Source organism: Veillonellaceae bacterium, assembly GCA_012523975.1.
Taxonomy (GTDB): Bacteria; Bacillota; Negativicutes; order JAAYSF01; family JAAYSF01; genus JAAYSF01.
The window spans coordinates 1-40,900 of record JAAYSF010000012.1 but is presented as its reverse complement, the minus strand read 5'-3'; the positions used below and the strand labels follow the sequence as shown (position 1 = coordinate 40,900).

The following is a 40,900-nucleotide window of genomic DNA, read 5'->3' as shown; positions in this document are numbered from 1 at the left end:
GAGCTGCTTGAACGGGATATCGACGAGCGTAAATTGGCCGAGGAGGCCGTGAAATTAGAACGCCAGCGCTTTAATAATGTCGTAGATATGCTGCCGACTTATTTGATACTGATGACACCTGATTATCATATTCCCTTTGCTAATCGGTTTTTTCGCGAGCAATTCGGTGAAGTAAACGGCCGGCGCTGTTTTGAAGCGCTATTCGGGCGCAGCGAGCCCTGCGAAAACTGCCAAAGTTTTACCGTCCTTGCAACTATGAAGCCCCATGAGTGGGAATGGAGCGGCCCGGACGGACGCGAGTATCGGGTTCTGGACTTTCCATTTATTGATGTGGATGGATCGACGCTTATTATGGAAATGGGGATTGATATTACCGACCATAAAAATGCCTAGCAAGAGATCCAGACGCTCAATAGGGAACTCGAAAAGCGGGTTGCGGAGCGTACTGCCCAGCTTGCTACCGCTAACGAGGAACTGCAAGACAGCAAGGCAAACTTGCAACTTGCCCTAAATGAAAAGGAGACCCTTCTTAAGGAAATACATCACCGTGTCAAAAACAATCTCCAAATAATCCACAGTATGCTGAATCTGCAATTGTCCCATATCAAGGATGCAAAGGCTATTGAGATGTTTAAGGAGAGCAAAGACCGCGTTTACTCAATGGCTCTTATTCATGAAAAGCTCTACCAGTCGGAATCATTGGCAAATATCGATCTCGGTGAATATATTCCCAGCCTCTTAGTTAATCTGTTCCATTCGTACGGGGCAGCTGCGCGAGGCATAAGCCAGCAGATAAATATTGAACCATTTACGCTCAGTATTGACCGAGTAGTCCCCTGCGCTTTAATTCTTAACGAACTTGTTTCAAATTCGCTTAAACACGCCTTTCCCAGCAAACTTGATCTGAAAGGTGAAGTACGTATTCACCTTTATCATGCCGATAATTTAGCTAAATTGACCGTCAGTGATAATGGGATTGGTTTACCAGCAGACTTTAAGATAGAGAATTGCGAGTCACTGGGAATGAAGTTAGTAATCGTTCTGATAAAACAATTAAGGGGCACTATTCAGATAAATACGAACAGCAATGGAACTGAATTTGCAGTTGCCTTTAATGTCGGGGAATAGGAGAGTTGCACAATGACAGCTATAAAGATACTGATTGTCGAAGATGAAGGGATCGCGGCACTTGACTTACAGCAGTCGCTGAGAAATATGGGATATATCGTTACGGAGGTTGCGGCTACCGGAGAAGAGGCTGTTAAAGCGGCCAAAGAGTTGCAGCCTGATTTGGTTTTAATGGACATTAGACTGCAAGGAGAAGTTGATGGGACTAAAGCTGCCGAAATAATTCATGGATTATTTGGTATTCTTATTATTTATCTTACCGCTTATACCGATGAAGATACCTTGCTGCGCGCAATGTCAGCACAGCCATACGGCTATATTGTAAAACCATTCAAAGAGCGAGAATTGCATACAGCAATTAAAATGGCGCTATCCAAACATAATGCCGAAAAAAAATACATTGCCGAGCGCAAGCAGGCTGAGGAGACTTTATGGAAATTAAATGATGAGCTAGAGTGGCGAGTCCGTGAACGAACGGCGGAATTGCGTCAGGCTGAGCAAAAGTACCGTTCTATCTTCGAGAATGCAATCGAGGGAATCTTTCAGGCGGCTCCGGATGGACGCTATCTTATAGCCAATCAATCGATGGCCCGTATTTTAGGTTACGATAACCCTGAGGAGGTGGTATCGCAGTCTTCAGGCGTGACTTACGAGAGTTCGTTGGTAGCGGGAGAAGCCATTCATTGCAGAGAGCGTCAGCTATGCCGGCGGGATGGTGATGTAATTTGGGTTTCTGAAAGTGTCCGAGCTGTACACGATGATACAGGCCGAGTTCTCTACTTTGAAGGTACTATGGAAGACATTACGAAACGCAAAGAGGCCGAACAAGCCCTGCGGGAGAGTGAGGAGCGATATCGCCAGATAGTAGAAACAGCCTCCGAAGGCATCCTGCTTTTAGACGGAGCAGGAAGAATAACTTTTGCCAATAAAAAAATGGCAGAGATGCTGGACTGCACTGTTATGGAATTAGTCGGAGGGTCTTTTTATGATTTTGTCGATAAGGAATGGATCGACCAAGCCGAAGAATTTATAAAGCGCCGGCAAGTTCGGGAACTGCCTGAAATCATGTTTCATCGCAGCGACGGAAAAGAGTTATGGGCGAGTTTATCTACTAATCCGCTTTTAGCGGAAAACGGGCAGTATTCAGGGGCGCTAGTTATGGTTACCGACATTACCGGACGTAAACAGTTCGAAAAAGAACTAGCACGCTTAGACCGTCTGCATTTGGTTGGCGAAATGGCTGCAGGAATTGGCCATGAAATTCGCAACCCTATGACTACTGTGCGGGGGTTGCTTCAGTACCTTGGCGCCAAGAATGAATGCAGCAAGTATAATAAACATTTTGAACTAATGATTGAGGAACTTGACCGGGCGAATTCGATTATTAGCGAGTTTCTTTCTTTAGCCAGAAATAAAGTTGTGGAATTGACGACGCAGAATCTTAATACCATTATTGAAACAATGCTGCCGCTGCTCGAGTCAACCGCCTTACTGGCCGGAAAAGGTATAAGAATAGAGACCGGGAATATTCCTTATTTAAATTTAAATGAGAAAGAGATTCGTCAGCTTATTTTGAATCTTGTACGTAATGGGCTTGAGGCAATGGCGGTCGGTGGCAATCTTACCATTAAAACATTTGAGGAAGATCAAGCGGTAGTTCTAGCAGTGCAAGATGAGGGTAAAGGAATTGAGCCCGCAATGCTTGAAAAAATCGGGACACCGTTTTTTACCACTAAAGAACATGGAACGGGCCTAGGCCTGGCGGTCTGTTACAGTATTGCTGCCAGGCATAATGCTATTATTGATATAGCTACCGGATGCGATGGCACAACCTTTTTCATAAGGTTTAAACGCGGCCAAAGCAAAGACAGCCGCAGCTAGCGCGTGCCAATAATTTTACAGAAAATAACCTCCGGCATATTAGCTGGAGGTTTATTTAATAACATTGGATTTGCAGAGCGTATTAGATAACCGGGCCTAGCATGTAGATATCCATTGAGTTAGTATAGCCTGATATCTCGGCTTTGGTCATACCGCCCGAGGCAATAACAACTAATTCTTCGAGAATGCGGCGGCCGGCATCGGGAATTGTGTCGCCGCCATCGATTACGGCGCTTAAGTTCATATCAATATGATCGCTCATTTTTTCAGCGGCTGTGCGGCTGCCGGTAATTTTCAGAACAGGTACGAATGGGAAGCCTTGGGGCGCTCCCCGACCAGTAGCAAAGGCAATAACGTTACAGCCGGCGGCTGCCAGCCCGGTAAGTATCTCGGGCTCGCGGCCAGGGGAGTCCATAACGACTAAGCCTTTTACCTTAGGACGTTCGCCGTATTCATATACCGCCTGAATGGGGGATGAACCGGCTTTGGCGATTGCACCGAGCGATTTTTCTTCGATAGTAGTGAGGCCGCCTTTGATATTGCCGCCGGTCGGCTGACCGCCGCGGATATCTTCACCTACGGCAATAGCTCTTTGTTCCATGCGGGTAACGAGGTCAAGGATGCCTTGAGCTACTTCTTCGTTAGCAGCGTGGCTGGCTAGAATATGCTCAGCACCGATAAATTCGGTTACCTCGCCTAAAATGGAAGTGCCGCCGGCCGCTACCAGTAAATCCGAAGCTACGCCGATTGCGGGGTTTGGCACTAAGCCTGAAGTGGTATCTGAACTGCCACACTTCATACCTAGAACCAATTCACTGATAGGGAAGGGTTCACGCTGCTGAAGTGATGCTTCACGTACCAACTCCTGCGCCATTAAAATGCCTTGAGCTGTGGTGCGGGCAGCACCACCGACCTCTTGAACTACAAGGTGTTTGACAGTTTTTCCGCTAGCTTGGATACCTTCAATAACTTCGTTGAGATTGGTGCTCTCGCAGCCTAAGCTGACAAGGATTACCGAATGGAGGTTAGGGTTGCGGCCTAACCCGATTAGGGCCTGGTTAACCCGGCCAATATCCAGCGGTGTCTGGCAACAGCCTTGATGGTGGGTAAAGCGAACTGCTCCCTCGACTTTACTGGCAATAGCCTCGACTACCTCATTTACACAAACAACGGCCGACAAAATGCCAACATAGTTACGAGTGCCTACTGTGCCGTCAGCACGGCGATATCCCATAAATTCCATTTTTACGCCTCCTTTTCCAGATCGCCGCGGCCGCGCAGGCTTTCAATGTTTTGTACATGCGCATGGCAGCCGGCATCAATGTTTTTGGTAGCGCGGCCAATGACTTCGCCGTACTTGAGAATATCTTGGCCTTGGTTGATGCTTCGAAACGCAAACTTGTGACCATAAGGGATATCTTCCACCAAGGTAACATAATGTAAGTCGCGTTCCAGCCTCACGGCAGCCTGCTGACCGGCTTTTAAATCTTGGACTGCAGTTGCCACATTATCCGATGGGTTTAGCACAATTGCATCAATAGCCATAATATACCTCCTCAAAAATAGTTGTAATTCGTTGGGCATCTACCCTGTTAATTCCATATATTTGATGGAACTCCTTTTGTGTTATTAATTAGCCAACGATGACGGCTACGCCGTCAGGGACTACCGTAAATTTGGCCTTGCTGCTGGCAATTGTTTCGGCAGTCGTTAGTGCTTCACCGATAGTTGTCGCTGCCATAAAGCCCATATCCCTGATAATCTGATGATCGCATTGATCGCTAACTATGATTATTTGATGCTTAAGCTGAATGCGGGCGAGGATTTGCGCACACCATTGGTCGGGAATGGTCGACTCACGGTCAATTTTCATAATCTTGTCCATTACTTCGCGCGCGCCGCCGGGAGCATCCTTAAACCACTTGAAGAAAGCCTCGCCGCCATGGCCGTCATTGCAGGCCGCGCAGATGATAATGACGCCGTTCGGTTTGCAGGTAGCCTCGGCCGAAGTAAGTCCTTTTACAAGCTGGTAAATGTTTTGATCAAGCGGATATCCGCCGTTAGAAGTGATTACAATATCGGCTGGTTTGGCTCGGACTGAAGCCAGATCGCCGACAAAGTTACATCCTGCCGAATGTGCCTGTTCTAAGTCGCCGGCAAAAGCATTGATAATTCTTTTGTCGGCATCAATGACAACATTCATTATAAATGCCAATTTGGCCTGTTTAGCGGCAAAAAGCATATCGGTATGAAGCGGGTTGCCGTCAAGAATTCCGGCGCGCGCTTTATCGTGGGCAATGAATTCGGCGCAGTGGTTAGCCAAAACAGTTACTGAACTGACGATGCCGGGCAGAACACTTTTTCGGCCGCCCGAAAATCCTGCAAATAAGTGCGGCTCAATAAAGCCTTCGGCAATGAGCAGATCAGCTTCCATTGCCAGTTTGTTTATAATTAAGTCGCCGCCTGACGGTAATTTGCCGACATTAATCAGGGAGTCTTTGTCCCAGCCGTTATGAATAACAATTCTTTCGTCGCGCAGCAGTTCTTTCCCAAACTTATTTAACAGCTCTTGCTGAGTGCTGGCCCGGTGAAAGCCGGTTGCTACCAAAAAGGTAATTTCGGCGTCCGGATTGGCGCTGCGGATTTCAGCGAGCAGCAACGGGGCGATAATCTTAGTGGGAACAGGTCTGGTATGATCACTGGTTATAATAACAATTTTTTTACGCCCTGCCGCCAAATCACGTAATCTTGGCGAGCCAATCGGATTTTCCAAAGCTCGCTGAACAAGCTTAGCTTCTGAGGCTTCGGGTTGGTAATGATGGGCGCGCGACTCCAAAATGCCTTCCAAACGCTCATCAGGTATTGAAAGGGGAATATAGCCTTTACCATATGGGATGTTAATAACGGTCATGTTCTCCCTCCTAAGCTTAGGTGTGCCTTCTGCAATATTACTTCAATTAATTCGCGGTTTGCGCCTTCGTGCTCAACTACCAAAAATAGCTATTTCCAGCCGCGGTTTTTTGTGCAGTTTTCACAATGCGCATTTACGCAATGTTTGGGTGATGTTAGAATATGTAGTAGAAGCTCTTGGAAGGGTGGTTTAATATGATAATTGCCAAGGATTTAGCTCAGAAAATAGTTGACCACCTTATGGAAATTGTCGAACGAAATGTAAATATCATGGACTGCAATGGAATTATCATTGCTTCAGGTCAGCCGCAGCGAATTAGTAATTTCCATCAAGGCGGAAAGCTGGCTGTTGAAGATCAGAATGTTGTTGAAATCAAACCTGAAGAAGTGCAGCAATATATTGGGGCTTTGCCTGGAGTAATGTGGCCAATCAATATAAAAAATAAAATTGTCGGTGTCGTTGGCGTAACTGGTGAACCCCATGAAGTTCGTAACACCGCAAAACTTGTAAAAACGGTCACTGAACTAATTCTGGAGCGCGAGATGCTGCTGGCTGATTCGGGTTCCGAGAACAGGCTTAAGGCCCAATTGGTAGACTTGCTGTTTGCCGATAATACCAATAATGCTCTGGATAAAATTAATACTTTGGCTGATATGTTGAATTACAAAGTCAATTTGCCGCGCGTTGTTATTTTAGTTAAGCTTGAGCCGATGAATAACGATGATTTTGAGGCACAGGGCCTGCAAAATTTACTATCAGCCCGGATAAGGGAAAATGTCTTAAATCTCATAAAAGATGCCGCTTTTTTCACTGCTGATGATATTAGCCTATTTTACAAGCGAAATCTGTGCATAATTAAGTCGGTGCCGGATCAAGATAATCTGATCCAGGTAGATAAGTTTATAAAAAGCATTGTCGATATGCTAAATACCATTCAGCCCAAGCTAAAAATCCAAATCGGGCTCGGCAGTCGGGCAAAGTATCAGTCTGAATTGCGGCAGTCTTATGACGAGGCAAAGTTTGCGCTGGAACATCCGGCTGGAAATATGATTCAGGCTATCAATCACGACGCCATACTGGTAAGTTATTTGTTCAAAGACCATAATGAACACTGCAGTTATCCTTTGGCGCTGCACGAGCTGAAGGCTAAATTTGATACAATTAAGGGCAAATATGATATGCGCAATACGCTGGAAGGACTACTTGCCAATAATATGAATGTTTCAGCAGCCGCTAACCGCTTATTTATCCACCGCAACACCCTGCAGTTCAGGCTTGAAAAGCTCAAAAAAATTGTAGGCTTAGATCCCTGTCATTCTTTTGAGCACGCCTTGCTGTGCAAATTTCTCTTGTCGATGGATCAAGCAAAATAATAAGACTACCAGCCCTGATGGGAAGGTAGTCTTATTTTACAATCAATCTGCTTAATTCATCAGTATCCATTGATTTAGATAAACACCTCGGTTTTTAAATGTTAAGCCGGGTCTTCCTTTTCCAGCTCGGGAGGCTCCAGGCAAACTGTTTGGCGGCGCCGCAGTTCGCGCTCGTAGTCAAAAATATCGCTCATCTCGTAAAAACCTGTTTTTCCGGCGATGAACTGGGCTGCTTTATAAGCACCCTCGGCAAAGGCCACTCGTGAAAACGATTCGTGTGTAATTTCCAGCTTATCAAACTCGCCGCAGATAAGGACTTTATGCTTGCCGATAATGCCGCCTGCCCTGACGACATGCTCAGGAATTTCTGTATCTGTTAGCAATCGGTCCTTGATTTTATTGACAATTTTTTTAGCAGTGCCGGAGGGACGGTCTTTTTTATGCTTATGGTGTTCCTCAAACACCTCGAAGTCATAATCGCTTAACAGCTCAGCCGCTATTTCAGCCATCAGCATTAGGACATTCACGCCGTAGGTGATGTTAGGAGCCATTACGATCCCGATATTGCCTTTTTCGGCAAAGATTTTTAGCTTTTCTATTTCAGCCCGGTCGTAATCTGTCACTGCCGTCACGACATTAATACCGCACTTGGCTAAGGTATGAATATGCTCCTTCAAAAAACTATGTCCTGAAAAATCAATGAGTACATCAGGCTGCTTCTGAAAGAACTTACGCTCTAAATGATCAGTGGTCTCAATGGTTATGCCTGTTGGTTTAGTACCTAAAATTTCACCTAGATCTTTACCCGCATTCGGGCTGCCATGTCTGCATAGTACCATATTAAGTGTTTCTTGCTGCAAAAGATATTCAGCCGCGATTTTCCCGGTTCGCCCCAAGCCGACAAGTGCTATTTTCATCTATCTACCTCCTAAAAATTTACTGGCAACTCTATTTTATATTAGGGGTTGTTAGTGTGTCAATCAGGTTAAGTTGTCCTTTTTCAGAAAATTTTTCAATAGCGTTGTGCTGCTTACTTGATAGACCTCGATAACTGAAGCGATAGAAACGCGGAGCTTGGTAACTGGCTGCTTGTACTTGTACAACGGCAGTATTTTCTGTCATAATGGAGTAAATCAATTAAAGGAACGGCATGAATGGATAAGAAGATTCCTGATACTGTAAAAGTAATATTAAGCGTGCTTGAAAAGGCCGGCCATCAGGCGTACATTGTCGGCGGTGCTGTTCGCGATCTCTTGCGAGGCGTAGAGCCTTATGATTACGATATCACGACGAGCGCCAGACCTGAGCAGGTATTAGACTGCGCCAAATCTCAGCGCTGGCAGGTTGTAGATAATCTGGGCCAAAATTTCGGTGTTGTTATGCTTATTATCAATGGGCAGACGTTTGAAGTGACTACCTTTCGCGGCGAGCGGTATGGCGAGGACAGTCACCGGCCAGAGCAGGTCTGGTTTGCAGATAGTCTGGAAACTGATTTAGCGCGTCGTGATTTTACAATTAACGCGATGGCGATGGACGCTGGCGGGGATATTGTTGATCTGTTTGGTGGTCGACGCGATCTCACTAATAAAATTATTCGGGCGGTAGGCGACGCTAAACTGCGCTTTAAGGAAGACAGCCTGCGGATGTTTCGCGCCTGCCGTTTTGCCGGACAGCTTGGGTTCAGGATCGAAAATGGTACTTTAAGCGCTATGCAGGACAATTTGCAGCGTGTGGCCGGGTTGTCGCTTGAGCGGGTCCGCAGTGAACTTGAAAAGATGCTATTGGCCGAGTACTGTCAGATAAGCCTTGCCTACTTTGTTGAAACAGGGCTTAATCAATGCTACTGTCGGATAAAAGAAAAGGGCCAATGCTCCAGTGTTCCCATTCTTCCTGAATTAACGCACTTGGTCAATCTGCCGCAAAATTCGGCTTATCACAAATATGACGGCTGGAATCATACATTGGCCGCGTGCAGCAATGTGCCTGCCGATTTACTGCTGCGCTGGGCAGCCTTGCTACACGATATCGGCAAAGGTTTGCCGGGCGTACGTGGCATGAAAGACGGTCAGCCGACCGATTACCGGCATGATGCTGCGGGCGCGCAGCTAGCCCAGGTTATTTTAACCCGCTTGCAAATGAAGCCGAAGTTTGTAAAGTTGGCAGTATGGCTGGTTGCTCGGCATATGAAGTTTTACTTTTATCTGAATAACAATCAGTCGGCGGTTAAGCGCTGGCTGCGGGAAGAAGCGCGGTTGGGCGCTTTCCGCAGCCGTCGGGAACTGCAGAAGGCATTTGACCTTCTGACAATCGTTTGCGTTGCCGACAATGCCGCTACAGGATTTGGCAGTACCGGGGCTGATGAGATTTTGACATTTGGCAGGTATATAGAGGCTATGCTTCATCAAATGCCGGTTCACACCAGCGATCTATGTTATTCGGCAAGTCGGCTGACACAAGCTTTAGGAACGCCCCGGCTTATAGGCCCATTTTTAAAGATAGCCTTACAGCGAGTTCAGGACGGAAATTTGGCAAACGATGAAGAGGCGATAACTGCTGCCGCCAATAAATGGGCCAAACGGCGGCAGACTAAGGACATTTGAGGATAAATCAGGGGCTGTTAGCCCTTTTTAATTTATTGGGAAAATATTGTAAATCAGTGAAGGTATTAAGAGATTTATCGCGAATACCCACACTATTCTATCGAATTCCATTTTTTTCTATAGATACCTAGAATTGTCGAGGAGGAAAACATGACCGGGTGTGTTGATATGCCGGTAGAACAGCTGCACAAGCGCGTGGCTGAATTAGAAGAAAAGCTTAAACGCTATGAAGATATCGATAAAACGCTGTTCAATGGCAATAAGGATTTGCTTGTATCATTACAGGATTCATCGCTTCAGGAATTGTGTTCGCGGCTATTGATAGTTCCCAATGGGATATCGATAGCCACTGACGCCAGCTGCAATGTTGTAAAACATAATACGTTTGTTGCTGAATTTCTGGGGGTTGACCCTATGTGTAATCTTTCTTTCAATGGCCATAACGTTTTTGACTTTAAAATTCTGCGCGACGGTGAACTTGTAAGACCGGTAGAATTGCCACTGCAACGAGCGGCTTGGTTTGGCGAATATGTCGATAATGCTGAACTGGATTTTGTCTGGGATAATGGAGTGCATAAGACGGCGCTGATTAGCTCGCGTCCGTTAAAAAACAGCTCTGGTGAAATAATCGGTGCTTTTGCGACTTGGTCTGATATTACAGAACGGAAAAAATCAGAAATGTATTATGCTAAGTTATTTCATTCTATTTCATATCCCAAAGCAATTGTGTCGATTAACGAGCTGACTTATCTAGATGTAAACCAGAGCTTTCTTGACTTCTATGGTTATAGCAAGACGGAACTTATCGGGAGGTCTACGGCGGAAATAGGCCTTCTTACTCCGTCCGCCCACCAATTTGCAATAAAAAATCTTGACGAGCTCGGCTATTTACGGGATTTTGAGACGGTCGTTACTGTTAAAGACGGCAGTCGTAAGACGGTACTAGTTAATGCCGATATTATTGAACACTATAATCAGAAAAGTGTAGTAATCACGCTACAGGACATTACAAGCCGCCGCCAGGCTGAAGTTCGGTTTGCTAAAGCATTTAGATCAAATCCCAATCCCATGATGATTACGTCACTAAATGAGGGGCGAATTGTAGATGTCAACCGAAGCTTACTAAGCATGGCGGGTAAGCGAGCAGAAGAAGTAATCGGAAAAACGGCTGTAGAATTTGGGATTTGGCAGTCAGCCATCGAGCGAGCCGGTTTTGTTAACCAGCTGCTGGCAGGCACTATCCGTAATTATGAGCAGGATTTTATCTCGCATAGCGGCCAAGTGCATCACCTATTGATTAGTGGTGTCATAATCGAAATTGATAGTGAAAAGTTCATTCTACTGGGTATTAATGATATTACCGAAAAAAGAAATTTTGAGAATGAAATAAAGCGGTTGGACAGGCTTAATATTGTCGGTCAGATGGCGGCAAGTATTGGTCATGAGATCCGAAATCCCATGACGACGGTACGGGGCTATTTGCAGATGCTGGGCAAGAAACAGATATTTAACCAATATAAAGATCAGCTTGAACTAATGATTGACGAGCTCGATCGGGCCAATAGCATTATTACCGGCTTTCTGTCATTGGCCCAAAATCGGGCGCGGGTTGAAACGCGCGTGAACCTCAATAGCGTTATTGAACCGTTATACCTCCTTATGGAGGCCGATGCTGTAAAAGCCAACAAAAACATTTTTATGAATTTAGGCGAAATACCTGACACGCTGATGTGCAGTGAAGAAGTACGCCAGGTTATCTTAAACTTGGTTCGTAATGGGCTTGAAGTTTCTCCTGAGAATAGCGGTGTGATAGTAAGCACCTATGTTGAGGAGACCAACATCGTCTTAGCGGTAAGCGACTCAGGCAGTGGCATTCCCGATGAAATTGCCGATAAGCTCGGCACACCCTTTTTTACGACCAAGGACAACGGGGTCGGTCTCGGTCTGGCGGTCTGTTATAGTATCGCTGATCGGCATGGCGGGTCGCTAAAGTTTAAGACTGGTGAGAGCGGCACAACTTTTTGTTTGCAGCTGCCTATTAGAGATAGCTGACAAAGCGCCTGGCGCAAGCCAGGCGTTTAGTTTTTATTATAAATTTCTAACTGCAAACTACGCGATGGGCTTGGAACCTTATGGTAAAATAGAATTAAAGAAAGGGGGCGGGACAATGCAGGAGAGGTTTAGTTTGTTGTCAAGAGATTTCATAGTGCTTTGTTTTGCCAACTTTTTCTACTTCGGCAGCTTTTATTTTTTGCTGCCAACTATGCCGCAATATGTCGATATGTTAGGCGGGTCAGCCGGTCAGGTCGGCATGGTTATGGGGTGGTTTACGCTGGCCGCTGTGGCGGCCCGGCCATATTTCGGCAAAATGGTTGACAGATATGGACATAAGCGGTTTATGCTGTTGGGCAGTATCTTTTTTATCCTGTTTTTTATTCTTTACATCTATATTCAGTCTGTTGCCCTGCTCTACATCGCGCGCGGTGCGCATGGCTTGGCTCATGCTTGCTTTATGGCAGCTTCGGCGGCCTATATTGCTGATATTGCTCCGCCGCATCGCCGCGGCGAAGTTATCGGTATTTACGGTACGTCCAACATCGTAGCCATGGCTCTGTTTCCGGCTTGGGGTTCAACGCTTATCAGTACAACCGGTAATTTTAGTTATTTATTTGGCTTGGCAGCCGTGGCAGCCACTATTTGCCTGTTTGCGGTGGTTTTTCTCAGGGAAATCAATAAAGGCTCCGGAAAAGATTATAAGCCCGCCAGCGTTATTGAACTCAGCAAACGACGCGGTGTTATTGTCCCGTCAATAGCTTTATTTGGCGGCGCAACAGCATATGGAGCTGTTTTCACCTTTTTACCACTTTTCGCGCCGCAGCGTGGGCTGACCGATTTTGGGATGTTTTTTACGGTATATGCATTAAGCACTATTGTCAGTCGGGTGTTGGTTGGCAAGCTATCTGACCGAATCGGCCGACGTCAGCTTGTTATGCCGTTCATTGCTTTGGTTGCGCTAGCCGTTGTGCTGCTGCCCGGTCTTGACAGTTTAGCAATGCTGGCCGCAATTGGAGGATTGTTCGGTTTAGGGTTTGGGGCCTTCATGCCAACGCTGAATGCGCTGGTTGTTGATTACACGCCGCCGCAAGACAGGGGCAGCGCATTGGGATTCTTTACTTCGTTTATGGACCTCGGCATAACAGCCGGTGCAGTAATTCTTGGTGCTGCCGGTAACTACTTTGGATTTGAGATCATGTTCTATATGGGCAGTGCTGCTGCGCTTGCCGGTCTAATTATTTTTGCCCTATTTCTTGGCCCAAATCCAACTCAGGCGGATAGATAAAGGTCATATAGGTCAATTGGTACCGGCAGGTAAACCGCTTGTTTACGCGAATATTTTAATTGCAAAATTTCCGGAATATTGAGAAGCTTAGCAGCTAAAGAAGAGGCAAGTCAGGCTGAACACTATAGCAGCCTGCAAATTTTAGTGAAAGGTTGCGTATAGGCATGGCAGGAATACCGGGCAAAGGCCTGCAAAGAAGAATTACAATATTTGTTATCGTTATAATAGCAGCTTTATTTATGCTAGCGGGGCGATTAGCCTGGATTCAATTCGTTCAGGGAGATAAATTGTCAGAAAAGGCAAGGGGGCAGGTGCTGGAAAATCGAGGGCTGCTTTCGCCACGGGGTACTATATTTGACCGAAACGGCCGGGAGTTGGCTGTCAGTTTTCTGGCAAAATCGTTATATGTCGATCCCGAAGAATTCATAAAAAGCAACCAGAACCCGGATGCTATAGCTAACCTGCTGGCGCCGGTGTTAGACATGAAGGCTGTTGATATCAAGGAAAGGTTTGCGGCAGGCGGACGCTTTGTCTGGATTAAACGGACGCTTGATCCGGCGGTCTCAGACAAGGTAATTAGCATAATCAAGGAACATAACATTAAAGGACTGGCCTTTATTGAGGAAAGCAAGCGCTATTATCCCAACGACAACTTAGCCGCCCAAGTGCTGGGTTTTGTTGGTACTGATGATATTGGCCTTGATGGTCTTGAAATGGCCTTGGATGGAACGATTAAGGGCAGCCTCTCCAAGCATACTATTGATACTGACAATCGTGGTATTCCGATATTTGAATCGATTTTCACCGTTGCTCCACCGAAAAAGGGCAAAAATGTCTATCTGACGCTTGATTCTACTATTCAGTTTATTGTTGAAGAAAGCTTGGACAAGGCTATGGCTAGCACTAAGGCGGCGAGGGCCACCATAATTGTTATGAACCCTCGGACAGGTGATATTCTGGCTATGGCTAACCGGCCGACCTTCAATCCAAATCAGTTCTATAAATACGGACCGGAAAACTGGCGAAATCGGGCTGTTTCCGATCTTTATGAGCCGGGCTCAACCTTTAAGAGCATTGTTGCCGCTGCAGCGGTTCAGGAGGGTCTGGTTCACCCTGATGAAAGGTTTATTGATAAAGGTTATGTGGAGGTGTCAGGGCGGCGGATTAAAAACTGGAGCGGCGATAGTTACGGTGAGGTTAGCTTTACGGATATTATGAAGAATTCAATAAATACCGGCATTGTCGAAGTTGGGATGCGACTTGGGGCTGCCCGGCTGACCAATTATATCCGCGCGTTCGGTTTCGGGCAGGCAACCAATATCGAGCTGCCGGGCGAGGCTGAGGGTATCTTGTTTAAGCCTGAGAATATGCGTGATTCAGATATAGCAACAATGTCAATCGGGCATAGTATTGCCGTGACGCCGCTCCAACTTATTACAGCCGTTTCGGCCATAGCCAACGACGGCGTTCTGCTTCGGCCCCATATTATCAAGGAGATCCAGAATGACGACGGTTCGGTATACAGTGCAGCCTCTACCCAGGTTATGCGGCAGGTTATCAGCCTCGAAACCTCCAGGACGATGGTAAGAATGCTAGAAGAAGTAGTTACAGAGGGCGGTGCTAAAAAAGCACAGGCAAAAGGCTACCGAATTGCCGGTAAAACCGGAACGGCCGAGAAATTGCGGGAAGATGGGAGCGGTTACCTGGCAGGCCGCTATATTGCATCTTTCGCCGGCTTCGGTCCGGTTGAAGATCCGAAGCTTGCGGTTCTGGTTGTACTTGATGATCCGCGCGGCGTTTATTACGGTGGCGAGACTGCAGCGCCGGTAGCCGGTGAAATTTTTGCCAAGGTACTGCGTTATTTAAATATACATCCTGATTCAGGGCAGCCAGCCCTCCCTAAAACAGTAAGCAAGACAGTAGCAGTTTCTGCCGCGTCTCCATCCGGGCCTATTCCTGCCGGTAAAGCAGTTGTTCCGGATTTAAAGGGTAAAACTATGCGGGAGGCCGGAGATTTGCTTTTTAAAGCAGGACTGGCAATGATACCGGAGGGAACGGGACTGGCAGCCAGCCAAAGTATAGCTCCCAACACTCTCATTGATGCGGGCAGTGAAGTGCGGGTATATTTCAAACCCAGATAGCAAATAATGGGCAATAATGCTGTTTAAGGGTTAGATGCACATGGATGAATTGAAGGAGTATCTTCTCAGCGACATTTGGCCGCTGGCCGAAAAAATAGCTGAATACTTGCGTGCCCAAAAGGCTATTGACGACGCGGCTGTAGCCGGTAGCATCAGGCGCCGCTCCCAGACTGTTAGGGATATTGATATTGTTGTGGCAGGCAATGATCCGGCTGCTGCTATTCAGGCGGCAGCAGAGATGCCGGGAGTTGACAGTATTATCGAAAAAAGCCCGGCCCGCGTAAAGGCCCGGCTGACTACCGGTATGCCGCTTGAAATATTAGTTGTGCCGCCGGAAAATTTTATTGTCGCTCTACTTTTAGCGACCGGCAGTAAAATGCATTGTGAGCAGCTGCAAAATCATGCTTCAATCAACAACCTGACCTTTTCCAACTTTTCCGGTTCAGAGCATGACATTTACCGGCAGCTCAAACTGCAGTATATTGAGCCTGAATTACGCGAGGGCTTAGGTGAAATTGAACAAGCGGTTAAATGCAAGCTGCCTGATCTGGTAGCTGAACAGGATATAAAAGGCATATTCCATGTCCACACCTCCTATTCGGACGGTGGCGATAGTTTAAGTAATATGGCTGCCGCTGCTTATAACCGAGGTTGGAGCTATATGGGCATCGCCGATCATAGCAAAACAGCCTATTATGCCCGTGGTTTGAAATTGCCGGCTATTATGGCTCAGCGCAGGGAAATCGACAGCCTTAATGCTAAAAATTCAAAGTTTGTGATTCTTTCCGGCATTGAAAGTGATATATTACCGGATGGATCGCTAGATTATGATGACGATACTCTGGCTCAATTTGATTTTGTTATTGCCTCGGTTCACTCGGCCTTTCGGCAGGGGGAAGCCGTTATGACCAAGCGAATTATTAAAGCTATTAGTAATAAATATGTAACAATGCTAGGGCATCCGACAGGTCGGCTTTTACTAAGACGCCGGTCATATGCCATCAATTTGGAAGAAATAATAAACGCGGCAGCAGTTACCGGCACCATTATTGAAATTAATTCAAGTCCGCACCGGCTTGACCTTGACTGGAGCTGGTGCCGTAAGGCACAAGAACAGGGGGTTTTATTATCGGTCAACCCGGATGCGCATTCTGTTGAAGAATTTGATTATGTCAGATATGGTATTAATACCGCGCGCAAAGGGTGGCTCAGTCCGGAGGATATTTTGAATACAAGGCCATTAACTGAAGTGAAAAAACTTCTAAACCGAAAGCGCGGAAAATAATTAAGGGCGGCAATGCCGCCCGAAACATTAAGGCCTATTGTTAGCATCAAACTGAGCTGTCATAGTGCTGCCAGCAGCAGTTGTTCCGCTTGTAGCGGTGCTGCTAGTAGCTGTAGTACCGCTCATGCTTGCTTCATACTGTTCAATCATGCGGCGAACCATTTGACCGCCGACACGACCACAGTCAGCTGAAGTCATTGTTGACCAACCGTTTTGGCGAACTGTTTCAGCTATGCCTAATTCGGAGGCAACTTCAAACTTCATACGATCAAGAGCGTTTTCTGCTTGTGGATTGACAGGTTTTCTGCTTCTAGCCATTTACAAAATCACCTCCAATGTGTTTGTGGTTATATTATCGACTGAAATTTGCGGGCTTATGCGTATTCGTTATGTCAAATAGTACCAAAGACGAGTAGTTATAAAATGGTAATTGGAATAGCTATGTAGCTTATCTCTAATTTCCAAGTACCCGCTAACTTAAACAGGAAAAAACGGAAAAAGGCCGAATATAAAAAGAACAGTAAGAATATGGAAAAATATTTCTGGATGTGAACCCTATGCATGAAATGGCTCTTGCTCAAGGGATTTTAGATGTTGCGCTTAGCACGGCTAGCCAGCACGACACCCTAAAAATCGGACGTATTAAACTGCTGGTCGGCGAAATGACTAATGTTGAACCTGAGTCGCTTAGATTTTGTTTTAAAGCCTTGTCAGCCGGCTCAATTGCTGAGAATGCAGCGGTAGAGATCGAGGTAACGCCGCTGATAGGGCGCTGCCGACAGTGTGCCAGTGAATTTTCAGTGGCAGGATTCTATTTTGTCTGTTCGGAGTGTCAGTCATCGTCAGTTGAGATCCTCTCGGGTCGTGAGCTCACGATAGAATATTTGGAGGTGGAATAATGGAGATTAAGGTTATGACCAATATTCTTGACGCCAACGACCAATTATCCCGAACTGTAAATGAACGGTTAACGGCAGAGGGAATTTTTGTTCTCAATTTGCTAGGGTCGCCGGGCTGCGGCAAGACAACGCTTCTGGAAAAAACCATAGCCGCTCTCAAAGGCGAACTATCGCTGGCAGTTATTGAGGGCGATTTATTTACAAGTAAAGATGCTGAGCGGATTGAACAGCAAGGTGTACCGGTAATTCAAATAAATACTGCCGGCGGGTGTCATCTGGACGCTGGGATGATAAACAGTGCTATTGATAATCTGGATTTAAAAACGCTTGATATGATAATAATTGAAAATGTGGGCAATCTCGTTTGTCCAGCTGAATTCGAAATCGGTGAAGATGCCAAGGTAACTGTTTTAAGTATTACTGAGGGTGAGGACAAGCCCTTAAAGTATCCGTTGGTTTTCCGTAAATCGCAGGCTGTTTTATTAAACAAAATGGATTTACTACCATATACCGGCTTTGATTTAGCTGCTGCTATTGATGATATCAAGGGCATTAATCCGGATGCCAGGCTGATTACTGCTTCATGCCGAAGCGGGGAGGGCCTTGAGGAATGGTACCATTGGTTAAAATTGCAGGTTGGTAAAAAAAAAAAAATAGGAGCAGTGAATTATGCCCAACGCAGACGCCTTAAAATGGCAAATCGAAGAACTACGTGAAAAACTCCATCAGCTTGTCCTTGATAAACAAGGCAATTTTATTGATGAAGAAGTTGCACGCATGAGTGCGGAACTTGATGAAATTATTGTAGCTTATGAAAAGGTAAAGCAGACCAAGCGGTAGAGGGGATTTAAAATGTTTGCATTAGTTGGTGGAACAGTTATTACGATATCCAATCAGCCATTAGTCGGCGGAACTGTTCTTATAGATAAGGGGAAAATAGTCGCGGTCGGGAAAGGCCAAGCCCTCCCTGACAGCTGTAAAATTATTGATATAACGGGTAAGGTGGTAACGCCGGGTTTAATCGATGCTCATACCCATCTCGGCGTTTATGCTGAGTCGCTTGACTGGTCGGGTGAAGATGTCAATGAAATTAGCCAGCCGGTTACGCCAGCTCTTGATGTTATTGACGCCCTTAATCCGGCAGATGTTGGTCTGGCGGAGGCGGTCGGTGGCGGTATAACGACAGTAATGGTAGCGCCTGGCAGCGCAAATCCGATTGGCGGGCAATGTACGGTAATTAAAACCAGACCACGTGCAAGTGTTGAGCAAATGATTATCAGACGGCATGCCGGACTTAAAATGGCTTTCGGCGAGAACCCGCGCCGGACCTACGGCGACAAGAAAAAAATGCCGGTTACCCGCATGGCTACGGCCTTGCTTATCCGCGAGATGCTGCAAAAGGGCAGAGAATATCTTAGTAAGCTCGACAGTAAGGATCATAAATTTGATTATGAAATGGAGGCAATTGCGCGGGTGCTGCGACGGGAAATGCCGATTCGCGCCCATGCTCACCGGGCTGACGACATAGTGACTGCCCTTAGAATTGCCGAAGAATTTGACCTTGATATTATTATCGAGCATGCTACTGAGGGGCATCTTATAAAAGGACTGCTTGCCGAGCGGCAGGCACGGGTTGTACTGGGGCCGCTTATGATAACAAAGGGGAAACTGGAGCTTAAAGAGGCCTCGTGGCGCGCGCCGGCAATATTAGCCGAGCACGGTGTTCTGTTTGCGTTTATGAGTGACCACCCGGTTGTGCCCAGTAAATTCTTGCCGGTCTACGCCGGGATTGCAGCCCGCTTTGGCCTGAATCAGGATGAGGCGTTAAAGGCTATTACGATAAATGCGGCCAAGCTTTTAGGACTTGAAGCCAGAATCGGCACTATCGAACCGGGTAAAGACGCCGATTTAGTCGTTTGGAACGATCATCCGCTGCTGCTGGCAGCTAAGCCGGATTATGTTATAGTAGATGGACACATTGGCAAGGTCGATATGGAACAAAAGATTGCTAAATGGAGCAGTTTATAAAGCACTAGCCATGGTAGTAGGAGGAATGTATCATGTTTGAACGTCCGGTATGGGCGGAAGTAAATCTTGCCGCGATTGCTCATAACATCTGGCAAATTAAGCAGTGCATAAAGCCGACTACAAAAATTTGCGCTGTTATAAAGGCTGACGCATATGGTCACGGCACTTCTGCGGTAATCAGAGCCGCGCTTGTTGCAGGTGTGGATTATTTAGGTGTTGCTATTTTGAATGAGGCTATTGATTTAAGGCGGGACGGGGTTACGGGACCCATTCTAGTGCTGGGTTACACTCCTCCGCAGCAGGCTATTCGAATAGTCGATAATGATGTGACTCAGACAATTTTTGATTATCAACTAGCTGAGGCTATTTCGCAGGCAGCCCAGGCTGTCGGCCGTAAGGCCAAAGTGCATATAAAAATTGATACCGGCATGACCCGGATTGGTATCGAGCCGGAAGATGCCGGGGACTTTGCGGCTGCCGTGGCTAAATTGCCAGGGATCGAGATAGAAGGGGTTTTCTCGCATTTTGCCAATGCCGACAGCCAGGATAAATCATACGCGTGGGAGCAGTTTGCGAGATTTAAGAAGGCTTTGGCTCTTATTGAGGATAAGGGGCTGAAGATTCCTATCCGTCATATTGCCAATAGCGCTGCGACGCTCGATATGCCCGAAACTCAGCTTGATATGGTTCGGCCGGGTATAATAATGTATGGTTTATGGCCATCCGATGAGGTTGAGAAAAAGCTTGATCTTAAGCCAGCTATGAAATTTAAGGCTAAGGTTAGTTGTGTTAAAGAGGTGCCGCCGGATGTGTCTATAAGCTATGGGCGGGATTACTATACCGATAAGCCAAGCAAAATTGCCACCCTGCCGGTTGGATACGCTGATGGTTGGACTCGGCAGCTGTCGGGAAAAGCCAGTGTACTTATCCGTGGTCAGCGGGCACCGATTGTAGGGCGAGTATGCATGGATCAGTGTATGGTCGATGTTACCCATATCCCGGGTGTAGCCCAGGGGGATATCGCGTTATTATTTGGCGGCGCAAAGCTGCCGGCTGAAGAAATTGCCGAAAAACTGGGTACGATTAACTATGAGGTAATTTGTTTGGTGGGCAAGCGGGTTCCGCGCCACTATGTAATGGAATAAATATTACCAATTGAGAACAAAGCTGGTTTGGAAAAATTAAGCCTAAAAAACTAGACAGTTGGGAAATAGCCTCTGTCTAGTTTTTTAGGCTAATTTTAATGTCTTTTCGCTGTATCAGCGCAATATTTCACCTATCAATAGGAAAAGCAGTGTTATTGTCGAAATATACACGTAAAATCAATTGGTAAATCCAAATATCCCCTGAAACACGGTTAAATCCGGTAAAAGTGCCTACAGGGTGCCTATGCCGGGTAAAAAAAAAGCTGGAGGGTATGTAGTGAGTACACAAGACTGGGAAATATTTAAACAGAAATTTAATGTCAAATCCAACATTAATTTAAATGATTATAAGCCGACACAAATGCAAAGGCGGATCGGTAACTTTATGACCCGCCATGGTGCCAATAATTATCATGATTTCTTAAACAAGCTTAACGCTGATGTTAAGCTCTACAAAGAGTTTGTTGATTTTTTGACAATCAATGTGACGGAATTCTTTCGGACGCCGGAAAAATTTGCCGAACTTGAAACTAAGGTTCTGCCGGACTTGTTAGCTCAAAATCCCAGGCTATCAATTTGGAGTGCCGGTTGCTCGATTGGCGCTGAACCGTATTCCCTCGCCATGATTTTAAAGGATATGACGCCTAATACCAGGCATCGTATTCTAGCTACCGATCTTGATGTTGAAATATTGGAAAAGGCCCGTAACGGTATTTATTCTGCCACTGAGTACAAAAATATCTCGGGTGCCCGCCAGGCTAAATATTTTAAACGGGAAGGCAGTACCTATGCCATTAGCAATGAAATTAAGGCAATGGTAGAGTTTAAAAAGCACAATTTGCTATTAGATAAATTTGAAACCGGTTTCGATCTAATTTTGTGCCGTAATGTTGTTATATACTTTACCGAAGAGGCTAAAGATGCCTTGTATCGCCGCTTCCTGGAAGCCTTACGTCCGGGCGGGGTGCTTTTCGTCGGGGGCACCGAGGCGATACTAAACTTCCGCGATATTGGTTATGAACATTATCTGCCGTTCTTTTACAGGAAGCCGAAATAATGCGATTGCTTTAACATATCTACAGCACTCCCCAGTTTGACAGCAAGCGGAAGGTAGCCAGTAGGCGATTGAAAAAACTGCGGATGAATGTTTTCTCAGCCACTTCCTGGCCGGCTATAAGGTCTACCGTTTTAACAGCCTTATCGCGTACATAAAAAACTATTTCTCCAACTTTTTGCCCCTTATAAACAGGGGCTTTTATTTTTTCCGGCAAATCGACCTCTACGGTGATGTACTGGCGATCGCCGTTATTAATGACAATGGCCGCCGGGGCAGAAACGATGGCATCAATTGCTTCTAAGACGCCCTGCTCGACCGCTAAGGCAGATAATACGTCATTTTGCTCAGCATAATCATAAAGCTCAAAATTGTCAAAGCCATATTTCAATAGTTTCATCGAATCATACCAGCGGGAGTGATCGTGGAGAACTACAGCAATAAGTTTCTGATTGCCGCGGGTTGCACTGGAAACCAGACATGGACCAGCCTCGCCGGTAGTTCCTGTTTTAACGCCGTCAGCATCTTCCAGCATCCAGAGCAACTTATTGGTATTACGCAAGTTTTTATCGTGAACATGCCCCTTGGTGTCTAGCCATTCGATACTCGTTTCTTTGGTTCTGACTATTTCGGCAAAGGTCGGGTTTGCTAAGGCATAGCGCGACATCCAGGCTAAGTCGAAAGCCGTCGAATAGTGGCCAGGCGCTGAGAGGCCGTTTGGATTACAGAAGTGACTATTGTAGGCGCCTAATTGATAGGCTTTCCGGTTCATGAGGTTAACAAATTCTTCGGTGGATCCGGCTAGGTGCTCGGCGATGGCGACCGCTGCATCATTGCCTGAACGCAGCATGAGCCCGGCAAGCAGTTCACGTAGGGTTATCGTTTGACCGGCATATAAGTACATTGAAGATCCGCCGGTACCGGCGGCGCGGGCGCTGACTTTAACCTCATCGTCGAGCCGGCCGCTCTCAAGGGCAATAATCGCGGTCAAGATCTTGGTTGTACTGGCCGGGGCGCAGCGCAAGTTGCCTTTTTTATCGTAGAGGATTTGCCCGGTTTTCGCATCCAGTAAAATAGCTGCTTTGGCACTTATTTGCGGTGGCTCGGCTGCCTTGGCTTGCGATAAAATCAGGCTTAAACAGACAAAAAAAATGACACCGGCAAATTTTAATTTTCTAGTCATTGACGATCCTCCCCTGACGACAAGCTTACTTAAGGCCAACTAGTAAATTTATATTGCTATATCTGTCGAATGATGCTTTATCTTTCTGAATATATAGAGAGATCCGATAGGTTGGCGTAGCAGTGCGAAGCCTAAGAGGAGGGATAATATGAGGATACGCCGACTTAGATGATGAAGCCAAAATGACGTTTAAGGAATAGGTGTCAGAAAAATATGGATAAAATATGCAGGAATTTTTCCAATTTCTATATAATACTACAAAGAGGATTATACTGAATGTGAAGGAGTGGTTTTTTTGATTAAGCAAGCGCCGTTAGTTATGATTCCGGGTCCGACACCTGTAGCTGAGCCCATCAGACAGGCGATGTCCGTCCAAACCTACGGGCATACTTACGGAGAGTTTGTCAAGGTATATAAGGAGTGTCTGGCCGGACTGAAGAAGATATTTCAAGCTGACCATATGATTGTCATTGGTGGAGCCGGTACGCTGTCGATGGAAATGGGGCTTATTAACACCGTTCGCGCCGGTGAAGATTTGCTGGTTGTTACCCATGGCGTATTTGGAGACAGGTTTATTCCGATGGCTAAAGCGCTCGGTATCAATGTTGATGTGCTCAGCTGCCCGGCCGGCGAAAGAGTGCCGCTTGCCCAAATCGAAGATAAACTGGCAACGAAAAAATATGCGGCAATGACACTGACTCATGTCGATACTTCGTCAGGGGTTATGTCGCAGCCTAAGGAAGTTGGCGAACTGGCTAAGAAGTACGGCGTGCTGTTTATTCTAGACGGCGTTTGCGCCAGTGCCGGTATTGCCGAACCAATGAAAGACTATGGCATTGACGTCATTGTTACTACCTGTCAAAAAGCCTTTGGCACCCCGCCCGGCCTTACAATGCTGGCATTAAGCGACAGAGCTGTTGCCCGCCGCGAAGAGATGGGAACTGTTGCCGGTTATTATACAGATATTAAAAATTGGCTGCCGATTATGGATAATCCGTCGAATTATTTCTCAACTCCGCCGGTTAACCATGTTGTAGCCCTTAATGAATCAGTTAAACTTATCCTGCAAGAAGGTATCGAAGAACGCTATGCTCGTCACGACCTGATTGGCCGCAGTGTTCGTGCCGGTTTGGCCGCAATCGGTCTTGAACCAGTTACCAAGCCGGAAGCCCTCGCACCGACGCTTTCGGTTGTTAAGTATCCGGAGGGAATTGAGGATGCTCAATTCAGAGCTAAAATGGAAGAGTTCGGTCTTGTTGTTGCCGGTGGTGTAGGTGAGCTTAAAGGCAAGATATTCCGGATCGGTCATATGGGAAATATCAGTTTTGCCGAAATCGCTGTAACGCTTAATGGTGTTGAACGCTCGCTGCTAAGTCTGGGCTATGATGTTAAACCAGGTGCAGCAGTAGGCGCAGCCTCAGCTGAATGGTATAAATAAATGGAGACTTAATTCCGATGGCGTTATGGCGCCATCGGAATTCTAGTCGAAATTATCCAGAGACCTAGCCGCGCTCGCCTGTACACGTAGTGGTATACTCCCGCTTGTATAAGTGAGCCTTGGGTCTGGAGAGTCTTAGAGCGGGTTAGTCATCGGATAAACTTGAAAAAAGGCAGCTGCCCTAATGGGCTTGCTGCCTTTTGTTAAGTGGTCGGATTATAGGGCTTTAATTTTTGCCAATGTGCTTGAATCAACTGGTCGTAGCGCATTATAGTTGCTGTACGCTCGTTGCGCAGCGCTTGGATGGCGCTTAAAGTGTCCTGGTTAAAAGAGTATACCTTGCTTTTGGGAACTGTGACCGGATTTGTATATTCTTTTAACTTGGTGGCGACTTTGCAATTGACCTTACCCTCTTTGATAAATGCCGCCGGCTCTAAAAGGTCAGACCCAGCATACCGGTGAATAAGACAGTTAGGCTGAAGACGATCAATAATGTTTTTGGCTTCACCGTCAACGACTATCCCACTGCCGCAGCCGGGGCAGGACTCGATCTCGGTAGTCAGCCAAGTATGACAGTTTGCGCAAATTACTCCTTCCATATATGACACCTCCGGGGCTAGTTTTTACAATTCTGTAAAAATAATGCGTTATTTGCGCGATAACTAAGCAATAATACTCCAGGACGCTAGGTCATGGCCTTGCGTCTTTTTTGTTAACCACGAAGTGCGTGATGCACGCAAAGGGTTGGACGCGATACTATCGCTTTTGCGGTCGGTAAAGTCTATGGACGGGTTTGTTAAAGATGGAGGATACCTAAGTTTAAGGGCGAAAGTAACATTAATAATCATAAAATGAGCTAATAATATAGATTAACCTTGGACAGGAAGGAGACTATTGATGCTATTCGATACTCATATGCATACTACTTTCTCGACAGATTCAAAAATGAAAATCCAAGAGGCGATTGCTAAGGGACAAGAACTAAACCTTGGGATTACGATAACCGAGCATATGGACCTTGGGTATCCCCAATCTAATGCTTTTATATTTGATGTGGCGGAGTATTTGGCAACCTATGATAAATTTCGCAGTGATAATGTGCTGTTGGGTATTGAGATTGGCATGCGGAATGATTGCCTGCAAGATAATCGCTATCTGGTTGATGAGGCTAATCTTGACTTTGTAATCGGCTCAATTCATGTCATTGATAATATTGACATCTACCACGAATCATTTTACCGTACCCATACAAAGCAGCAAGTGTACTATCGCTATTTTGAGGCCATGCAGGAATGTATGAGGTGTTATGATTTCATTGATAGTTTAGGGCATATTGACTATATTGCCCGGTATGCCCGTTTTAACGACCCTGAGATTTACTATACTGAATTTGCTGAACAGATTGATGAAGTGCTAAAAGTTGCGGCAGAAAAAGGCAAGGCGCTGGAGATTAATACCCGGCGGATCACTGATAGCCGTTCGGTTGATTTGTTGATGCCCATCTATAAGCGATTTGCTGAGTTGGGCGGTAAACTAGCAACAGTAGGCTCTGACGCCCACAAACCGCAGGATATTGGCCGCCGAATTAATACAGCGATGGATATTGCGGCAGACTGCGGATTAAAAGTTGTTTATTTTAAAAACAGGCAGCCTAATTATGTTAAAATTTAAGTAAGATAGCCGCTTACTGGTAAAACCTCCCCCGTTTAAAAACGGCGGAGGTTTTTAATTTATTAGATAGCGTTCGTGGCGAGTCAGCGTTATGGTGAATAAGATGAATTGTCAGGTATTACTGAAATATTTGCGGAGGGGTGATGAATAAATGGGTCAACTAGTAAGAGGCCGGTTTATTACTCTCGGGGGGTTAAGAGATATGGCTTTAGCTGCCCGGGATGAATTATGGCAGACTGCCAAGGCAGTCGGGCGGGACGCTAAACTATATCTGCATTGGACGGCCGGACACTATGGGCAGTTTTATGATGATTATCATATTAACATTGACGCTGACGGCAGTGTGTATGCCACGTCTGAAGATTTGGCTGAGATAAAAGCCCATACTTGGCGGCGCAATAGCGGTGCAATCGGGATTTCACTGGCCTGCTGCGCCCGAGCAACGCCTAATGACTTAGGTGATGAGCCGCCGACTGATATGCAGATAGAGTGTCTGGCACAGGTGGTGGCAGTGTTGTGTACCTGCATGGATATACCACTTGACGGGGCTCATGTTATGACCCATGCCGAGGCCGCCAATCTTGATGATTATGGCCCGGATACCACGTACGAACGCTGGGATTTATGGATTTTAAAGACCGGCGATCAGCCCGGTAGCGGCGGCGACATCATCAGAGGCAAAGCAGTCTATTATTGCGCCGGCGAATTAAACGACTCCCGCATCAACGAGTTATAGAAATACAGAACTGTTTCCACCCTTAGACCGTAGAAATAAGGTGGAAAGCCGAGATTGTCACATCCCTTATCCTCGCAATGACAGTAAACTCAGGGGTGTCATTGCGAGTATAGCGTAGCAATCTCGGCTTTTGTTATAACAATGTATGGAGACTTAACCGCTCGCCTGTACCCGTAGTGGTATACTCCCGCTTGTATAAGTGAGCCTTGGGTCCGGAGACCCTTAGAGCGAACTTATTTCGAATTTTACAACCTGTTCCCTAGCCGTCAAGGAGAGGGATTACAGGTTGTTAATGAGATGAAGCGGGAGTCTTAGAGCGGGTTAGTCATCGGATAAATTATCGGTCGTAGTATTTAAACAGCGCTTGAGTACCGCTGTTTTCTTCGCCTTGAGCGGCCAATTCTTGATAAAGCTTAAGGGCTAGGTCGAGAGCTGGGGTTTTAAGGTTCATTTCCTGAGCTGATTCGATGGCAATTTTCATATCTTTAATAAAATGCTTTACGTAAAATCCCGGGGCGAAATTACCAGCTAGCATCCGGGGGGCTAGGTTAGACAGTGACCAGCTGCCGGCGGCTCCTGTTTCAATACTCTTAAGAACAATATCAGGGTTAAGCCCTGATTTTTTTGCATAGGCTATGGCCTCACAAACTCCCATCATACCGGCAGCAATAGCAATTTGATTGCACATTTTAGTATGTTGACCGGCGCCGGCTGGACCCTGCAGGATAATATTCTGACCCATCAGCTTAAAGATAGGCAGTACGGCTTCGAATACCTCGCTGTCACCGCCGACCATAATAGCTAAACGAGCTTCTTTGGCGCCAACATCACCGCCTGAGACTGGGGCGTCAAGTGAATACATCTTATTATCTTTAGCGGCTAGATAGATCTTTTCAGCCAACTTAGGCGAGGAAGTTGTCATATCAATAAAACAAGTACCAGGCTTGGCGTTGGCAATCAGCCCGCTGTCGGCAAGATAGACTTCCTCAACATCTTTTGGATAGCCAACCATTGTTATAACAACATTGCAGCCGGCGGCCAGCTCTGCAACTTGATCTGCCCATGAAGCGCCTTGTTCAAGCAGGTCTTGAGCTTTAGCCTTGGTCCGGTTATAAACCATTACTTTGTAACCGGCTTTGAGTAAATGGCCGGCCATGCTTTTGCCCATAACACCAGTACCTACAAACCCTATTACGGTATTTTCCTTGCTGAAATTCATTGTCATCCCTCCGCTGTTTAATATAAGCCTACACCAATATTTGGAATGTAATTCTCGATATCGGCTCTAAAATCCTTTTTAGTATGGTTAGTTGGACTGAGTTTAAAAAAGGAATAATTGCAGATAATATCCAGTAATGAGTGGGAGGTGGAAACGGTGGGCGAGAATGCCATAACTAAAATTTGTAGCTCAGTTAAAAACCTGCTTGTTTATCAGCCGCCGCGTTTGCCTAAACCATTTGTTCTAAATGAAACGGCCGAAGATCAGGGACAAGACTTTACCCCGGACGCTCGGCGAGGGTTAGAAACCTCAGCCCAGGAAATGGCCACGCTATTAAAATACGCCCATCGATTGCGGGAATTCATGGAAGAGGTCCGGACGGCGATACAACGCCAGGATGCGGAAAAGATTAAAGAACTTGCCTATGAGTTTAAAGTATTGGAGGAACAGCGGAAGGAAGTAGACCCCATCGTCTTAAGTTATGACTATGAGTTAACTCCAATCGACCGCTCAATCAGCTCTCGCATTGATGAGAACGAAGACACTTTAAAAGCGCTCTATCATATACCGCTTAACAAGGATATTGTTATGCGCGATTTCGTTATTCCGGGGAAAAACCCGACTAAGGCCATGATTGTCTTTACCGATGGTCTCATTGATAAGCAGGTCATAAATCTATCAATTCTTCAGCCGTTAATGAAATTTGACGGTACGGACAAAGATGCTATCAGCCTTGAGTATTTAGCATATATCGTTGATAAATGCCTGCCCAGCAATCAGGCCAAAGAGACTACCCTTTTCAGAGATGTAGCCATCGGCTTAAATGGCGGAGATACCATATTGTTCATTGATGGCGTGCCGGGTGCAGCTATTATTGAGACCAAAGGCTATGAACATCGCGGGCCGGAACGACCGCAGATCGAGCAGTCGGTGCGGGGGGCGCAGGCAGCTTTTGCTGAAGCGCTGCGCGTTAACACCGGACTTATCAGATCTATGATGCAGACTAATCAGCTTGTAACCGAGATAATCAATGTCGGGGAGAGAATCCCGGTAAAATGCGCGATTATGTACCTAAAGTCGGTAGCCAATCCTAACTTGGTAGCCGAGGTAAGAAGGCGAATCGAGGGAATATCGACAGACTATATTGTCGACTTAGGCATTCTTGAGCAGCTTATCGAGGACCATCCGAGCATTCCTTTTCCTCAGTCGTTATCCACAGAACGAGTTGACCGGGTAACAGCCCATCTGGCCGAGGGGCGTGTGGCTATTATTCTCGATGGTACGCCTTTTGCCCATATCGTGCCGGCTGGATTTTTTACCTTTTTTCATTCAGCGGATGATTTTAGTTTAAAAACACCGCTTGCCGACTTTACCCGCATTCTTAGGCTGGTGGGGACAATTTTGTCAGTTGTGCTGCCGGCATTATATCTTTCGATTGCTAACTTCCATCAGGAAGCGCTTCCTACTGAGCTCCTGCTGGCAATAGCCGGAGCGCGGGAACGAGTCCCGTTTCCGGCTATAATTGAGATATTGTTAATGGAATTCGCGTTTGAATTAATTCGCGAGGCCGGACTACGCATTCCGGGGCTGTTAGGCTCAACGATCGGTATTGTCGGTGCTTTGATACTCGGTCAAGCTGCCGTTGAAGCGAATCTTGTCAGTCCGATTATGGTAGTTGTTATTGCGATAACAGGCCTGGCTTCCTTTACTATCCCGGATTATCGTATGGCCACAGCCCTACGGCTACTGCGGTTTATCTTTCTGTTTAGTGCTTTGGTTATGGGGCTTGTTGGCGTTACTTTATGTCTTCTGCTAGTAACAGTAGTCCTTTGTAGTATGAAATCATTTGGGCTACCTTATTTGGTTCCAATAGGGCCTAAAACCATGCCAGGTTTTGATATTGTAAGGCGCGGTTCTGTTTTTCGACAGGAAATGCGGCCTGATGAACTTAACACTAAAGACCAGCGGCGTCAGCCCCATATCAGCCGTAAGTGGATTACTGAGCCCCCTGTAGGGAAGGGGGACGAACAGTGAGCTATCAGCCAGGTAATAAGGGAGTAGCAGGCGGAATATCGCTAGTCATAATGCTAACTTTTCCGTTTATCTTTTTGACAACACCAGCCCAGACGGTCGAGCGTGGCGCCGGTCTGGCTTGGCTCATCCCACTGCTTGCTGCTGTGCCGCCGATTAGTATCGTGTGGGGGTTAAGCTATGTGCTCAGCAACTTTAAAGGCGATCTGTATACAGTCAGCAAAATACTGTTGGGGCGGGTTGGCGCATGGTTAGTAACTTTATATTATATTAGCCTCTTTTTTCTTGATGCCATTCTTCTTTCCCGACAATTTGCCGAGAATACGTTGCTGACAGCATTACCCAAAGCTGAATTCTCAGTAATAATTTTGGTTTATTTAGGCGTTGCCGCGGTACTATGTTACGCCGGATTGGAGGCTATGGTAAGAGCTAATTATATAATAACCCCATTTAGTATTTTGGCGCTCGTTCTAGTATTGCTCTTATTAGCGCCATACTACAATATCTATAACCTTGCCCCATGGCAGGGGACAGGGCTTGAGAAGGTTATTCCGTCAGCGTTTCTTGTAGCTGGCGCCCAAGCCGGAGTCCTTGCGCTGATTATTTTAGCTCCTAACTTTCAAAAGCTGTCATCGATAAAAATAGCGGCTGTTTTTGGTATTGGTTTAAGTTCAATGCTTAAGTCGGCAACCGTCCTGGTATTTACCCTGGTATTCGGGGTCGGGGCGGCCCAAGAAAAGGTTTTGCCTTTTTTTGAAATGGCGCGCCTTGTTTATTTAAGTCGCTATATCCAACGAATTGAGTCGCTATTTATTGTCTTGTGGGTAATAGCCGGCGTGTTGGCGATTGCCATAAACCTATATATTGGACTGTATCTTATAACCCGGCTGCTGAATTTACCGACATTGCGGCCGCTCATTCCGATTGCAAGCATACTATTAGCGCAGGCTGCAATGTTGCCTCCCGATATTGCTACTATTATTGTGCTCGACGGCATTCTTATTACCACCTATTTTAATATCGGACTTTACATTATTCCCTCAATACTAATTATTGCCGCTTTGCTGAAAAAGCGTAAGAAGGAGGCAATTAAATGCGCCGGATGATATTAGCCTTGCTTTTGTTGGTGTTTACGCTGCTGTCAGTCGGATGTTTCGGCTCTCGCGAGACAGACGAGAACGCGTTTGTTCTAGTGGTAGGGTTTGACAAAAGTAAAAGAGAAACCGGCAAGCTTGATGTGACCTTTCAGATTGCTGTTCCGCGGGCGCTGGCGACAGAGGGGGGCAAGAGCGAGGACATTACAATTTTAGGTACCATTACGGCCGATACCCTTGCTGAGGCTCGTTCGATGCAAAATTCAGGGGCGGCACGCGCACCTTCATGGTCGCATACCAAGATAATTATAATTGGTGATGAGTTAGCTAAACAGGGACTCGGGCAAATATTAGGGCCGATAATGAGATTTAGGGAAGTTCGCGGCAGTATATTGCTCATCGTAGTAAATGATGACAGCGCGCAAAACTTTATGAAAAAACATAACCCCAAAATTGACGTTGTGCCAACGCGGTTTTATGAAACAATGCTATTGGCCAGTAATGAATCAAGCTATTTTCCGCGAACCAATCTGCATGAATTTTATACCAGGTTAAAAGAGGGGTGCGCGGCGCCTATTATCGCATTAGGCGGAATTAATAAGTTTGAAGACTCAATCGAGCCGACTAGACGAAAGACGTCGCCAAACAAAGTGGACGAATTTGAGGCCGGGAATTTACCGAGGGTCGGCAATGCAGAAGAGCCGGAACAGGCGGGTACTCCGGCCGAAATAATGGGCACAGCGGTTTTTCATGATGACAAAATGGTCGGCATCTTAAACAGTCAGGAAACGCGGATGATGGAAATTCTTCGCGGCAAGTTCAGACAAGGGTTCTATAGTGTCGAAGATCCTGTTATGCCCGGAGTCCAGGTAACTTTGGATATCCGACTGGGCGAACGGCCAAAGCTAACGGCTGAGCTGAATGATGGGCAGGCTTCTTTAGGCGCTGAAGTCTTTATTGAGGCGGAGATTACTAATCTGCCGAGCGGCACCAATTTTGAAATGGAGGAATACCGCCCGATGCTTGAGGAACAGCTGACACGGGCGCTGGAAAAAAGCATTATGAAAATGCTGGATAGAACGCAGGCTATGCAAACAGATGTTGTCGGTTTCGGGTATGTGGCCAGAACAAATTTCCGAACGTACGACGAGTTTATGAAACTCAATTGGCCTGAAATCTATAGTCAGGCTGAATTTCAAGTTAAAGTTAAAACTAAAATTCGGCGGACCGGCCTGATGTGGAAAACGATACCAAACAAGGTTGATTAGCGGAGGAAGTATGGATTATATATCGCTGCTTATTGCGGTTTTGGCCGCCATTCACGCCTATACCTATGCCAAGTGGCTTAAAGAAAATGAAAACAAGGCCGGTGCTTATGGAGTATACGTTCTGATATTAACTGGGTTAACCTTACCGGTATATCGAATTGTTATTCTTAATTGAGAATATAAAAGCCAATTTGTTGACGTGCTTGGCAAGCGGGGACTATAATAAGTAAAACAAATATTTTCTCTGTTAGGTGAGGCTCCTGGATTGAACATATGCCACTGCCCGGAAACGTCGAAAGACGCCAATGGGTATAACAGGTATTACCGGCTTAAGGTTTTACTTAATGTGGCTGAGCATTCTCTACGTCATTCAGTGCCAAAGCTCAACGAGGGGGAAGGTCAAGGGTGCTTTTCGCGCCGTTTGAAAGACCTTCTATTATAGAGGGTCTTTTATTTATTCGTCGAAAGATTTAAGGAACAATAAAAAAGGAGGTGGTTTTATGGATTCCGGGCCTTATCATAGTTTTTATCGCTGCGTAGGGCATTTTGGCCTGCACGGTCATAATATAAACCGCGGACCGGAGTCCGGGGGTGAAGGAGGGGCATAGTATGAACGCTGTTACAGTTCTTGGAGAATATTATTTCAGTTCGCTGCAGGGTAAACCGATTTATGACGCCGATGGCCGAAAGGTCGGCAAAGTAAAAGATATGGCAATGCGATGGGACGGCAACTCGCCGCAGGTGGTTGGTATCAAGTATGCCAGCAAGACCCACGAACTGATCCCTATAGATATGGTTGAAAGATTAAGTGATAAAGGAATAGTATTGACAGGCAATTTTTCGACAGATAAGTGGATTGCCCTCAAAGAAGAAGATATTTACATCAGTAAATGGTTATTGGATAAGCAAATAATCGACCTGCAAGGCTCAAGATTGGTTAGGGTCAATGATATAACGCTGTCCTGGATTGCTCAGGACGAGCGGCGGTTCATGCTGCTTGTAGCTGTTGATATTGGTGTGCGCGGCTTATTCAGGCGGCTAGGGCTGGAATTTTTATTCAAACGCTGGGAAAACCAGCTGCTCGGGTTTGAGAATATTAAACCACTCGAAAAGCGCACCTCAGTGCTGCAGCTTATCCGGGATAAGCAACAGCTTAAGCAGCTTCACCCCGCTGATATCGCTAACATTCTTGAAGAGATGGATTATAAGCGTCGGGCTGATTTTATTAATAATCTTGAAGAGCAGCAGGCAATTGATGCCTTAGCAGAAATGGATCTTGACACCCAGGTCGAAATTATTGAGCAAATGGATGAGCACCGGGCATCCGATATCTTGGAAGAGATGCCGCCGGATGAAGCGGCAGATATCCTTGGCGAGCTTTCGATTGAAAAGTCGCAGGGCTTACTTAACCTGATGGAACAAGAAGATGCCGATGAAGTCCGCGAACTTATGCAATATGAAGAAGATACGGCCGGCGCGCTGATGACTACCGAATATATAAGTTTCTCTGAACGGCTTACTGCTGAGCAGACCATAAATCGCCTGCGCGAATTAGCCCCTGTTGCTGAGACTATTTATTATATATTTGTAACCGATGAGGCCGAGCACCTCCAAGGTGTGCTGTCGCTGCGCGAACTTATTGTAGCGTCTCCCGAAACCTATCTGCATGATATTATGCATACTAAGGTAGTTGCGGTAGAGCATGATGATAACCATCAAAAAGTTGTTGATATCATCAACAAATACAGCCTATTGGCAGTGCCTGTCGTAGATAGTGAAGGCATAATGCTGGGAATTATTACGGTTGACGATATTCTTGATCTTATTATCCCTGAACGCGGCAAAGGCGATGCCCACTTCTGGGTTGCGCTGCGGAAACGCATGGGAAGGGGGCGCTAAGCATGGGTTTTTTAAGCAGCTGGCGCAAGCGCCTCGGACTTTTTCTGGCGGTAATGGGGCCGGGAATTATCACGGCGTTTGCCGATAATGATGCTGGCGGAATTGCGACTTATTCGGCGGCCGGCGCTAAATACGGCTATTCAATGTTGTTTATTATGCTGACAGGGATTGTTTTTCTGACTATTGCTCAGGAGATATCGGCACGGACCGGTGCTGTAACTGGACGGGGTCTGTCGGATTTAATTCGAGAAATGTTCGGCGTAAAATGGACTTTTTTTGCTATGGCTATTTTGATTATTGCCAACCTCGGGACGACCGCATCAGAGTTTTCTGGGATAGCGACAAGTTTTGAAATCTTTGGAATAAGTAAATACATTTCTGTTCCGATTATGGCTGTTTTAATCTGGTGGCTAGTGCTCAAGGCCAGCTATGATAGAATTGAAAAAATCTTCTTAGCCCTGTGCCTTACTTTCTTCAGTTATGTAATAACCGGTATTCTTATTGACCCGCCATGGAATGAAGTGCTTTCGGCAGCCGTCAAACCAACCTTCTCCGGCGATACGGCATTTCTGCTGATGGCAGTTGGGGTAATAGGGACCACAATTACGCCTTGGGGCCAGTTTTACATACAGGCCGCCGTTGTCGATAAAGGTATTACTGCCAAGGACTACAAACTGACGCGGTGGGATGTTTATATAGGATCGTTTTTTACCGGGCTTATTGCCTTTTTTATAATTGTTGCTACTGCTGCCACGCTGTATGGGAACGGCATTACAATTGAAACCGCCCAAGACGCGGCCTATGCGCTGGAGCCGCTGGCCGGTAAGTATGCTAGTATGTTATTCGGCTTCGGGCTTTTAGGGGCATCAATGCTGGCTGCGTTTATTCTTCCGTTGAGCACTGCTTATGCGGTATGCGAGGCGTTAGGATTTGAGCACGGCATCAATAAGACATATGAGGAAGCTCCGGTGTTTTTTGGTCTATACACTGTGCTTATTGCGCTAGGCGCCGGAATGGTGCTATGGCCGGGCTTGTCACTCTACGCTGTTATGTTAGTTTCACAGGTAATAAACGGCATCTTACTACCACCCATCCTCATATTTATGGTACTCATTGCCAGTGATAAGAATATTATGGGCGAATATGCCAACTCTAAGGCGTACAACACGCTGGTATGGATGATTACGTTGATTCTAATTGCTTTGACGCTCCTTTTGCTGTTTTCGACAATAGCACCCGAGGCAGTCAGTTCCTTGTTCTGATAATAAGACCGCAAAGCACGTAAGGTTTCGCAAGCTAACAGCAGCCTTTGTGTTTTGCGGTTTTTTTTGCGGGACAGTTCCCTTAATTGCCCAAAAAATGTAAAAGATAGGCAGGATACTGGTGATTATTGTCAAATTTAACCTAAGTGATAAAGTGAGACTTGCTTCGGGTAGAGTTTTAGTTCTATCTGAAGCTTAGCCGAACTTACCCAGGGACTTAGATGCTATTAACTTCTATTGCGAAGGGGAGTCTAGTAGCGTCTTGTCATCGGATAAATGGAATTGTATGTGGAGGAAAAGCAATGAAAAACCTAGCCAGCTTGCAAAAATGTATCGTTGAAGCTGAGGCTCGCTTTTTTAAAATGTTTGCAATTATGCAAAATCCCGCCTGCATTATATCTTTACCGGAGGAAAAAGTTGTTAATGCTAACTACCGCTTTATCCAGACATTTCGCTATAGTTTAAATGAGCTGCTCGACAAAACGCTGGAAGAACTGCAAATATTGGACAATAGAAAGCAATATGCCGAGGCCAAGCGGCGGATCATGGCCCAGGGGTATTTGCGGGAATATGTCAGCAGCCTTAGGAGTAGTCAAGGTCATGTACTTACCGCACGCTTATTTGTCGATTATATTGTTATCAAAGGTCGGAAGTTTCTGTTGCTGCAATTAGCAAATGTTGGTGAGCAGCAGGCGGTAGATACAACCCAGCCGCAAATTGCCAGCCTCTTGGAGCAAATGAATGATGGCTATATCAAATTAGACCGGAGTTTAAATATCCTAAATATAAATAAAGAAAGTGAAAGAATGCTAGGTAGACCGCGGGAGGAGCTAATTGGCAAAAATATTGCCGTTGAATTTCCCCTTGAGCCTCATTCGCAAATTTGTAAAGCGGCAATTAAAGCAAGAACTGAGAATGTTAATACTGTCGTTGAAGATTATCTTCCCACTATCGGTAAATGGGCAGAGACTCGTTTCTATCCTTCTGCCGATAGCATAGCAGTGTTTTTTCGCGATATTAATGATCGAAAAAAGGAAGAAGCCAAGCTTAGGCGCAGTCGTCAACAGTTTAAAACCCTTGTTGAAAACTCGCTGGACGTCATCGTACGACTGGATCGTAAGTATCGTTTTGTTTACGTCAGCCCTGCTATCAAGCTCTTGACAGACATCCCCGAAGACTATTTAGCCGGCAAGACATGGGATGATTTTAATATCGCTCGCGAATACTCGGAGAACTTTCGTAAACATTGCAATCAGGTTTTCTCTACGGGTAAGGGCGAGGTATTTGAAACGGAAATACCCACTATTCGCGGTATTCGCCAATGTCATATCCATGCGGCGCCGGAGTTTAGTGACGATGGCAGTATTGAGTATGTATTAGCAATTATCCGAGATGTGACTGAAATAAAACAGATGGAAAAAGAAATGGCCCGGCTTGATCGACTTAACTTGGTAGGTGAGATGGCAGCCAGCATTGGGCATGAGGTCCGAAATCCGATGACAACTGTGCGCGGTTTCTTGCAAATGTTAAGCACAAAACCAGATTTGGATAAATATCGCGGCTTTTTCAGCTTAATGATTGAGGAGCTTGATCGTGCCAATTCGATAATAACCGAGTATCTTTCCTTGGCGAAAAACAAAGCAATTGATGCCAAGATGGCCAATCTGAACCGAGTAATTCGAACTGTTCTGCCGCTCATGGAGGCTGATGCCCTGCGGATGAATAAAAGTATCATCGCCAATTTCGCCGACGTGCCGGATTTATTGCTGGATGAAAAAGAAATCCGCCAGTGCGTTTTAAACCTTGTCCGCAACGGGCTTGAGGCTATGTCCGAGGGCGGAACGATAACGATTAGCACCTATCGCGAAGAAGAGGCAGTTGTACTGGCAATTAAAGATGAGGGCTCTGGTATTTCACCGGAAATGTTAGATAAGCTGGGAACCCCTTTTTTGACGACGAAAGATACCGGTACCGGTCTCGGGCTGCCGGTATGCTATAGTATCGCCAAACGGCATAACGCCCATATTTCAGTGGAAACTGGTAAAAGCGGGACGACTTTCTTCATCCGCTTCTGTCACGGGGGCGGTTCTCCTGACACAAACATAACCTCTACTACAAGTGACGTAAATTTTCCATAGATTTGAGATATATTGGAGCAAGGAAATGCAGCGCAAAAAGGGAGGAATCGGACTAGCTGCAGCGAATATTTACTGGTACGACAACCATAGGAGGTTAATCAAATGGATATATTGGAAAAAGAGCTTGAACAACCGCAACTTAAAAATAAAGAAAACTGGGAAGGGTTTATCAAAACGCAAGTACTGGATTTTCTTATCGGACATAATCTCCAGGCAATAACAGTAGATGACGGAGCAGGCAAAAAAGGGGTAATAAAACGCACATCAAGCGGTGATTACAAAGTTCAGATTACTTCCAACGAAACCTTGTAATTCGAAATTTGCGGGTTCGCCACTGCGCGGACCCTTTTAAATTCAAAACAGCTATGAGAACAAAGGGAAGCAGCGATGTGTCAGTAGAACCGTCCTCGTGACACCAGTGACAGTATGCAAATTAGAAAGGTGAGTATATGTTTAAAAGGTTGGTTATTACAGCAGTATTTTTTTGTCTGCTGATTGTCGGGCCGCAGGCCGAAGCTGAGACGGTGCTTTTTATACCTATTGATGATCGGCCGGTTAGCCTTGAATATGCCGTAGATACTGTTAAAGCGGCCAATCTGGAGATATTGACGCCTCCGGTTGAATATTTGGCAGGACGCAATCGCAAAGGCGATGCCGATAAACTCTGGCAATGGCTTAACGATCATGCTAAGCAGGCAGATGCTATTGTTGTGTCGGCCGACTCGCTTATTTACGGTGGTCTTGTTGATTCGCGAACACATGATTATGCCCAATATCTTCTTGAAGAGCGGCTTAAACGCTTTGAAAAGTTAAAAGTTGACAATCCTGGTATAAGGCTCTATGTATTTAACACCATTATGCGTACGCCGCAAGCCAGTTCGGGCGGTGTTGAGCCCTGGTATTACGAGAAATATGGTCCAGATATTTTCTTAATAACAGCTCTCCGCGATAAAGCCGAGCTTAAAGGTTTATCCGCTCAAGAAGAGAAAAGGCTGGAAGCGGCGGTCGCCGCAGTGCCTCAGGACTTGATGGCTGACTGGATGAGTCGTCGTGATAAGAACTTTAAAATCAACGCCGGGCTTATTGAATTGGCCAAAAAGGGTCACTTAAACTATCTGCTTATCGGCCGCGACGATACTGCGCCGTATTCTCAATCCCATAAAGAAGGATTGGCGATAACCAAGCTTGCAGATGGGCTGCCGACCAGCAAGTTTACGTCATTCCCAGGCGCCGATCAACTAGGCATGATAATGCTGGCGCGCGCCTATAACGATCTTAATTGGAAAATTCCCATCGTGCAGGTGGATTATGCGTTAGGAGCAGGCGGGACCACTGTACCGAGTTATGAAGACCAGCCTGCCGCTAAGACGATAAACGATCACATTATTGCCGCAGGCGGCATTATAATGCCGAAGCCGCAGAAACCCGACATGATACTGGCGGTAAATACTCCAATCAATGGCGTGACGCGTGAAGCGGAATCAATTGATAATATTGCGTGGGCCTCCTATGCCACCCGCCGGTTTGCTGAGAAGGTTTCCGGGCATGTCGACGATGGTAAAACAGTAGCAGTTGCTGATATTGCCTTTGCTAACGGCGCTGATAATGCACTTATGCGCGAACTGGCCGACCGTAAGCTGTTAGGCAGTTTGAGTTCCTACTCTGGCTGGAATACTGCCAGCAACACCTTGGGCTATGCTATCGGCCAGGGTATGATGGCTAGGGCCATGTCGGACGATGACCGCAAGCACTTGCTCGCTGTGCGTTATCTGGACGACTGGGCCTATCAAGCTAATATCCGCGGCCAGTTATATCAGGAGGTTATTTACCCTAATAACGGCAATTTGATGTATCTCAATGAGCTTGAACCGCTGGTTACAGAAAAGGCCAGCGAGAAGATTAAACTGTTCGCCGAGCGCAATCTTGAAGATTTGCCGACCAGTCAACTCAAAGTTCACTTTCCTTGGAACAGAATGTTTGAAATAACAATAAAGACAAAAGAATAATAACTAAGCCCTGCCGATTTTTTAATTTCGGCAGGGCTGTTATATTTATTTGCAGGGTAAGCGCTTTTTTATATGAATAGGTAAAATAGGCAAGGAACTTCTACCCGGCGCTCAATGCTGAAAGCAGCATATGGGCACCGCTTTCGTTAGTGGCAACAGGAATGTTGTGAACATCACAGACACGCAGCAGTGCAGTAATATCGGGTTCATGAGGCTGCGACGTCAGTGGATCTCGTAAGAAAATAACGATATCAACCTCTTGAGCGGCAATCCGGGCGCCAATCTGCAGGTCGCCGCCGAGTGGACCTGATAAATAGGGAGTAACATTAAGCGGAGTATTCTCATTAATAATGCGGCCGGTAGTTGCGGTAGCAATAAGATTATGCAGACTTAGAATATCAAGATGGTTTTGAACAAAAGTCAGCATCTCTTGTTTCTTACGATCATGCGCAATAAGAGCAATTGTTCTCATAGGATCACCTCTGACTGAATTTTCATTCTAATCTTAGTGTATAGTTAAACTGCTAAATAAACAAGCCCGGCATGTGGAGTGCCGGGCTTGCCGGAGATGATTAAGTGGGCAGCGAGTTTTTACAAGGGAAGTTCTTTTTAGGGTTGTCGTTCTTGAGTGCGGGCGGTTCTGGATTGTTTTCATTGACTTTACTGCGCTTGTCCTTTGGCACACAATCACCTCCCGAAGTTAGTCTGCCCTGTGTTTTCAAAGCCATACGTGAAAACGTGGTCAAGAGTAGAAGCTTATACTTAGCGGACTTATTTTGCCATATTTATTTGTAGGGTTTATGATTTGCAGTGCCGAATTTAATAATCTTAAAGAATGAATTTTGTGGGGACGGAGTTGGATAAGATGCGGTTTCTTCATACCTCAGACTGGCACTTGGGTCGAATCTTTCATGGCGTTCATTTAACGTCAGACCAGGCCCATGTCCTAGATCAATTCTATTATTTAGTACGCGATGCCAAACCCGACGCTGTGGTTATTGCCGGCGATATTTATGATCGCGCCGTACCGCCGACAGAAGCCGTCAATCTCCTGGATGACACACTATCGCGACTGCTTTTGGACTTGAAAGTCCCGGTTATAGCTATTGCCGGAAATCACGATAGCCCCGAGCGATTAGGGTTTGGCAACCGGCTGCTTTCCCGTCAGGG

The 40,900-nt window shown here is 46.0% G+C and carries 38 protein-coding genes; 28 read left to right on the top strand and 10 right to left on the bottom strand.

Features of this window, described 5'->3' with window-relative positions:
- From GX348_01690 to GX348_01680, 3 genes are all read left to right on the top strand, one after another.
- Positions 1-393: diguanylate cyclase (locus GX348_01690; GenBank protein ID NLP40899.1), on the top strand; the 393-nt coding region annotated here is incomplete at its 5' end.
- 102 nt (positions 394-495) lie between these two features.
- Positions 496-1,128: a sensor histidine kinase gene (locus GX348_01685; protein NLP40898.1), complete on the top strand. Its 633-nt coding sequence runs from the start codon at positions 496-498 to the stop codon at positions 1,126-1,128.
- Between the two features lie 12 nt (positions 1,129-1,140).
- A complete protein-coding gene (locus GX348_01680; GenBank protein ID NLP40897.1) occupies positions 1,141-3,009 on the top strand; it encodes a PAS domain S-box protein in 1,869 nt (622 codons plus the stop codon).
- Positions 3,010-3,091: 82 nt separating this feature from the next.
- Here the strand turns inward: GX348_01680 and GX348_01675 are convergent, their stop codons facing one another.
- From GX348_01675 to larA, 3 genes are all read right to left on the bottom strand, one after another.
- Positions 3,092-4,252 carry a UxaA family hydrolase gene (locus tag GX348_01675; GenBank protein ID NLP40896.1) on the bottom strand — a complete coding sequence of 387 codons (1,161 nt, stop codon included), beginning with the start codon at positions 4,250-4,252 and terminating at the stop codon, positions 3,092-3,094.
- A gap of 2 nt (positions 4,253-4,254) precedes the next feature.
- Complete coding sequence (locus GX348_01670) at positions 4,255-4,554, bottom strand: UxaA family hydrolase (GenBank protein NLP40895.1); 300 nt, start codon at positions 4,552-4,554, stop codon at positions 4,255-4,257.
- A gap of 88 nt (positions 4,555-4,642) precedes the next feature.
- Positions 4,643-5,920, bottom strand: coding sequence for a nickel-dependent lactate racemase (larA, locus tag GX348_01665; GenBank protein NLP40894.1), 1,278 nt, complete (start codon positions 5,918-5,920; stop codon positions 4,643-4,645).
- 194 nt (positions 5,921-6,114) lie between these two features.
- Between larA and GX348_01660 the strand changes: the two genes are divergently transcribed.
- Positions 6,115-7,293 (top strand): sugar diacid recognition domain protein, encoded by a 1,179-nt coding sequence (locus GX348_01660; protein NLP40893.1) that lies wholly within the window; start codon positions 6,115-6,117, stop codon positions 7,291-7,293.
- A 101-nt stretch (positions 7,294-7,394) separates the two neighbouring features.
- Here the strand turns inward: GX348_01660 and dapB are convergent, their stop codons facing one another.
- Entirely contained in the window at positions 7,395-8,210 is an 816-nt protein-coding gene (dapB, locus tag GX348_01655; protein ID NLP40892.1) for a 4-hydroxy-tetrahydrodipicolinate reductase, read from the bottom strand.
- 31 nt (positions 8,211-8,241) lie between these two features.
- Complete coding sequence (locus tag GX348_01650; GenBank protein NLP40891.1) at positions 8,242-8,415, bottom strand: hypothetical protein; 174 nt, start codon at positions 8,413-8,415, stop codon at positions 8,242-8,244.
- A 32-nt stretch (positions 8,416-8,447) separates the two neighbouring features.
- Here GX348_01650 and GX348_01645 point away from each other — a divergent pair, with 32 nt between their 5' ends.
- From GX348_01645 to GX348_01625, 5 genes are all read left to right on the top strand, one after another.
- Positions 8,448-9,893 carry a CCA tRNA nucleotidyltransferase gene (locus tag GX348_01645; protein ID NLP40890.1) on the top strand — a complete coding sequence of 482 codons (1,446 nt, stop codon included), beginning with the start codon at positions 8,448-8,450 and terminating at the stop codon, positions 9,891-9,893.
- A gap of 150 nt (positions 9,894-10,043) precedes the next feature.
- Positions 10,044-11,945, top strand: coding sequence for a PAS domain S-box protein (locus tag GX348_01640; protein ID NLP40889.1), 1,902 nt, complete (start codon positions 10,044-10,046; stop codon positions 11,943-11,945).
- Entirely contained in the window at positions 11,896-13,233 is a 1,338-nt protein-coding gene (locus GX348_01635; protein NLP40888.1) for an MFS transporter, read from the top strand. The genes GX348_01640 and GX348_01635 overlap by 50 nt, the downstream gene beginning before the upstream one ends.
- Before the next feature lie 164 nt (positions 13,234-13,397).
- Positions 13,398-15,374 carry a PASTA domain-containing protein gene (locus tag GX348_01630; GenBank protein NLP40887.1) on the top strand — a complete coding sequence of 659 codons (1,977 nt, stop codon included), beginning with the start codon at positions 13,398-13,400 and terminating at the stop codon, positions 15,372-15,374.
- Between the two features lie 40 nt (positions 15,375-15,414).
- Entirely contained in the window at positions 15,415-16,659 is a 1,245-nt protein-coding gene (locus GX348_01625) for a histidinol-phosphatase (protein NLP40886.1), read from the top strand.
- A gap of 27 nt (positions 16,660-16,686) precedes the next feature.
- Here the strand turns inward: GX348_01625 and GX348_01620 are convergent, their stop codons facing one another.
- Complete coding sequence (locus GX348_01620; protein ID NLP40885.1) at positions 16,687-16,977, bottom strand: alpha/beta-type small acid-soluble spore protein; 291 nt, start codon at positions 16,975-16,977, stop codon at positions 16,687-16,689.
- Between the two features lie 239 nt (positions 16,978-17,216).
- On the opposite strand from GX348_01620, the gene hypA reads away from it, so the two are divergent.
- The 6 genes from hypA (at position 17,217) to GX348_01590 (ending at position 21,788) form a co-directional block, all read left to right on the top strand.
- The gene (gene hypA, locus GX348_01615; protein ID NLP40884.1) at positions 17,217-17,558 is read left to right on the top strand and encodes a hydrogenase maturation nickel metallochaperone HypA; all 342 of its coding nucleotides are present in this window, start codon (positions 17,217-17,219) and stop codon (positions 17,556-17,558) included.
- The gene (hypB, locus tag GX348_01610) at positions 17,558-18,274 is read left to right on the top strand and encodes a hydrogenase nickel incorporation protein HypB (protein NLP40883.1); all 717 of its coding nucleotides are present in this window, start codon (positions 17,558-17,560) and stop codon (positions 18,272-18,274) included. The genes hypA and hypB overlap by 1 nt, the downstream gene beginning before the upstream one ends.
- Entirely contained in the window at positions 18,228-18,398 is a 171-nt protein-coding gene (locus GX348_01605; protein ID NLP40882.1) for an aspartyl-phosphate phosphatase Spo0E family protein, read from the top strand. Before hypB ends, GX348_01605 begins: the two co-directional genes overlap by 47 nt.
- A 12-nt stretch (positions 18,399-18,410) precedes the next feature.
- Positions 18,411-19,586 carry an amidohydrolase gene (locus GX348_01600; protein ID NLP40881.1) on the top strand — a complete coding sequence of 392 codons (1,176 nt, stop codon included), beginning with the start codon at positions 18,411-18,413 and terminating at the stop codon, positions 19,584-19,586.
- Between the two features lie 32 nt (positions 19,587-19,618).
- Entirely contained in the window at positions 19,619-20,731 is a 1,113-nt protein-coding gene (locus tag GX348_01595) for an alanine racemase (protein ID NLP40880.1), read from the top strand.
- Positions 20,732-20,975: 244 nt separating this feature from the next.
- Positions 20,976-21,788 carry a protein-glutamate O-methyltransferase CheR gene (locus GX348_01590; GenBank protein ID NLP40879.1) on the top strand — a complete coding sequence of 271 codons (813 nt, stop codon included), beginning with the start codon at positions 20,976-20,978 and terminating at the stop codon, positions 21,786-21,788.
- 19 nt (positions 21,789-21,807) lie between these two features.
- Here GX348_01590 and GX348_01585 read toward each other — a convergent pair whose 3' ends face one another.
- Positions 21,808-22,968 carry a D-alanyl-D-alanine carboxypeptidase gene (locus GX348_01585; GenBank protein ID NLP40878.1) on the bottom strand — a complete coding sequence of 387 codons (1,161 nt, stop codon included), beginning with the start codon at positions 22,966-22,968 and terminating at the stop codon, positions 21,808-21,810.
- A 295-nt stretch (positions 22,969-23,263) separates the two neighbouring features.
- On the opposite strand from GX348_01585, the gene GX348_01580 reads away from it, so the two are divergent.
- Positions 23,264-24,406, top strand: a complete 1,143-nt coding sequence (locus GX348_01580) for an alanine--glyoxylate aminotransferase family protein (protein ID NLP40877.1) — start codon at positions 23,264-23,266, stop codon at positions 24,404-24,406.
- Between the two features lie 203 nt (positions 24,407-24,609).
- On the opposite strand, the gene GX348_01575 is transcribed toward GX348_01580, so the two are convergent.
- On the bottom strand, positions 24,610-25,005 hold the full coding sequence (locus GX348_01575; GenBank protein ID NLP40876.1) for a hypothetical protein: 396 nt from the start codon (positions 25,003-25,005) through the stop codon (positions 24,610-24,612).
- Positions 25,006-25,303: 298 nt separating this feature from the next.
- On the opposite strand from GX348_01575, the gene GX348_01570 reads away from it, so the two are divergent.
- Entirely contained in the window at positions 25,304-26,077 is a 774-nt protein-coding gene (locus GX348_01570; GenBank protein NLP40875.1) for a histidinol phosphate phosphatase, read from the top strand.
- Between the two features lie 151 nt (positions 26,078-26,228).
- The gene (locus GX348_01565; protein ID NLP40874.1) at positions 26,229-26,813 is read left to right on the top strand and encodes an N-acetylmuramoyl-L-alanine amidase; all 585 of its coding nucleotides are present in this window, start codon (positions 26,229-26,231) and stop codon (positions 26,811-26,813) included.
- A gap of 337 nt (positions 26,814-27,150) precedes the next feature.
- Here GX348_01565 and GX348_01560 read toward each other — a convergent pair whose 3' ends face one another.
- Complete coding sequence (locus tag GX348_01560; protein NLP40873.1) at positions 27,151-28,032, bottom strand: NAD(P)-dependent oxidoreductase; 882 nt, start codon at positions 28,030-28,032, stop codon at positions 27,151-27,153.
- A gap of 156 nt (positions 28,033-28,188) precedes the next feature.
- Here GX348_01560 and GX348_01555 point away from each other — a divergent pair, with 156 nt between their 5' ends.
- The 9 genes from GX348_01555 to GX348_01515 all read left to right on the top strand — a co-directional run bounded on the left by GX348_01555 (position 28,189) and on the right by GX348_01515 (position 39,730).
- On the top strand, positions 28,189-30,066 hold the full coding sequence (locus tag GX348_01555) for a spore germination protein (GenBank protein NLP40872.1): 1,878 nt from the start codon (positions 28,189-28,191) through the stop codon (positions 30,064-30,066).
- On the top strand, positions 30,063-31,169 hold the full coding sequence (locus GX348_01550; GenBank protein NLP40871.1) for a GerAB/ArcD/ProY family transporter: 1,107 nt from the start codon (positions 30,063-30,065) through the stop codon (positions 31,167-31,169). The genes GX348_01555 and GX348_01550 overlap by 4 nt, the downstream gene beginning before the upstream one ends.
- Positions 31,157-32,425: a Ger(x)C family spore germination protein gene (locus GX348_01545; protein ID NLP40870.1), complete on the top strand. Its 1,269-nt coding sequence runs from the start codon at positions 31,157-31,159 to the stop codon at positions 32,423-32,425. Before GX348_01550 ends, GX348_01545 begins: the two co-directional genes overlap by 13 nt.
- A gap of 10 nt (positions 32,426-32,435) precedes the next feature.
- Positions 32,436-32,600 (top strand): hypothetical protein, encoded by a 165-nt coding sequence (locus GX348_01540; protein NLP40869.1) that lies wholly within the window; start codon positions 32,436-32,438, stop codon positions 32,598-32,600.
- A 434-nt stretch (positions 32,601-33,034) separates the two neighbouring features.
- Positions 33,035-34,324, top strand: coding sequence for a CBS domain-containing protein (locus GX348_01535; protein NLP40868.1), 1,290 nt, complete (start codon positions 33,035-33,037; stop codon positions 34,322-34,324).
- Between the two features lie 2 nt (positions 34,325-34,326).
- Positions 34,327-35,586 carry an Nramp family divalent metal transporter gene (locus GX348_01530; protein ID NLP40867.1) on the top strand — a complete coding sequence of 420 codons (1,260 nt, stop codon included), beginning with the start codon at positions 34,327-34,329 and terminating at the stop codon, positions 35,584-35,586.
- Between the two features lie 302 nt (positions 35,587-35,888).
- Positions 35,889-37,724 carry a PAS domain S-box protein gene (locus tag GX348_01525; protein ID NLP40866.1) on the top strand — a complete coding sequence of 612 codons (1,836 nt, stop codon included), beginning with the start codon at positions 35,889-35,891 and terminating at the stop codon, positions 37,722-37,724.
- A gap of 102 nt (positions 37,725-37,826) precedes the next feature.
- A complete protein-coding gene (locus tag GX348_01520) occupies positions 37,827-38,036 on the top strand; it encodes a hypothetical protein (protein NLP40865.1) in 210 nt (69 codons plus the stop codon).
- 137 nt (positions 38,037-38,173) lie between these two features.
- Positions 38,174-39,730 carry a DUF4127 family protein gene (locus tag GX348_01515; protein ID NLP40864.1) on the top strand — a complete coding sequence of 519 codons (1,557 nt, stop codon included), beginning with the start codon at positions 38,174-38,176 and terminating at the stop codon, positions 39,728-39,730.
- Positions 39,731-39,830: 100 nt separating this feature from the next.
- Here GX348_01515 and GX348_01510 read toward each other — a convergent pair whose 3' ends face one another.
- Entirely contained in the window at positions 39,831-40,202 is a 372-nt protein-coding gene (locus GX348_01510; GenBank protein NLP40863.1) for a methylglyoxal synthase, read from the bottom strand.
- 393 nt (positions 40,203-40,595) lie between these two features.
- Between GX348_01510 and sbcD the strand changes: the two genes are divergently transcribed.
- The coding region (sbcD, locus tag GX348_01505) for an exonuclease subunit SbcD (protein NLP40862.1) at positions 40,596-40,900 on the top strand (305 nt) is incomplete at its 3' end.

Coding starts and splice junctions, on each gene's coding strand:
- GX348_01680 (NLP40897.1), top strand. CDS start 1,141: ATGACAGCTATAAAGATACTGATTGTCGAAGATGAAGGGATCGCGGCA.
- GX348_01675 (NLP40896.1), bottom strand. CDS start 4,252: ATGGAATTTATGGGATATCGCCGTGCTGACGGCACAGTAGGCACTCGT.
- GX348_01670 (NLP40895.1), bottom strand. CDS start 4,554: ATGGCTATTGATGCAATTGTGCTAAACCCATCGGATAATGTGGCAACT.
- larA (NLP40894.1), bottom strand. CDS start 5,920: ATGACCGTTATTAACATCCCATATGGTAAAGGCTATATTCCCCTTTCA.
- GX348_01660 (NLP40893.1), top strand. CDS start 6,115: ATGATAATTGCCAAGGATTTAGCTCAGAAAATAGTTGACCACCTTATG.
- dapB (NLP40892.1), bottom strand. CDS start 8,210: ATGAAAATAGCACTTGTCGGCTTGGGGCGAACCGGGAAAATCGCGGCT.
- GX348_01650 (NLP40891.1), bottom strand. CDS start 8,415: ATGACAGAAAATACTGCCGTTGTACAAGTACAAGCAGCCAGTTACCAA.
- GX348_01645 (NLP40890.1), top strand. CDS start 8,448: ATGGATAAGAAGATTCCTGATACTGTAAAAGTAATATTAAGCGTGCTT.
- GX348_01640 (NLP40889.1), top strand. CDS start 10,044: ATGACCGGGTGTGTTGATATGCCGGTAGAACAGCTGCACAAGCGCGTG.
- GX348_01630 (NLP40887.1), top strand. CDS start 13,398: ATGGCAGGAATACCGGGCAAAGGCCTGCAAAGAAGAATTACAATATTT.
- GX348_01625 (NLP40886.1), top strand. CDS start 15,415: ATGGATGAATTGAAGGAGTATCTTCTCAGCGACATTTGGCCGCTGGCC.
- GX348_01620 (NLP40885.1), bottom strand. CDS start 16,977: ATGGCTAGAAGCAGAAAACCTGTCAATCCACAAGCAGAAAACGCTCTT.
- hypA (NLP40884.1), top strand. CDS start 17,217: ATGCATGAAATGGCTCTTGCTCAAGGGATTTTAGATGTTGCGCTTAGC.
- hypB (NLP40883.1), top strand. CDS start 17,558: ATGGAGATTAAGGTTATGACCAATATTCTTGACGCCAACGACCAATTA.
- GX348_01605 (NLP40882.1), top strand. CDS start 18,228: ATGCCCAACGCAGACGCCTTAAAATGGCAAATCGAAGAACTACGTGAA.
- GX348_01600 (NLP40881.1), top strand. CDS start 18,411: ATGTTTGCATTAGTTGGTGGAACAGTTATTACGATATCCAATCAGCCA.
- GX348_01595 (NLP40880.1), top strand. CDS start 19,619: ATGTTTGAACGTCCGGTATGGGCGGAAGTAAATCTTGCCGCGATTGCT.
- GX348_01590 (NLP40879.1), top strand. CDS start 20,976: ATGCCGGGTAAAAAAAAAGCTGGAGGGTATGTAGTGAGTACACAAGAC.
- GX348_01585 (NLP40878.1), bottom strand. CDS start 22,968: ATGACTAGAAAATTAAAATTTGCCGGTGTCATTTTTTTTGTCTGTTTA.
- GX348_01575 (NLP40876.1), bottom strand. CDS start 25,005: ATGGAAGGAGTAATTTGCGCAAACTGTCATACTTGGCTGACTACCGAG.
- GX348_01570 (NLP40875.1), top strand. CDS start 25,304: ATGCTATTCGATACTCATATGCATACTACTTTCTCGACAGATTCAAAA.
- GX348_01565 (NLP40874.1), top strand. CDS start 26,229: ATGGGTCAACTAGTAAGAGGCCGGTTTATTACTCTCGGGGGGTTAAGA.
- GX348_01560 (NLP40873.1), bottom strand. CDS start 28,032: ATGAATTTCAGCAAGGAAAATACCGTAATAGGGTTTGTAGGTACTGGT.
- GX348_01545 (NLP40870.1), top strand. CDS start 31,157: ATGCGCCGGATGATATTAGCCTTGCTTTTGTTGGTGTTTACGCTGCTG.
- GX348_01540 (NLP40869.1), top strand. CDS start 32,436: ATGGATTATATATCGCTGCTTATTGCGGTTTTGGCCGCCATTCACGCC.
- GX348_01535 (NLP40868.1), top strand. CDS start 33,035: ATGAACGCTGTTACAGTTCTTGGAGAATATTATTTCAGTTCGCTGCAG.
- GX348_01530 (NLP40867.1), top strand. CDS start 34,327: ATGGGTTTTTTAAGCAGCTGGCGCAAGCGCCTCGGACTTTTTCTGGCG.
- GX348_01525 (NLP40866.1), top strand. CDS start 35,889: ATGAAAAACCTAGCCAGCTTGCAAAAATGTATCGTTGAAGCTGAGGCT.
- GX348_01520 (NLP40865.1), top strand. CDS start 37,827: ATGGATATATTGGAAAAAGAGCTTGAACAACCGCAACTTAAAAATAAA.
- GX348_01515 (NLP40864.1), top strand. CDS start 38,174: ATGTTTAAAAGGTTGGTTATTACAGCAGTATTTTTTTGTCTGCTGATT.
- GX348_01510 (NLP40863.1), bottom strand. CDS start 40,202: ATGAGAACAATTGCTCTTATTGCGCATGATCGTAAGAAACAAGAGATG.